The sequence below is a fragment of the Streptomyces sp. Isolate_45 genome (assembly GCF_024721315.2).
Taxonomy (GTDB): domain Bacteria; phylum Actinomycetota; class Actinomycetes; order Streptomycetales; family Streptomycetaceae; genus Streptomyces.
On sequence record NZ_JANFAK020000007.1, the window covers coordinates 55,213 to 107,150 of the forward strand.

Sequence of the window (51,938 nt, forward strand, 5' to 3'; positions counted from 1 at the left end):
GGTCTTCTGCGGCGACGACGTCGCCCTCATCCGCCGCGACCGGGACGGCTCGACCCACTACACCCCGCCCGGCGGCAACGTCGAGGACGGCGAAGGCTTCGAGCGGGCCCTGCGCCGTGAACTCGCCGAGGAGCTCGAACTCGACGTGGACCGGGCCGAGGGCGGCGACCTCCTGTGGGTCGTCGACCAGCGCGTCAGCCGCCCCGGTCCCACGCCGGCGCCGCGCAAGCTCCACCTGATCCACCGCCTGCACATCACCCCGGAGGTCCGCGCCGGCCTGGCCGAGCAGGAGTGGGACGAGCTTCCCGACGGCAGCCACGAACTCGGAACCGTCGTATGGGTCGACTACCGCGAGACCGCCGGCCTCCCGATCTTCCCACCCATCGGGCCGGCTCTCGCGGCACTGGCCGGCCCGCGCGCGGGCGTCGCCGACGCCGCCCTCGCGGCCGTCACCGACGAGAACTACACCTGGGTGTGACCCGCGCCGGCCGTCGGGCTCGTACGCGTGACCGATGTGTCGGGCACAATCGGGGGCCGTGATCACACCTGCGGACCCAGCCGTCCTGTACCCCGAGACAGCGGCCCACGGAAGTCTCGCCGCGGCGCTCCGGGCCGTGGCGGGCGGCCGTCTCGACGCCGTACGACTCACCACCCCGAAGTTCGCCCCGCTGCGCGCCGTCACGGTCGGCTGCCCCCTGCCGCACCGCAAACCCCTGCGGGTCAGTGCCGGCGCCCACGAACGGCACTGGTCGATCCGTGGCAACGACGGGTTCGAGGACGTGCCGGTCATCGACGGCAGGACCGACGACCTGGCGCAGGTCGCCGAGGCGGCGGCGGCATGGCACGACGGGGTGGCGCTGCGCGAGATCCGGCGGGCGGCCCCGTTCGTCCACCTGACAGGCCGCTTCGAGGTACCGGACCTCAATCCGGCGGACATGGCGGAGAGCGCGTGGCAGCACCTGCTCACCGAGGCGAGCGAGCTGGAGTACGCCTGGCGCCCCGCCTACCAGGCCCTCGTCGAGGCGGCCCGCGCCGAGCCGGCGCTGCGTCGGCTCTACCCGTTCACCAGCCACTGGACGCTGCGCTTCTCGACCAGGACGCGCCCCCGCCTCACCGTCGTCGGTGCGTCGCTGGTGACCCACGCCGCCGACCGGTACTCGGTGGCCGAGGGTTTCCCGAACGAGGGCGACCCCGTGTTCCCCACAGCGGCCGAGGCGGTGGCCGCGGCCGTACGGCGTCTCCCGCCGGGCCTCGGCCCGGTCGCACTCGGTTGCTGACGCGGCCCCGCCGCCGGACTCCTCATCCGGCTCCGATCAGGATCGGACGAACAGAGCCGAGAAGAAAGCGAGTTCACCCGGGAAACCCGCACCACCGCCGGCTCGCGCGTGCGCACCGGCCGGTCCCGAACGGCGGGCGGCCGGGACGACGCGGTCGATCAGGCCGGCCGATAGACGGCCCGGTCCGGATCCGGCCGCACGAGGACCCCGTCCTCCGCGAGGTCGCGGAGGTGGCGGCGGGCCTCCTTGCCGGCGGCCTCATCGACCGTCGGCTCGTAGCCCGCCAGGCGGAGGGCCAGTACCGCACGCTCCGTGTCCCAGGTACCGCCCAACGCCCCGATCACCGCGGCGAGTGCCTGTTTGTGCGTGAGCGGCTTCTCGGTCATCTCGTCCTCCCTTTGGCCTACCCCCACACCCTGGCACACGACGCCCCGGCCCGAGGGGCTTCCGGCGCACGTGGGAGCTGCTTCCCGCATGCTGGCACTCATGTCGATCGAACCGTTCAAGATGAGGTTGCGCGCCATCACCCTCGACTGCCCCGATCCGCAGGCACTGGCCGCGTTCTACGAGCAGGCCACCGGCCTCGAACCACATCCGGCATCCGACGCCGACTTCGCGGGTCTCAACGGGGAAGCCGGACTGTTCATAGGGTTCCAGCGGGTGGCCGACCACCGGGCCCCTCGCTGGCCGGACCCGACCGCACCCCAACAGATCCACCTCGACTTCGCGGTCGAAGACCTGGACGAAGCCGAGGCCCGGCTGATCGAGCTGGGGGCGAGCAAGCCGGCGCACCAGCCCGACGAGGACAGGTGGAGGGTGCTCACCGATCCGGCCGGGCATCCGTTCTGCCTGGTCGGAGAGTAGGTGACAGGGCGGAACCGACGTCCCCGGACCCGGGGGCGGGTCTGACGGGGGTGCAGATCGGTCGGCTTGGGGGCAGCCGCGGAACTACCCTCGGACTCCATGAGTACCTTGCTGACCATCCATGACGTTCCTGTGTTCACCTGCGCACCCGACGGTGACACCATCCGCTGCGAAGCCGACGCCCTGGACCTCATCGGCAACGCCGGCTATCAGGGCGCGCGGTGGGTGGTCATCCCCGCGGAACGCCTCGACGACGAGTTCTTCCGGCTGAGCAGCCGCGTCGCGGGCGACATCGTCCAGAAGTTCGCCAACTACGGCATGGGGCTCGTCGTCCTCGGCGACATCACCCGCCACACCGGGGTCAGTTCGGCCCTGCGTGACTTCGTCCGCGAGTGCAACCGGGGACGTCAGACCTGGTTCCTGGCGGACACCGCGGAGCTCCGGGACCGCCTGCGGAACGGGACCGCCGCCGGCTGATCGCCGAGCGCCCGGGGCGGGGACGCGAGTGAGCGTCCCCGCCCCGGGCGGGGAGCGGTGGGGCGTGTCAGCGCGTGGCGCCGAAGGCCTGCGTCCAGTAGGAGTTCGGCTGGGCCAGCCCGACGCCGATCTCCTTGAACGCGCAGTTCAGGATGTTCTTCTTGTGGCCGGGGCTGTTCATCCAGCCGTTCATGACCTGCTCCGGCGAGCTGTACCCGTAAGCGACGTTCTCGCCGTACGTGCTCCAGTTGTAGCCGGCGCGGGTGATGCGTTGGCCCGGGTCGGAGCCGTCCGATCCGGTGTGCGACATGTTGCTGTGGGAGGCCATGTCCTGGCTGTGGTTCTGCGCGGCCGCCGTCAGCTTGTCATTGACCGTGAGAGCCGAGCATCCGGCCTTGGCGCGTTCCTGGTTGACGAGGGCCACCACCTGGGCCGTCGGCCCGGATCCGGGGGCGGTGGGCGGCTTCTGCCCGGTGGGCGGGCTCGTCGGCTCGGCCGGCTTCGTCGGCTTGGTCGGCACCTGGGGCTTCGTCGCCGTAGGGGGCTGAGCGGGGGTGGTGCTCGGCTGCGTCCGCGGCGGGGCCGGTGAGGTCCGTACGACGGGCACGGTCGCCCCGGTGTCGCCCGCACCGGTCGGATCCGTCGGGGTGGGGCCGGGGCTCTGGGTCGACTCGGTGGGGGAAGCGACGCCGGGGAGGGGCACGTCGGGGACCGAAGCGCTGTAGGAAGGGCGCGCGGAGGGCTTCTGGGAGGCGCGGGACGAGCTCCCGTCCGTGTCCAGGCATGCCATGGCGGCGGTGGGTATGCCCACGACGCCGAGCGTCACGGCGGCGATCGATATCTTCCTGTAGTGCGTCGTCTTGCGGTGCCTCTGCATACGTGACCTGACCTCACTTGGTTCCTGCGAAGCGTCCTGCGCCCCTGGCTGCGGGAGCGCCGGGTGAGCCGCCATTCTTGGAAGCCCCCCAACGGGCCGGCAAGTCTCGCCGCCGGCCCGAGCGTCAGCGGTGCGCACCGGGCTTGAAATGACCGGACGATCGTGCCTGCCGCGCGGGCCGAGGCCAGTTTGAGATCATTGACGGATATTCAGAAACCGTTTTGACGAGCGATGTTGCTCATTGCCGTCCCACTATTCGAGATGCTCATTTCGGCGGAGAGGGGAATGTCGACCGTCGGCGGGCAAATGGTGACATGTCAGGGACCCTCATGCGGTCGTAATGGTTCCGTGATCCAAGGGGGCCCTGTGGCGCATGTCACTGTTTGGTCGGGCCCGTCGGGGAACCACCGTCCGGAACTCCCGCAGGCGGAGGTGCGCGCCGCGGCTACGCACGGGCCTCGGTGGAGCGCCGCGGCAGGTAGGGGGACAGCGTCCAGGCCAGCGCCAGCAAGCTGAGGCCGAACATCAGGATGCCCAGGGGGACATGGACCGACGGTACGTGGGCGATGCCCAGCACCACCTGCACCGAGGCCAGGACGAGGAAGCCGGACGCGTAGAGGATGGGACGCGGCGATCTGCCGCCCGGTCGCCAGGCGAGGACCGCGGCGAGCACGTACAACATCGAGGCGCCGTACATGACGCGCGATCCGACGTCGTGCAATACCCCGCCGAGGGACGAGGACAGCAGCATCCCGGCGGTGACCGCCTGGAAGAAGAGGGCCGCGGTCTGCAGGAAGACCGAGACGCGCAGGAACGTCGCGAGGTGGTGGTGGCGTGCTGTAGTGGTCGTTCGGGTGATGGCCATGATGTGGTCCCCTCTTCTGCCTCGTGGCAGTGGATCTGTACTGTCCTGATGACCCGACGAGATGGGCCCGCGAAATGTGAGGCGCGACCGCCTGCCTCACGATCCGGCGCGCTGTTTCGTCGAAGTGGCGAGAGCGGAACCGGACGAGAGAACCAAGGAGAGGCCGCCACCATGAGCACCCCATCCGAGGCGCGGCACGAGCGGTCCGAGCCGGACCTGAGCGCGGTCGTCGGCGAGCGGCGGCAACTGATCAACCTCGCCTACCGGCTGCTCGGTTCGCTGGCCGAGGCCGAGGACGCCGTACAGGAGACCTACGCCCGCTGGTACGCGATGTCGCGGGAGCAGCAGGAGGCCATCGCGGCGCCCGGTGCCTGGCTGACCACGGTCGCCGGTCGCATCTGCCTGGACCTGCTCCGCTCTGCGCGGGTGCGGCGCGAGAGCTACGTCGGCGCCTGGATACCCGAGCCGCTGCCCGACCGCAGGGAGTGGATCAGCGGTTCGGCCGGTGGCGGCGCGGCCCAATCGGCCGACCCCGCGGACCGGGTCACCCTGGACGAGTCGGTGAACATGGCGTTCCTCGTCGTACTGGAATCGATGACGCCGGCCGAACGTGTGGCGTTCGTCCTGCACGACGTGTTCCGGTACCCCTTCGCCGAGGTAGCCGCCATCGTCGGGCGGACGCCGGCGGCCTGCCGACAACTGGCCTCATCGGCCCGCCGCCGCATCGGCGCGGCGCGGGCACCGGCGGCCGCGACGGCCGGACAGGCCGGTCTGGTGCGGAACTTCAAGGAAGCCTGGGAGGCCAAGGACATCGAGGCCCTCGTCGGGCTCCTCGACCCCGATGCGACCATGACCGCCGACGGCGGGGGGATGGTCGGCACCGTCCTCCACCCGGTTCTGGGCGGCGAGAACGTCGCCGCCTACCTGATCCACATCGCCGACAAGGCCCCTGGGCTGACGCTCCTGGAACGCACGGTCAACGGCCGGCCCGGTCTGGTCGCCCAGCACGCCGGGACCACGGTCACGGTGGCGGCCTTCAGCCTCGCCGACGACCGGATCACCCACATCTGGGCGATCCGCAACCCGGAGAAACTCCGCCCGTGGACCGACCGCGGCCGGAGCTGAGCCGCTTCCCCGTCCGGGGGAGCGCGATCCACCTCCGGACCGACGTGTCCATGGCGGTCATCCTCGCCCGGACGGCCGGGTCGGCGGCAGCGGCGTGCTGGTACCGCGCTCGGACTTCGTCGCAGTGGCGCAGCTCGTGACGAAGCCCGAGAAGGTGGGTGCCACGACCCGCCACCGGCACCGATCGGGGTCCGTCCAGTAGTCACTGCCGACAACGCGGGGATCCGAAGGATCGGTCCGGTAGTCGAGTGCCAGGGCGCCGTCATCACCGGGGTTGCGGGTGATGGCGATCAGCACCGCCTGTTCGACGTCGAGCCACGGCAGTTCGAGCGGGGCGGTGCCCCTGCTTCCGCGGGCCTGGCGAAAGTAGCCGGCGCTCGGATCGTCGGCGACGATGTCCATCGATCGGGACGCGAACGCCATCTGCTCCGGGTCCGCCACGAAGGCGAGCGGGTCCTCGAACCACGGGACGACCTTCGCAAGCACCGCGTCACCCGGGTGCCTCCAGAGACCGCGGTCGATGAGGGATGTCAGCGGGGCGGGCAGGGGAAGTCCCCGGACTGTCGCAGGTGCCATGGTCCGAGCTTCGCACGGCAAGGGCGAGTGGCCCGTCGCGCACGCCTTGGACGGCTCACGTGCAGCTGCCTACGATGCGGCGAACGGTACTGAATCGGGGAGGAATCGCCGCATGCTCGGCTGGAACATCACGGTATCGACGTTGAGCCCCGCGGAGATGGCCGAAGCCACGCCCCCGACCGAAGCGGCGGCGACGTTGGCGTTCTGGTCCGTCAGACCGTTCGGGACGGACTGGCTCCGGGACCTTGAGCTCGCGGGCAAGGCGAAGGAACTGTTGAACGGCGGCTACCCGTGCCGGTACGTCGTGCGCGCCGGTGACCTGCTGCCCCTGCTCGCCGATGGGCCCCCGATCGGGCGCGGCGACGTGGTGCTCTCCGCGTCGATGTCCCCCGATCGAATGGCCGCGTGCACGGAGGACCAGATGCTGACCGTCGACGCCTGGGACCAGTCGTGACCGCGTCGACGTGACGGCATTGCCGCAGCGGCGGCAGGTGCCGCCCCCGCGCCGCACCTGCTCCGCGAGACCGGCTGACCTGCGCCGGGCTGCTCCCGCCGCTGCGGATGCCCACGAGATGCCCGACCCGAGCCGCGTCATCACCGTCGACCCGGCCTGACCGGTACCACCCACCGTCGTCCGGTGCCCGGCCCGGCCGTCGGGCCTCAGAGCCCGACGACCTTGGCGCTCGCCGACAGCTCGTAGACCAGGGTGACCGAACGGCGGCCGCCGGGCGGGAGCGTCACGTCCCAGCGGGCGATGCCATCGGCATCGACCGCGTCCGGAGCCGGGGAGCACGCTTCCCGGCGCAGGCGCACCTCCACCGCCGAGACCTCCGACACGGGGATCCGTTCCCGGACGGCGACGACCCGGTCATCCTGTTCCCCGGGCGCCGAGAACCGGGAGAGGTGCAGCCGCACCGTGCGGGTGACCAGGGTTCGCTGGGTGATCCCCACCGATTCGCGGGACTCCTCGGCGTGCCGGACCACCCGGTGGTCGTCACGGCTGCCGAAGGCGAGCTCGAAGGCGGCGCCGGCAGCGGTGAAGTCCAGCGTGCCACGACCGCTGAACCCGCTGCCGCGCACCAGGTGCACGGGGCCCGCGAGCAGCGCGTGGCCCGACCGGTTGTCACACCGCACCACCTGCGTCACCAGTGGGGACAGCTCGGGCGAACAGGCGTACTCGCTCCTCGCGGCCGCCGTGAAGGAGGAGATCGGCACCCGCTGCGCGCGCCCGTCCGCAGGCACCGAAACCGGTACGGGGGAGCTCAACACCCGGGCCTCGCCGCCGTCGTCCACCCCCGGCAGGCCGAGCACGGGGGCCGCGCCGAGGTCGCCGATCTCCTCCTCGCGCAGCTCCACGTCGACGGTGCGGCGCTCCGCGGCCGAGCGGTCCTTCAGCGTCAGCCGGTCCTCGGTCAGTCGCGGGGGATCGCCGGCCAGCGCCGACCGGGCCGTCGACAACGTCAGCCGTACGTCGGACCAGTCCTCCCCGGTGCGCTGCCAGACGACCGCGTCGGTCTCCAGCGTCAGGGAGTCCCCGTCGAGCACCGCCCGGTAGGCGGGCCGCCACAGCGCGCACGGGGTGAGGTGGCTCAGCCGCAACCGGACCGGCCCGGCGACCGCGGCGTCCACGGTCAGCTCGACGTGACCGACCAGCTCGGCGGGTTCCTCCTCGGCGAGGTCCAAGGCGCCTTGGACGTGGCGGAGTTCGACGGAGAGCACGGCCAGCCGTGCCTCCACCGCCCGGAGTTGTTCGCCGCACGCGTCGCGTTCCTCGTCGACGCGGTCCAGTTCGCGGTTCCAGCGGTCCCGTTCGGGCTCTCCGGCACCGGCACCCTCGCCGATGTCCCGCAGCAGGTCCGAGGCGAGGCGGCCGAGCGCGTCGAGCCGGGCCCGCAGCCGGTCCCGTCGCTGCCCGAGGGCGGTCCGCTCCTCCTCGATGGCGTGCTCGCGGTGGCGCACGGCCGAGTCGTCCACGGTGGGCGGCAGCGGGGCGCGCGGGGTCCACGCGCGGACGATCCGTACGTCGAGCACGGTCGCCGTGTGCTCGGCGATCAGCTCTGCGTGGAGGGTGCGGTCGACCGCCAGCGCGGTGACCGGTCCCAGACGCAGCCGCTGGACCCCGGCCTCCAGATCGAGGACGGCGGTGCGCTCGATGTGGGCGCGGTCCTCCAGACAGGTGACGGCGGTGACGGGCAGGGCGATCGGCTTCGGGGCCGTGGACATGGTGTGCTTCAGCTCCTGCGGTTGCCGTCGACGAGGGCCTTGCCGGCCGGGATGCGGATCTCGTAGCCGCCTTCGAGGGCGGTGGTGCCGCCGGCGGGCAGTTCCACGCGCCAGACCCGAGTACCCGGAGCGTGGTGTTCCGGAGCGCCGTCCTCGGGTGGGGTCCAGTCGGCCCGTTCCTCGATGCGGACGTCCGCTTCGGAGGTGACGGGCACCCGCTCACGGACCTCGACGGTGACCGCTCCGGCGAGCCGGTTCGCCACCTCGACGTGGACCCGGTGGTCCAGGACGGTGACGTTGTTGCGCAGTCCGGCCGTCGACTCGTGCAGGTTCGTGCGACGGGTGACGCGGATCCCCTCCGCCGCACCGAGCCCCACCCGGCGGACACCGCCGGGGGCGAGCGTCGGCAGCGCGGCGGTCAGCAGGAACTCGTCGTCCACGATGACCTCCACGGGGCCGGCCAGCAGAGCCTGACCGGTGGCGTTGGAGAGGACGAGCGTCGCGTACACGGTCTGCTCGACGGACGGCACGCAGAGGTACTCCGTGCGCAGCCCGACCGGGATGTCGGTGACGGTGACGGTGTGCCAGGTTCCGTCCGACGGTACGTCCGCGCGGGCGGCGGCGTCGAACCGGTGATCGAAGGAACCCGCCGACTCGCGGGGCCGCACCGCGTGCCCGGGCAGCGGCAGCGCGGCCACCGTTTCGGCGCGGCGGCGGTGTTCGGCCGCCACCGGGTCGACGGGCGGGTTCGGGAACAACCTGCCCCGCCGGCCGGCCGGCTCCTCGGGACCCCGCAGGACGAGCGCCGCGTAGTCGAGTTCGGCGCCGCTCGGCTGCGGCGGACCGACGGGTGGGGCCGGCCGGGGCGCGGCCATGCCGGGAGCCGCCGGAGCCATGGCGCCGGCGGCGACGGACCTGGGGCCGCCCGGCCTCGCGGCCGATCGCGCCCGTGCCGGCTGCGCGAAGGCCTGCGCCCCGCCACCGACGAACTCCGGGGCGCCGCCGGGCACGGGAAGCGCGGACGGCGGCGGCGGACCGCCGTAAGCCTGCGGTGGCGGTGGCGGTGCCGGTGCCGGGGGCGGGGGAGCCTGTACGGGGGCGGCACCGGCCCTCGCGGGTACGGGCACCGGGCGGGGACCGGCGGTCGCGTATCCGGCGAACAGGTCCGCGAGGCCGGCCGGGGGCTCCCGCCAGCCGGACGGCGCCGGATCGGGCTGCCGACGTCCGATCCGGACCGAGCGGAGCTTCGGCAGGTCGGTCCGGCGGCGGAGGTCGGCGGTGGCCAGGGCGATCCGTACGCCGGTCCAGTCCTCCCCGGTGCGCTGCGCGACCGAGGCACGCAGCACCAGACGGCCCGTGCCGTCCCCCTGACGGTGGGTGAGACGGTAGGCCGGCACCCAGACGACGCCCGGCACCCCGTACTCCAGCTCCAGTTCCACCTCGGTGTCCGAGGCGCCGGCGCCGTCGAGGGTCAGGACCGCGCAGACCGTGGTCCCCACGTGCGCCGGCGGCGCGTCGGTGGAGGCGCGGGCGAGCCGGTCCGAGGCGACGGCGAGTTCGTGCCCGACCAGACCCAACGCCTCCTCCAGCTCGACGAGGCGGGCGTGCAGCCGCGTCAGCCGCTCGTCGACGAAGTCGGCGAGGTCCAACCAGGCGTCGACCGGCGTACGGCGGTGCGGATCGTCGCGCCTGCGCGGCGGTGGCACCGGTCGCAGCGCCCGCACCTCCTCGATCAGGCCCGACTGCCGGTCCCGGCGGGCCCGCGCAGCCGCGTGCTCCTCGGCCAGCCGCTCGACCTCGCGCCGCAACGCGTCGGGGGCGTCGGCGCCGAGGGGCTCGGCCTCGACCTCCACCCGGGCCTCCGTGACGCGCACCCCGGCGGATCCCACCACACCGGCCCGCAGCGAGCCCGGGTCCAGCGAACGGGGCAGGCCCGTCACGCGCACGCGGCCGTCCGGCGGCACGATGCCGCGCGCCACACGGCGACAGAGCGCGCCCTGCGCGTACACCACGACCGAGTCGAGGTCCGACCCCCACCTCTGTCCCACCCCAGCAGCCATACGTTCCGCCCCCTGTCACGTCCGTACCTGCCCGAAGCCTACGCCGGGGCACCGACAGGCCGACCCGGACCGGGCAACGCGGCCCGAGCCGCGCCCCGACACCGGTGTTCCACGCCGCCGAACACCACCGCGGCCCATCGAGCCCGGACCCGGACCCGGACCCGGAGCGGCGCGTAGGGTCGGAGGCGTGTCTGCCTCCCGCCTCCATCGTGTCGCCGTGCTCGTCCTCGAAGGTGCCAAGCCGCTCGACGTCGGGATCCCCGCGCAGGTCTTCACGACCCGCGCGAGCATGCCGTACGAGGTGCGGGTGTGCGGGGCGGCCCCGGGGCTGGTGGCCGGGGGCGACGGGCTCTCGTACCACGTGACGCACGGGCTGGAGGCGCTCGCGTGGGCCGACATCGTCTTCGTCCCCGGCTACCGCTTCCCGGACCGTGACGATCCGCCACGACCCGTCATCGACGCGTTGATCACCGCCCACGAGCGCGGCGCCCGGCTCGCCGCGATCTCGACGGGGGCGTTCGCGCTCGCCGCGACGGGCCTCCTCGACGGCAAGCGCGCCACGACCCACTGGCACTACGCTCGGGCCCTCGCGACGCGGCATCCGCTGGTCCGCCTCGACGAGAACGTCCTGTTCGTCGACGAGGGCAGCGTCCTCACCTCGGCCGGCGCCGCCTCCGGCATCGACCTGTGCCTGCACATCCTGCGCGGCGACCTCGGCGTGGCCGCCTCCAACCACGCCGCCCGGCGGCTGGTCGCGGCCCCCTACCGCAGCGGCGGCCAAGCCCAGTACGTGCCGCGCAGCGTGCCCGAGCCGCTGGGCGAGCGGTTCGCCGCCACCCGGGAGTGGGCGCTCCACCGGCTCGCCGAGCCCCTCACCCTGGACGGGCTCGCCCGGCACGCCGGGGTGTCGCCCCGCACGTTCTCGCGCCGCTTCGCCGACGACACCGGGTACACGCCCATGCAGTGGATCATGCGGGCCCGGATCGACCTGGCCCGCGAGCTGCTCGAACGCTCCGAGCGGGGCGTCGAGCAGATCGCCGCCGACGTCGGCCTCGGCACCGGCGCGAACCTGCGACTGCACTTCCAGCGCATCCTCGGCACGACCCCGACCGACTACCGACGCACCTTCACCCAGGGCGAGTGACCCACCACCGGGACCGGTGGCCCACCACGGGCACGCCGTCCGCGCGGCGGGACGCCGGTCGCACGCCACCGGTCGCCACACCGGTTGGCGGGACCCCTTTGGCGGGATCCTTTCGAACCATGGCGATCCCGCCTCTGTCGGGCGCGGACGCCGGGAGCGAACCTGGTGGCGAACGAAGGGACATCGCTCATGACTCGCATCGCCATCAACGGATTCGGCCGCATCGGCCGCAACGTGCTCCGCGCGCTCCTGGAACGCGACACCGACCTCCAGGTCGTCGCCGTCAACGACCTCACGGAGCCCGCCACCCTCGCCCGGCTGCTCGCCTACGACACCACCTCCGGCCGGCTCGGCCGCCCGGTGACCGTCGAGGGGAACACCCTCGTCGTGGACGGCCACCGCATCAAGGTGCTCGCGGAGCGGGAGCCGGAGCAGCTGCCGTGGGCGGAGCTCGGTGTCGACCTCGTCCTGGAGGCGACCGGCCGGTTCACCTCGGCCGAGGCCGCTCGCGGCCACATCAAGGCGGGTGCCCGCAAGGTGCTGGTCAGTGCGCCGTCCGACGGCGCCGACGTCACGCTCGCGTACGGGGTCAACTCCGACGCGTACGACCCGGCCCTGCACACGATCGTCTCGAACGCCTCGTGCACGACCAACGCGCTGGCGCCCCTGGCCGCCGTACTGGACGAGCTCGCCGGCATCGAGCACGGCTTCATGACGACGGTGCACGCCTACACGCAGGAGCAGAACCTGCAGGACGGCCCGCACCGCGACCCCCGCCGTGCCCGCGCCGCCGCCGTCAACATCGTGCCGACCTCGACGGGCGCGGCCAAGGCGATCGGCCTGGTCCTGCCGAACCTCGCCGGCAAGCTGTCGGGCGACTCGATCCGCGTACCGGTCCCGGTCGGCTCGATCGTCGAGCTCAACACCACCGTCGCCCGCGACGTGACGCGCGAGGACGTGCTGGAGGCCTACCGCGCCGCGGCGAGCGGACCCCTCGCCGGCGTGCTGGAGTACTCCGACGACCCGCTGGTGTCCTCCGACATCACGGGCAACCCCGCCTCGTCGATCTTCGACGCGGACCTCACCCGGGTCGACGGCCGCCACATCAAGGTCGTCGCCTGGTACGACAACGAGTGGGGCTTCTCGAACCGGGTGATCGACACGCTCACCCTCCTCGCCGCCGGCTGAGCAGCCGACAGCACCCGCCGCCGGGACTCCGGGGGGCCGCCACGGACGGCCCGACCGGAGCCCGCGCGCGTGCGGGTCGCCCGCCCCGGGACGCGCAGGCGAAGGCGTACGTCCGCCAACCGTCGGGCGCCCGGCCCCGATCGCGCGCCGACCGGCGCCCCCTCCAGCCGTCGCCGACGACCCATTCTCGGCGCCATGGAGACAATCGCGGTACGGCTGTCGAACCTGGACCCGCACGTCGAGGGCGCGATCCGCGTCGTCGTGTTCTACGACACCCTGATGCGCCGCCGGGTGGACCTGGCGGCACTCGCGCGGGCCTCGGCGGTCTTCGCCGAGTGCGTCGCCGGGATCCGGATCCACGGCACCGGACGGTCGATCCGCATCGCGGTCGACGGCAGACCGGCGTCCGACCCCCCGGCCCCCGCCTCCACCACGGCGCCGATCACCCTCGACGAGGAAGAGATCGGCACGGTGTGGCTGGAACGCCCCGGCGCACCCGGCCCGCTCGACGAGGTGCTCCTGGACCGGTTCGCCATCGCCGCCTCGGCCGCCGTCGAGCGGTACGGCCCAGCCCGTACGACCATGGCCGACCCCGCGCTCGTCGAGCTGGTGATCGGCGCGGACAGCGATGAGGCGGCCAGGGCCCGGGCGCTGCGCCTGCTGGGGTTCGCCGCCGACCTGCCGGTCCGCGTCGTCGCCGTACGGTCGCGGGAGCCGCTCGACCGGATCGGCGCCCTGGTGTGTCCGGGCCGCCCGGTCAAGGCGGCGGCACTCGCCGACGTCGGCGTGCTCCTGGCCACCCGGGTCGACCCGACCCGGTTCCCGGCCGGTGTCCGCGCCGGCATCGGCGCCGCCGCGAGCCCCGACCGGTCCTGGCGGCAGGCACGGACCGCCCTGCGCTTCACCGGCCCGCGCGAACCCGTCGTCCACCACCGTGACTTGGGCGCGCTGGCGCTGCCGGCCGAGATCCCGCAGGCGGCCGCGCGAGAGAACACCGACGTGGCCGCGGTCGCCCGACTCGCCGCCGTCCCGGAGGATCTGGAAACCCTGGACGCCTACTGCGCCACGGGATCCCTCCGCCAGGCCGCCGACCTCCTCCACCTGCACCACAGCAGTGTGGCCCGCCGGCTCGAACAGATCGCGAGGACGCTGGGCATCGAACTCACCGGAACCGGCGGGCACATCGGACTGATCCGGGCCCGGCTCGCCCTCACCGCGTGGCGACTGCTCGACCCGACGCCGGACCCGGCCGGGTGAGCGCCGGCGTCATCCGTCCAGGGCGGTGGGACGGACGATGATCTCGGCCGCCATCACGTCCGGGGGCGCGAACACCGTGGCGGCGATGACCGCCCCCACCGACTCGGGTCGCATGGCCCGTTCCTCGCCGGTGCCCGCGGAGTCGGTGGCCCCGGGGCTCACGGTGCTGACCCTGATCCCGTGGCGGTTCGCCTCAAGGGCCAGGACGCGCGTCATGGCGAGCAGACCCGCCTTCGCGGCGACGTAGGGGGCCATGAACGGGATCGCCGTGTGGGCGGCGGTCGACAGCACGTTGACGATGTGTCCGCTCCCCCCGGCGGCCATGTCGCGCACGGCCTGCTGGCTCAGCAGGAACGGGGCCCGCAGATTGACCGCGAGGAGGCTGTCCCACTCGGCGAGCGAGTACGCCTCGATCGGGGCGCGGCGCGTGTTGAAACCCGCGTTGTTGATCAGGACGTCGAGGCCGCCGAGCAGCCGCCAACCCGTCAGCCAGGCCCGCACGGTCGCTTCGGGATCCGCGAGATCGGTCGGTACGACGTGCACGTTCGCCGCGCCGGCCGCGCGGGCCTGCCCGGCGACCTCCCGCAACCGGCCCTCGGACCTGGCCACGAGGACGAGGTCGCACCGGCGGCGGGCCAGGGCAAGGGCGGTGTGCCTGCCGATGCCCTTGCCGGCTCCGGTGACGAGGACCCTGAGGCCGGCGTCGGTCAGCACCACGGAACTCCCTGGTTCGGCATCGGCGTGCGCGTCGGTGTGCGCCTCGGTGTCGGTCTCGGTGTCGGTCTCGTGCGGGGGCGGCTGCCACCGGTCACGGGCCGGTGAAGACGCCCCCGCGATGGCCCCGGTGCTCGGCGCGGACGACTGCGACGAACGCGGCGAGGTCGAGTCCGGCGGGCGGCTTCCGGTCCGGGACGAGAGCGGCGTACCGAGCGGGTACGGATCCGGCGGCCAGCTCGTCGAGGGCCGCGTCGTCACCGGCGGCGAACACCGCCAGGGCGCCGAGGGTCGGAGGGCAGCCGTCGAGACCCGTCCCGTCCCATCCGGCATTGGCCATCAGCGACGACTGCTCGGACCGCTGGACGACGGCCCCCTCGCGGACGACCTCGACGGCCCAGCAGGACAGCGTCGGCCCGAAGGACACCTCGGTACGGACCAGGTCCCCCGCGCGGACCTCGGCGGGCCGGTCCAGCGGGAAGAACCGGGTCCGGGCCATGGGCCTGCGCGTGCCGGGCTCGCTCCCGAGGGTCGCGCCCCCGCCCAGTTCGGCGTGGTACCAGCCGCACAGGCCGCTCAGCAGCCCGTCACGCTCGACGCGGAACGCGGGCGCGGAGCGGACGCGGCCGCCCGTGGCGGTGTCCAGCTCCAGGCTCCCGGCGCGGGCGCCCGCGGCCAGCCGGCGCCCGGGGGCGAGTTCCATGAGGACGGGCAGGTTGAAGGCCACCCGGCGGGTCGGGCCCAGCATCCCGGCGTACGGGTGGTCCTCGGTGAGGTCGAGCCAACGGGTCGCGTCGGGCGCCTCGACCGGGGACAGCCACACCGTCAGCCGCCGCGGCACCAGTCGCGCGGACGGTGCCCAACGGGCCCGGGCCGCGAGCAGTTCGTCCAGTTCCGAGCAGAGGCCGAAGAAGCCCAGCGCGTCGCAGACGATCGCGTCGACGGGCTCGCCGATGTCCAGCGCCGCCGAGTGGCCGGTGACGACCTCGATGACGTCCCCGAACCCGCCGGCCCGGGTGATCTGCCGGGCCAGCCGGGCCACGTCCGGGTTCACCTCCACCGCGATGACCCGTTTCGCCCCGGCCCGCGCGGCGAACACGGCGAGGATGCCGGAGCCCGTGCCGAGGTCGACCACCGTGTCCCCGGGCCGCACCGTCGCGTCGATCGCCACCCGGTACGCCTCCATCCGACGCGTGTCGCGCAGCAGCAGGTGGTGCGGCAGGAAATCGGCACCGGGCACCGTTCACACCTCCCCGTCGCCGACGTGCGTCCCACCGGCGGCGTCGAGCCAGCCCATCCCCATGTCGCGCGCGGTCAATAGGCGCGGTTCGCTCTGCAGCTCCCACAGGACGGCGAACGGGTCGGCGAACAGGAACCGGGTCGGCGAGGTCTCGCGGAGGTCCAACCCCATGCGCCCGACCTCGGCGAGCACCCGCGCGTACTCGCCGGGGGAGAGGAAGAGGCCCACATGGGTGGGCCTGCCCAGCTCACTGCCCACGTCCAGGGCCAGCGCCAGGTCGTCGCGGGTGAGCACGACCATCCTGATGTCCAGCCCGAGCGCCGCCGCCTCGTCCCAACCGATGGCCGGATCGAGGGAACGCCAGGAGCTGCCGTCGTGTATCTCCCGGACCAGGACGCCCATGCCGAAGCACCGCCGGTAGAACGTCTCGGCCGCTGCCAGGTCGGACACGGTCAGCCCGATGTGGGACGCACGGTAGGCCATCTCAACTCCGTCGGCTCGGCTGGGTCGGGAGGTCGGGGAGGTCCGGTTGCCCGGGTGGGTCGGGTGGTGGGGCGAGGGCGGTGAGGGCGCGTTCGTGGGTGGCGGTGGCGAAGCTGTCGTCGGTGGCCAGGTGAGCGAGCGAGAACGGCGTGGTGAGTTTGGCCTTCGGCCGGTCGAGGGCGATGCCCAGGAGCTCGTCGTGAGGGCCGAGTTCCGCCGGTCCGCGCTTCTCCGCGACCTCGCGGCGGGCGGCGGCGAACAGGTCCCCGACCGGCCCGGCCGACAGTGCCGCCGCCCGGTCGAGGGCTTCGACGGCCGCTTCGGTGTCCCCCGACTGGTAGTGCAGATGAGCGAGTTGACCATGGGCATGGGCCTCTCCCCGGGTGTGGCCGAGCCCGTGCGTCAGCTCCAGGACGGTGCGCTCCCAGCCGATCGCGGCGCGGTGGTCGCCCGACCGGCACGCCAGGTAGGCGCAGGCACGGGCGATGATGTCCATGTGGAACGTGTCGCGGAAGCGGCGTGCCACGGCGAGCGACGCGGCGGCGCACCGGTGGGCCCCCTCGATGTCACCCGTGTGCAGCAGCAGCCAACTCTCGCGGTACAGATAGGACTTGGTGAACGAGCCGCCGGTGAGCGAGTTGCTCCAGCCCGCCAGGCTCCGCCACGTGGTGAGCGCCGCGGCGTACTCGCCGCGGGCCTCCAGCAGGACGCTGAGGTTGTTGACGAGATTGATCCGAAGGTTGACGGACTGGGCGTCGCCCAGCGGCGACACGTCACCGATGGCGCTGCGGACCAGGTACTCGGCGTGGTCGAACCTCCCCTCCCGCCAGGCGACCATCGCCATCCCGTTGCGCAACCACCCCGATTCCAGCAGGGCGGGAGCCGAGGCCCGGCCGTGCAGGTGGCCGAGTCCCCTGCTGAACCACTGCGTGCCCAGGGGGATGCGGTCGCGCCGCTTCGCGGCGAGGAGGCCCTGGTAGTAGCAGACCTGTGCCAGCACCTCGGGGGCTTCGCCCTCCGCGTGGGCGGCGTCGAAGACGGATCCGGCGACCTCGTGGTTGTCGAGGTAGGCGTGGGTGAGACCGGTGAAGAGGAGTGCGGGCAGCCGCCCGCCCCCATGTCCGTTCGGAACACCGCCCGGGGCCAGCGCGATCCTCGCGCACAGCAACATCAACTCGTAGTTGAGCGTGAGCCCGTAGGAACGCTGCACGAGGCGGAGGGCGCGACGGGTCGCGGCATCGGGATCGCCCGCACCGGCCTCCAGGTGGGCGAGGAGCAGCTCGCGGCCCTCGCCGTCCTGCTCGGGCGGGGCCCCGGCGGTGGACGTACGGAGCCTCGCGACGAGTTCGGCGCACGCGCGCCGGTGCCCCTCGGCGCCGAGACGGTCACGGACGGCCCTGCGGACGGCGGGCACGAGGCTGAGCGCGGCCAGGCGCTCGGACAGCGGCTCGCCGAGCGCGGCGGCGAGCTCAGGATCACCGAGGAGCACCGCACGGACCAATGCGCGCCACTCGTCGGCGCCTCCCGCGTCCTCGGCCGTCCCGGCCACGACGGCTTCTGCCTCGGCTTCGCCTTCGAGGGCGCCGCCTTCGACCGTCCGGACCTCGACCGCGCCGACGGTGGTGAAGAACCTGGCCAACACCCGGCCCAGTTCGGCCTCGGCGTCCGTCCACCGCGCGAGCAGGGGGTCGGGGAGAGGCGGCACCGCCCACCGGGGGCGGGCAGCGCCGTCGTCCGCGCAGGTCACCATGACGAGGACGGGCCCCGGGCCCCGCGACACCCGGCACAGGTGCAGCAGGCACGCGAGGGTGTACCGGTCGACGAGCTCCGCGTTCTCCATCAGTACGAGGGGAACTTGGACCCGCTCCCGCCGCAGACCGGCGAAACCGAGACCGAGGACCCCGGCCGCGGAGCTGACCAGCCGGAAGAGCCGCTCGGAGTCACGGTGGAGCCGTCGTTTCGTGCCGCCGAGTGCGATCCGCGCCAGCGGCGGCGCGGCGGCGTACTCCGGTCGTTCATCCCGCAACTCCGGTAACAGAAAGGTGAGTTCGCAATCCCATGAGGTCAGGGGGCCGCCGTTCTCCCGTTCGGCACGGCTCAGCAGGGACCGGAGGAGGTTCCGGACCGGTCCGAACGCGGCCGGGGCGCTCGCGGCCACCGGGGGAGCGAGGAGGGGATGGCCGTGCCGCTCCGCCCAGCCGCGGAGCCGCTCGACGGCCCGGCGCGCAGCGGGGCCGACCGGCGCGCGCAACCGTACGACGACGGGGCCCGCGGCGGCCCGCAGCACCGCGTCCCGCAGGGTTTCCTCGAACGTGCCCGGAAGCCGCTCAGCCGTCACGGTCTCCGCCTCTCGTCCACAGGGTCCGCAGCTCGGTGCAGTACGCCCCACCGTTGCCGTTGCCGCTGCCGCTGCCGCCGTCGCGCAGCCACAGTTGCTCCGGGCCCGGCACCATCTCGCTCAGCACCGCACTGCCGGCCCGGCGCAGGGCCGCGGCGAGGAACTCCGCCGACAGCGCCGCCGCCAGGTTGACGCAGTACGGCTTGATCTCGCCGGGTATCCGGGCGAAGACGAAGTCGGGTATGCCGCGCACGCGTTGGCGCTCACGGATCCGGCGGAACTGTTCGAATCCCCCGCCTCCGGAACCGCTGCCGCCCTCGGCCCCGCACAACCAGTCGTCCGCCGTCACGTCCCATTCGGCGCGGAGCATCACCACGTCCCCGACCGAGACCCGCGGCCGGTCCGGCGTGCCTGCCGGGGCCGGTGCGGGGAAGAGGACGCGGGGTGCGGCGAACGCCCAGAGGTGTGCCTTGTCGTCGTGGTGGTGGAAGAAGCGCAGCCGTGTTCCGTCGGCCGCCTCCAACCACACCCGTTCCCCCGAGCCGCGCACGAGGAGGTCCGTGAGGGGGATGGTGCGTTCGGAGCGTCCGACCGGGGCATGTGCCTCGACGAACGTCCCCGCGAAGCCCTGGTGGATCAGGCCCTTGTGAGGACGGTCCGGGACGATGACGGCCAGTTCGGGGTACCCGATCCCGTTGAACAGTTCCGCCGTTTCGGCGAGCACCCGGTCGGCCCGGGGGTGGAAGTGGATCTGGGACCCCCACGGCATGACGTTCTCGCCGACCTCCCCCATCACCCACAACGCGCGGCCGACGGCCAGTTCATCGGGCCCCGTCGCGGCGGCGAAGAGGTCCACCGCGGCGTGCGCGGCCGGGGCGGGGCCCGGTACGAGGTCCGCGAGCGCGGTGAGGTCCTCGGGGCGGAGGTCGGCGACACCCTGATGGGTCCGTTCGGCGACCAATCGCTGCCATCGCAGCTCGAACGCACGCACCTCGCCGTCGCATGCGTCGGATCCCCCCGACGCGCTCGACGCACCCGACGCACCGGATCCGGCGGTACGCATCGACGTCATGACCCGAGCCAGTCGGGTGAAGGGGATCCGCTCCCCGTCCGCGGCGAGCGATCGGTAGGCGCGCACCGCCAGCGACCGGTACTGCCGACGCAGGAGCGTTCCGTACGCGGTGCACAGGTCCAGCGGCGCCCGCAGCCGGTGCTCGACGTGCTCGGCGAGGTCCCCGCCGATGGCGAACTCCTCGACGGCTCCCCGACATTCCTCGTAGAACAGGATGCGGTCGCCGTAGGCCCGCCCGGCGTTGTGCCGCGCGGGGCTGCGCGTCGTCCCGGTGAAGAAGGCCTCCGCCTCGGCGAGCACGTCCGCCCGCCCGGTGCCGGTGGCGGCCGCGAAGCGCGCCCGTAGCAGGTCCAGTTCATCCAGTACGGAGAGCCAGTGACCCCGGCGGGAACAGTCGGCGGGCAGCGCGTCCACCTGGTCGCGCAGCGCGGTGAGGGGATGGAAGACCGTCACGGGGACGCGCAGGGCCAGGTGGAGGACGCCGAGCCCGGCCAGCCGTTCCGCCACCGCCAGGGCGTCCGGTACGGACCGGTTCAGCGAGGCGGCGATGTCGACCGTCCGGCGTTCGCCGTCGACGGCGTCGAGGAGCCGCCGCTGCAACGGGGTCAGCACGGATGCCGTGCCCAGCAGGTCGATCACCACGTCGTTCGCCCGTACGTCGGCCAACGCGCTCCGGACGGGCACCAGGTACGGGCGGACGGCCGGATCCGCACCGATCGCCGTGGCGAGGGCGGCGACCGCCCAGTAGCCGACGAACACGGCGCGTTCCGTCGGAGCGCCGCCGGACGCGGTCCGGATCCGCAGCCCGGAGGTCGCCGGATCGACCGTGGCGATGTTCACCAGGCCGAGCAGACTGCTCACGTGGGTCTTGCCGGCCATGCGCTGGAGGTAGGCCACGAGTTTCGCCTCGGTGTGCCGGGTGCGGCTGCCGCGCCGGTCGGCCGACCAGGTGCGGACGTACCGGTCCAGGGCGGACGGCGCGAACGCGGGGTTCGTGGTGATCAGTGCCTCGCGGAACACCGGATCCAGTGCCGCGGTGTCCCGCAGCACGGCGCGGCCGGCGGCCAGTTCGGTCCGGTACCGGGCGGCGGCGTCGGCCAACAGCGTGGCGTGCCGGGCGATCCCGGCGTTCCAGTCGGCGGCGGCCTTGCCCGCCCCCAGCGGCTCCGCCAGGTCCTCCGGCACGGGTCGGTTCGCCGTCAGCAGCCTGCGGACCCTGCGGGCGGCGGACCGCAGTGCCGGGTCCCTGCGCCCGCCGACGCCGGCGAACACCCCCTCGCGCAGCACGGTGAGTTGCTCGGCGGCGAAATGGACGTCGTCCAGCGCCGCGACCGTGTCCGGAGACCGCAGGCACGCGAACCGGTCGAACGGCAGACCGGCCTGGTACAGCAACGCGTGTCCGAAGAGGAGCCAGGGGGCGGCGCCGGCGTCCGTTCCGCCGGGCCGCCCCCTGCCCCCTAGTGGTCGTCCGACACGTTCTCCACTACCAGACGACAGCACTGGCGATGATGCCCTCGAAGCCGACGCGCAGCGGTCCGTGGCTCACGTCCGGACCCGGTGCGTCACCTCCCCGCAGACGGGCTTCGATCTCCTCGTCGATGCTGACGGCGGCCAACTCGCGGCCGTTCACGTCGACGTCGGTCTCGTAGAGGACGTTCAGCAGACCCGGGTCGACCCCGTCGCCCGGGTTGGTCGCCGAGCCCACCGGTACGGCGACGTTGAACCGTGTCCAGTCCTTGACGCGGAACTGCTCCAGCAGGCGCACCTGTTCGGGTACCAGGTCCACCTCGACCCCGATGAGTTCCGTTTTCTCCCTGTTCTCAGCCACTTCGGTTCCTGCCTCTCGTGATCGGCCTTGTCCGTGGTCGCGCGGCCGTTCCGTGCGCGTGCGCGTCCCGCTGTTCGTGCCGTGCCGTGCCGTGCCGTGCCGCGCCCGTGTCAGGGGCGGTGCACCGCGGCGGCATCACCTCCCCGGTCGGTGCGACGGTGGTGCGGGTCCGCCCGTGGCCGGCCGCAGGGCCGTGGCCGTGGCCACGACCAGCCGGCCCAGTTCGTCGAGCCGTGCCGCGACGCCGCGGTCGACGATCTGCTCGTCGGACAGCGTCTGCGTGCCGTGGCACACCGGCACCTGCAGGGGTACCACCAGCGCCTGCAGCGCATGGGCGATCTGGACGAGAGTGGCGGCGGCCTGTACGGGGGCGATGGCCCCGTCGCCCACGGAGGCCACCCCGACGACCTTGCCGGCCAGCAGCGGCGGCCGGTCCTGGCGGAGGGCGTCGATGTGATCGAGCAGGTTCTTCACCGGTGCGCTCACCGAGCCGTGGTAGGCGGGAGTGCACCAGACGAAGGCGTCCGCGGCGCGGACCGCCTTGAGGAAACGTTCCGTGGCCGGATCCGGCGGTGCCTCGGGCGTGTGGAAGGGCAGCGGCTCCTCATCCACGGCCCACAGGCTGGTGCGGGCACCGGCCGCGCGCGCCCCGGCGAGCGCCCCCTCCAGGACCAGCCGGCTGCGGGAGCGGGGCCGGGTGCTGCCGCCCAGGCCGAGCACCCACACCCCGTCACCCCCGCCGCTCACCTCGCCTCCTCCGTGCCCAGCAGACGAAGACAGTTGCCGCCGAGGATCCCGTCGAGCGCGTCGGCGGGAATGTCCTCGCGCGCCCGCACGGCCTTCACCGAGCCCGTCATGCTGTGGTCGGCGTGCGGGAAGTCCGTCGAGAACAGGAGGACTTCGGCTCCCACCCGCTCGATCACCGCCCCGACGAACGGGTCCTGCGCCTCGCAGGAGACGAAGCACTGACGTCGGAAGTACTCCGAGGGAGGCATCGTGAGCCAGGGCACCTCCCAGCCCAGTTCCCGGTGGTGCGCGTCCATCCGGTCCAGCCAGTACGGCAGCCAGCCGCAGCCGGCCTCCATGAAACCGATCCGCAACCGGGGAAAGTTCGCCAGGACGCCACCGAGGACCAAGGAGGTCACCGCCAGCATCTGTTCGACGGGATGCGAGATGAGGTGGGAGCAGATTCCGCTCTCGAACCGGTCGACGCCCGCCGTCGCGCCCGGTGCGAAGCCGGTGCCCTCGTGGACGATGACCGCCAGTCCGCGCCGCTCGATCTCCCGCCACACCGGGTAGTGGTAGCGGTCGTCGAGCGTCCGGCCGAGTACCGGATTGGGGCCCATGAGGACGGCCCGGAAGCCCGACTCGTGCGCCCGCCGGACCACGTCCACCGCCATGGCGGCGTCCTGCCGCGGCACGATCGCCACCGGTACCAGCCGGCCGGCGGACTGCGCGCAGTGCTCCCGGACCCAGTCGTTGTAGGCCATCGCCATGGCGGTCGCGAGTTCGGGATCCCGCACGGCGCCGACCGCGAGCCCCTGGCTGGGGAGCAGTACGGCCGTGTCGATCCCCTCGTCGTCCATCCGCCGGATGCGGGCGTTCACGTCCTGGCTCAGGGTGATGTTGGCGCGGTACCCGGCGAGTTCGGCCTCGGACATCACCCGGCGTGGCGCCCGACCACGCCCTTCGGGTACCGGGAGGAGCCTCGATTCGACCAGGAGGCGATCCATTCCCCAACTGTCCGGGGCCCTTCGGGGGGCCTGCCGGCGCATGCTCGGGTCGATCCGCTCCTCCCACATGTCCCAGGGTTCGACGACGTGGGCGTCAGCATCAATGACCATGGGGAGGAACTCACCGCCTAACGCAGGATCGCGATGTTGGGCACGTCCGGGAACACCTCGTGACCCGTGTGAACCTCGAAGTCGGCCTTCACCCGTGGAAGACCGTTCAGTTTGTCGACGAACACCTCGTTGGCGTGCCAGATCTCCTCGGCGAGGCGCTCGGCCTCGGCGCCGAACACCTCGTTCTCCAAAGGCTCTTCCTGTTCGACCGGCCCCGCCACGAGGGCCTCGGCCACGACCGCTCCACCCGCCGCGGCGCGTACGCGCGCCTGCTGCTCGGGAGTGAGCGGAATACGGATCACGGCGATTCGACTGCCCATTCCTGGCCCTTTCCTTCCACCGCCCGAATGATGCGCCGCGATCAGTGCGAAAGTGCCGGGTCGAAGCAATGCGGAGCAAGAGGCGGGTTGCCCTGGTGATGGATCGAGAACGGAGGGAGCGAACCGTCGCGAGGATCAGGATCAGGATCAGGATCAGGAGCGGGATCGGGATCTTCATCGGGATCCGTATCCGGTACGTCGATCACGGATCCGCGGGGACGGCATTCCCATTGCGGCGCTCCGACGAAGCGTAGGAACCCCGCCGCCCCGGGGCAAGACGTACAAACACGCCATGATCCGGGCCGCCGCCCGCCCTCGTCGCACGCCTTCCGGGGATCGGGTCGGACCCCGTGTTAGCTTCCGGTCATGGACCAGCGCGTCAGTCTGATCACCTTGGGCGTCACGGACCTCGGGCGTTCCCGGGCGTTCTACGAAAGCCTCGGTTGGCGGGGCCAGGAGGTGGAGGAAACCGTCTTCTTCCAGGCCGGCGGCCTCGGGCTGGTCCTCTGGGGCCGGGAGGTGCTGGCGCTGGACTGCGGCCTCCCCGACGGTCGTGGCACTGGTTTCGCAGGCATCGTCCTCGCCCACAACCTGCGGTCCCGACAGGACGTCGACGCCCTCCTCGCCGCAGCGCGGCGGGCCGGGGCCACCGTCACCGAACCGGCGCGGGAAACGTCCTACGGCGGCTACGCGGGCTGTTTCGCCGACCCCGACGGCCACCTGTGGGAGATCGCCCACAACCCCGGCTTCCCCCTCGCCGAGGACGGCTCCCTGACCATTCCGGACCTCGGCCCCCCGTAACGGCGTCCCGGCGGGGCCGCGCGGACGCGTGCCGGACTTGAGGGATGTTCCGAGGACGTCGGGCCTGGGCTCGGGCGTTCGGGCGGTGCCTCCGACGAATGGACGCGGGTCATGGAAACCGCCCGTCCGGCAGTTGGTCCGGTGCCGGATCCGTCGGCGGTGTTGCCGTCGATCGCCTCGTCCACGCGGGTGCGCGCCCACGACCGGCCCGGCACGACCAGGCTCGACGACGAACCGGGCGCTTCGACCCCGGTCCACCGGCGCTTCCGCGCCCCGTACCCGGCGTCGTGCTCACCTCGGACCGCCCCTGGGACCTCCGCGTCGGGTCCGACGGCTCGACGTGGCCCGCGTGGCCGGCGGCGCAGGACCGCCTGGCCCGGGACCCGCACTCCCGCCACGTCACCGTCACCGACAGCGGTCACGCCATCGTGGTCGAGCGGCCGGCCCTCGTCGCGCGGGCCGTCCGCGAGGCCGTCCACCGGGCCCGCGACACAGGCAACCGCCGGCGCGGCCCGACGACGGGCGCTCGTGATCGATGCGCCTAGTGCACGCTCCAGGTGAACTTGCCGCCGCCCACCCAGCGGACGGCCTCCGGGTCGTCGAGGTCGTGGACCGTGACGCCGGCCTCCGCGGCGACGAGCAGTACGTCCGTCATCGACCTCGCCCGGCCGATGAACTCCCCGTCGACCTCGACGAGGCGGAAGGGCGGATCGCCGGGCTGCACCGCCAGGACGGTGACCCGGGCCGCGGAGATGTGGGGCGTCGAACTTTCGGTCATGCGGAGACGGTTCCACGTCTCGGGCGCCGGCGGGCGCGGCGACACGAACGGAAACGGCGTTCGTCGCGCCGGGAACCCGGTCACGGCCCCGGATCGGGCCGGCCGGTCCGGGGAGCCGTGACACGGTGGACCCTTCCGGCCACAGCACTGGACTGCCGGGCATGGGGGGCGACGTGGACGTGGGCGTGGAAGTTGTGGTGGTCGGGGCGGGGCCGGTCGGGCTGACCGCCGCACCGCTGCTCGCGCGAGCGGGGCTCGGGGTGGTGGTGGAACGCCGACCCGGGCCGGTCACCGAATCCCGGGCCACCGACCCGCACGCGCGGACCCTGGGGAGGCCCCGACCCCGAGCTGGAGGCCCCGACCCCGAGCGGGCCGGCCGGGCTGCTGCTCCCGCTGAGCCGGCGCGTGGACACCGTTGACATGTGGTCCGGGGGACGCAGGCTGGGCGGTTTCGGGCCGGCCGGGCTGCCGTCCCCGTCCCCGTACCCGTACCCGTACATCCTGACCGTCCCCCAGTGCGCGACCGAGGGCCTGCCAGCCGCGGAGGCCGAGCGCCGGGGCGTACGGATCCACCGCTCGGCGGCCGTCCGTACGGTCGCCGAGGATGCCGGCGGCGTCACCCTGCGGGCGGACGGCGTCGGGCCGGTGCGGGCCCGACAGGTCGTGGCGGCCGACGGGCGTCGAGCACCTTGCGCACCCTGGCCGGTATTGCTTTCCGCGGCCGTACCTACGCCGGCACCTGGCAGCTCGCCGACCTGAAGGTGGAGGACCCCTCCCTCGACCCGGCCCGCGTCCATATGGTCGGCGGACCGCGCGGCCTGCTCGTCGTACTGCCGATGTCCCTCGACGGCTGGGTGCGAGTGGTGCTGCACCTGCCGCACGGTCCCCGACCGGGGTCCGGTGACGACCCCGGGGCGCTCGCCGCGGAGGCGGCGGCCCGCGGATGGACGCTGTCGTCCGCGAATGCCGCTGGACAAGTGCCTTCCGTACGCAGCGACGCCTCGCCGCACACCACGGCAGCCGCCGGGTGCTGCTGATCGGCGACGCCGCGTACGTGTGCGGCCCGGTCGGCGGCCAGGGGCTCGACCTCGGCCCGCGGGACGCCGTGACGCAGGCGGCCGCCCTGCCCGAAGTGACGGCCCCGCCCGAAGTGACGGCCCCGCCCGGTGTGACGGTCCTGACCGGTGGCACCGGGCCGCAGGCCGTCGACCCGCTCACCGCCTGGCGCCGGGCCCGCCGCGCCGACGCCCTGCGCGTGCTCGCCCGTACCGATCTCGCCACCCGCGCCTGGACCCCGCGCGCGTCACCCGCCCGCGCCGTACGGGACACCGCCCCGCGCGGCGTCCTCGTCACCCCGGCCGGGCGCCGCCTGCTGGACGAGGCCGTCGCGGGCCCGCACCCGGACCGCTCCTGACCCTCCCGACGGGTGCCGGCGGCGGTGGTGAGGCGCCGCGCCAACCCGGGCGGCAGACCCCGCGTGCGGCCCGGATCGCCGGGTAGGCGCCGGGCATGCCCCTCCCGATGATCGACGGCACGGCCTCCCTGTGGACGCACGGTTACGCCTGGCTGCCCGACCTGCGCCGGCGCGGGGGCCCCGACGGCGGCCCGGTGCGCACCCGGGTGTTCGGACGGCGCGCGATCGTCCTGCACGGCCCGGCCGACGTCGCGTTCTTCTACGACGAGCGGCACGTCCTGCGTCACGACGCGCTGCCCGGCCCGGTGCTCGACACCCTCTTCGGCCGGGGCGCCGTCCACACCCTCGACGGTGACGCGCACCGGGTCCGCAAGGCGATGTTCGTCTCCCTGCTCACGTCACGCGAGGGCGTCGCCGCGCTGGTGGACCGGATCGGGACCCACTGGCACGAGGCCTTCGCGCGGGCCCGCGGCCGGGAGATCGTGCTCTTCGATCAGGTTGCCGCGGTGCTCGCCGAGGCGGTCTGCGACTGGGCGGGTCTGCCGGTGACCCAGGACGCGGCCCGCGAGATCGCCGAGGACTGCGTCGCGATGGTCGACGGCTTCGCGACGCCCGGGCCCCGTCGCTGGAAGGCCCGCCGGGCCCGGGTCCGTCAGGAACAGGGCCTGGCACACGCCGTGACGGACGTACGGGCCGGCCACGTCCATCCCGGTGTCCTCACCGTCCCGGGCGGCGGCAGCGGGCCGCCCCGCTCGGTCCTGGAGACGGTGGCCCACCACCTCGACGCCGACGGAATGCCGCTCGACCCGCACACCGCCGCGGTCGAACTGCTCAACATCATCCGGCCGACCGTCGCGATCGCCTGGTTCGCCGCCTTCGCCGAGCACGCCCTGAGGCGAAATCCCGAGCTGCGCGCGGGGCTGCGTGCGGGGGACTGGGCGTACGCACGGGCCTTCGCCCACGAGGTCCGCCGGTTCTACCCGTTCGTCCCCTTCGTGGGCGGGGTCGCCGCCCACGATCTCGAACACCGGGGCGGGACCGTACCCGCGGGCACCCTGGTCCTCCTGGACGTCTACGGCGCCCACCACGACCCGGACCTGTTCGACCGGCCGTACAGCTTCGACCCGACCCGGTTCCTGGGCCGGGAACCGGACGGCGACCTGCTGGTCCCGCAGGGCGGGGGAGACGTCGGTACTGGGCACCGTTGCCCCGGCGAGGACATCGTCGTCGGCGTCCTGACGGCCCTGGCCACGGCGCTCGGTCGGTTGGAACGCACGGTTCCCCGCCAGGACGAGACGATCCCGCTGAACCGGATACCCACCCGGCCGCGCAGCGGAATGGTCCTGAGGCCCTCGTACTGAGTACGGGGCACGCCGAGAGCACACCTTCGCAGCGACGACCGCCCCCGATGGGATCAGGCGGCCGCGACATGGGATCAGGCGGCCGCGACCGTCAGTCGGGCGCGGACCGTCTTGCCCCCGGCCTCGGTCGGGTGGACGGTCACCTCGCGGGCGAGGTGACGGATGAGGATCCACCCCCAGCCTCCGGTGCCCTCGACGTGCGGCGCCCGGGTGACGGGATGCTCCGGACTGCCGTCGGTGACGTCGATGTCGAGCCGTTCCCCGTGCAGGGCCAGATCCAGGGTGCAGGGTCCGGCGGTGTGTCGGACCGCGTTGGTGACGAGCTCGGTGACGATCAGCAGGGCCGCGTCCTCCGCCGGCGGGGACACGTTCCGGGGGTGGTCGGCCGCCTCGTGCAGGAACCGGGACGTGGCCGCGCGCGCCCGGTTGGCGGCGGCGCGGTCGCCCGCCAGGTCGAGGTGCAACCGGGGATGCTGGAGGAGTGCAGGAGTCATCGGTGGTCTCCTGGTCGCGGCTCTACAGGGCTCTCACAAGAACCCGCCTGCCCGGCATCGGCGGCCTCATTCCCCGTCGCCCTTGCCGTTCTCCTGTCCCGCCCCCCGTCCTACCGTTCGCCGCTCAGGACGCGACGACGCGCAGCCGGGAGACGGCCGGGTCGACGGCGCCGCGTACGTGGCCGCCCGGAGCGGCGGCGGTCCGGCGCAGGAACGCCACGGTTTCGGCGGTGATCACCTCGCCGGGCAGCACGTTGGGGATGCCGGGCGGGTACGCGGCGAGCGTGTCGGCGCTGATCAGGCCGACCGCCGCCGCCGCGGGCACCACCCGGGACGGGCTGAGGAACGCCTCGCGGGCGGTGAGTCGTGCGGCGCCCGGTCGGGGCAGGCTCAGCGGTTCCCGCGACGGGCCGTCGGAGCCGGTGAGCGGGGAGGGCAGGCGGTGCAGGGCGTCGACGAAGCGTTCGGTGTCCGGGGCGGAACCGGCTCCGAACACGGCGACGAGCGCGGAGTCGGTGGAGACCTCGACCATGATCCGGTGGTCCCGGGAGAGTGATTGCCGGGCCTCGTGCCCGGTGATTCCGCCGGCCCGGGTGTCGACGGCGATCCGCAGCGGATCGGCCGCCGTGATGTCGGGGAAGCGGTGGAAGCGGTCGCAGACCAACCCGAAGCGGCCCCGTGCCCGGACGGCGCCCCGCACCGCGTCCGCCGCCGCGACGGAGCCCGTGATCCGGTCTGCGCCCGACACGAGGGCGCGGCGGGCGAGGTCCAGCGAGGCGGTGAGGAGGGCGCTCGCGCTCGTCGACTGCACCAGCCGGAAGCACCGGTCCACGAGCGGTTCGAGCCGGTCGGCGAACGGACCGTCCGCCAAGTGCAGCATCGCCGACTGTGTGAGGCTGCCGGCGAGCTTGTGCGTGCTGGAGGTCACCAGGTCCGCGCCGAGCGCGAGGGCGCCGGCCGGCAGCGCGGGGTGGAATCCGAAGTGGGAGCCCCACGCCTCGTCGACGATCAGGGGGACCCCGGCGGCGTGGGCCGCGTCGGCGATGGCCCGTACGTCGGCCACGGCACCGAAATAGCTCGGGGAGACGACGTACACGGCGGCCGCGTCCGGTGCCCGCCGGAGCGCCTGCGCCACGTCACCCGCCGTCACACCGTGGGCGATGCCCTGCTCCGGGTCGACGGAGGGTTGCACGAAGACCGCGTCCAGACCGGACAGCACCAACCCGTCGACGACGCTGGAGTGCACGCTGCGCTGCACGACGAGCGTCCGCCCGAGGGCGGGAGCGACCATCGAGGCGATCTGGTTCCCCTGGGAGGCGCCGTTCGTCAGGAACCACGTACGCCGCGCCCCCCAGGCGCGGGCGGCCAGGGCCAGTGCCTGCTCCAGCGGGTTGTCCGGGCCGACGTCGAGCCCGTCCAGCAGCGGAGGGAAGTCCAGGGCGGTGACCCGGGCTCCGAACCGGTCGGTGAGCGCCGACCCGGGGGCGGCGGCGTGTCCGGGGACGTTCAACCGCAACCAGTCCCGGCCCGAGTGGGCCACGAGGGCCTCGGCGTACGGGGCGTACGACTGGTCGGTGGTGGTGGCGGCGGACGCGGCGGCGGGCCGGTTCGGGGGGAGCGGGGGGAGCGGGGCGGTTCGCGTGTTCACCCGTGGAGCGTGACACCTCACCGGCCATCGAGGAATGGTGGTGTTTTCTGTAGCCCTCCATACCCTGTCTATATGCTCGACGTCCGTCATCTCCAGGTCCTGCGCTCGATCGCCCAGGAGGGCTCGCTCGCCGGCGCCGCCCGCGCGCTGCACTACAGCCAGCCCACGATCACCCACCACCTGGCAGCGCTGGAATCGCATTTCGACGCCCGCCTCGTCCGACGCGGACCGCGCGGCGCCACCCTGACCGAACTCGGCGAGGCCCTGCTGCCGCACGCCGAGGCCGTGCTGGAGCGCCTGCGCCACGCCGAAGTGGAGGTCCGTGAACTCGCCGAACGCGGTGCGCGCACCCTTCACATCGGTACCTTCCCCACCGCCGGAGCCCTGCTGCTCGCCCCCGCCGTCAAACGCCTCCACCAACAGGGCGTCCACATCTCCCTCACCGAGGGTGAACTCCCCCTGCTTCTCAAGGGGTTGCGGGCCAGGGAGCTCCAGGCAGCCCTCGTCTTCTCCCAACCCGGCGACCGCCTGGACCTGGACGAAGCGTTCGAACTGCACCCCCTGCTTGCCGATCCGCTCCTTCTGGTCATGCCTCGGGACCATCCGTGCGCCGTCCTGGACCGGGTCCCGCTGACCGAGCTGCGCGACACCGCCTGGGTGGGGGCCGCCGACCCCCATGATCCGTGCGACCGGGTCCTGACCTGGGCCTGCGCGCAGCAGGGCTTCGAGCCCGTCCACGCCATGCGCACCGACGACTACGCCGTCGTGCAGGGCCTAGTGGCCGCCGGTACGGGTGTCGCCCTCGTCCCGCGCCTCGCCCTCGGCGCCCCTCACCCCGACCTGGTCGTGCGGCCTCCGGCGGGCCCCGACCTCGCGCGGGAGATCAGCGTCGTCGTACTCCGTTCGACCGCGGCCGGCAGCGCCCGGGAAGTGGTCGCGGCGCTGCTGGAACAGGCCGCGCTGATCACGGACCGCTGGGCCGCATCCGACCGATGATCCTCGGCACCTCTCGGCACCTCTCGGCACTGCTCGGCACTGCTCGGCACTGCTCGGCACTGCTCGGCACTGCTCGGCGCGCGGAGGAAGCCGAGCCGGCGGTATCCGCGCGGATGCCCCGTCATCGAGCGGGTCCCGCGCCCTCCCGCCGGTTGAACGGGAGGCGGCCCAGCACGACCGCCATGCCGCAGGTGTTGCTGAGAGCGGAGAAGACCAGCCCGCCCGCGACGCCCGCGGACAGCAGCTGGAAGGCGGGGTGCGCGACGAGGCCGAGGACCAGACCGAGCAGGACCAGCGCGCCCGCCGAGAAGCGGACCTGGCGCTCCATGGCCCAGACGGCCCGCGGCCGGCCGTCGGGGTGGTCGAGACGGTGGCCGCCGGCCGACCAGGCCGCGGTGCCGCCGGTGAGGACCGCGGCGTCGATGCCGTGGGAGGTCAGGACGGCGACGGCGTTCTCCGCGCGGGCCCCGGAGGCACACACCACCAGCAGCGGTTTGCGGGCGGACGCCCGCCGGAGGTCCGGCAGGGACCGCCCGACGCGGTCCAGGGGCACGTTGACGGCGCCCGGCAGGTGACCGGACGCGAACTCGCCGGGGGTACGGACGTCCACGACGGTCAGCTCGTGGAGGCGGGGGAGCGCCTCGGGCACACTCAGGGCGGCGGTCACACTCATGGGGATCGTGATCCTCGGCAGGGGGAAGGGCGTGCGCGGCGGACGGTGGCACGTGCCGGGGATCCTAGGCTCGGGGGCGCCCCCGCGGCGGTTGCCGTGGCCGACTGCCACACGCTCGCCACGTTCCCGCAACAACGGGGGCGAACCCGGCGCCCGGTCCGCCCCCACGAACCGTTCCCGCGGGCCTCACCGGCCGCCGGGGGAGGTCAGTGTCCGCAGCCGGGCGCGCGCGACGGCCAGTCGAACGCGCAGCTGCGCCAGTGGAGTGGGCGGCAGACCGCGGGAAGTGCCGCGCGCGTAGTACCGCTCGACGTAGAACTGGCCCGCGCTCAGCACGGTGGTCACGGCGATGTACCAGAGCGTGGCCACCATCAGCAGCGGGATGACCTGGTAGTTCTGGTTGTAGGTCAGCTGCACCGAGTACAGCAGGTCGTGCACGGCCAGCACACTGACGATGCTGGTTCCCTTGAGCGTGCCGATCAGCATGTTCCCCGCGGTCGGCACGATCGAGCGCATCGCCTGGGGGACGACGATCCGGCGCAGGGTGCGGAACCTGCTCAGCCCGAGCGCCTGCGCGGCCTCGGTCTGACCGGAGTCCACGGACAGGACGCCGCCGCGCACCACCTCGCAGGCGTACGCGCTCTCGTGCAGGGTCAGACCGATGACCGCGGTGAGGGTCGGGCCGAGCAGGTTCACCGTCTTGACGGTGAAGAGTTCCGGGCCGTACGGGATGCCGAGTCCGAGCGTGGGATACAGGGCGCCGATGTTGAACCAGAACAGCAACTGCACCAGCAGGGGGGTGGACCGGAAGATCCATACGTAGCCCCAACTCAACGTCCTCAGTACCGGGTTGGTGGAGAGGCGCATCACCGCCAGGACCGTGCCGAGCAGGAAGCCGAGGACCATCACCGCGCCGGTCAGCCACAGCGTCAGCAGCAGTCCGTCGAGCACGGCGGACGTGGTGAAGTGCTTTCCCACCACGTCCCATTGGAAGGCCTCGTTGCGGACCACGGACGTGAGCACCATCGCGAACACCAGCAGGGCGACGGCGGCGGACACCTGACGGCCGGTGCGCCGGCGCGGAACGATCGGTGGCAGGGCGGAGGCGTCGGAGGTGATGGACGTGGCGGTCGACGGGGGAACGGTGGCGGTGGGCGTGGGCATCGCGGGGTTCTCCAAATGAGGGATGCGCGGGCGGTGGCGACCGCCCGGCGCCGCGCGCCGAAGGGCGCGGCAGGGGTGCTCCGCGGAGGAGTCGGGACCAGTTCGGTCCGGGTCGGTGCGTCGTCACGCTCACCGCGTCCCTCAACGCGGCGGGATCGGCCTCCCCGCACGGGGGGGCGGCCGGTCCGTCGCCGGATCGTACGTGCCGACGGCGTGGCCGTGTCAACCACGGGCGTTCACCGGGCGGGACGCGTCCGGCATCCGGTCCGTTGCTTGACGAAGCGCATCGTGTACTGCTCAAGTGGTCACATGAATGCCCATCAGCGCCTGGTTTCGCGCGACTACATCGACTTCGGTCGGGTGTGGTCCGCGACTTGTCGCGCCTGATGCGGCAGCGGGCTGTCTGACCGGCCCTTCCCTCCTTCGGTGACCCCGTCGCGGGCCGGGATCCCCCTCCGCACCACCCGTCGCGCGGCGTCCGCCCGCATCGGGACGCGGGGTGGCGAGTCCGGACGTGCGCTGCCCCGCCCCCCTTTCCGCGACGTGCCGCGTCGTCCACGTCGCATCCCCCGCGCCACCCCCTCCACGCACATATGACGCTACGTCACATGCCTTTGCGCAGAGGTCGGTTCGTGCTGCCCGCCCGTGATCCGCCGCACCCCGAAAGGCCACTCCATGCCCGTGGAATTCCTCGGCATCGCCGCCACCAACGACGGCTCCGAGACCACCGCCCGATCCGGCGCCTCCTTCGACAAGGAGTACACCCTCCGGCTCGCCCGGGCGCACGAGGACCACGGCTGGGACCGGGTGCTGTTCGCCTACGGCTCCGGCTCCCCGGACCCCGCGCCGGCGGCCGCGTACGTCGCCGGCAGGCTGGACCGGCTCCGGATCCTGCTCGCCCACCGGCCCAACGTCTCGTACCCCACCTTCGCCGCCAAGACCTTCGCGACCCTCGACCGGATCAGCGAGGGCCGGCTCGCCGTGCACTTCATCACCGGCGGCAACGACCACGAGCAGGGCCGCGAGGGCGACACCCTCACCAAGGACGAGCGCTACGCCCGCACCCGCGAGTACATCCGGATCGTCAAGAAGATCTGGACCACCCACGAGCCCTTCGACCACGAGGGCGAGCACTACCGTTTCCACGACTTCGTCAGCGACGTCTTTCCCGTCCAACAGCCGCGCCCCGACGTCTCGTTCGGCGGCTCCTCACCCGCCGCGTACGCGGCCGGGGGCGCCGAGGCCGACGTCTACTGCCTGTGGGGCGAACCGTTGGCGGAAACCGCCCTGCAGATCGAGGCGGTGAAGGCCGCCGCGGCGGCCGCGGGCCGCGCGGACGTGCCGCGCATCCAGGTGGCGTTCCGCCCGATCATCGCCCCGACCGAGGAACTGGCCTGGGAGAAGGCCCACCGCACGCTGGCGGCCATTCGGCAGCGGCGGCGGGCGGGCGGCCCCGCACGGCGCGGGCAGGGCGGCGTCACGGAGGCCGCGGCGCCCGAGAACACGGGATCGCAGCGGCTGATCGCCATCGCCGGGGCGGGCGAGCGCTACGACCGGGCCCTGTGGACCCCGACCGCCGCCGCCACCGGCGGCGCGGGCAACTCCAACGCCCTGGTCGGCACCCCGGAAACGGTCGCCCGGGCCCTGCTCGACTACTACGACCTCGGCGTCGACATCCTCTCCGCCCGCGGCTACGACCTCCTCGACGACGCCGTCGACTTCGGCCGGTACGTGATCCCCCTCGTCCGCGAGGAGGTCGCCAAGCGCGACGCCGCCCGGGCGGCCGCGCACCCGACCGCCGTCCCGCAGGACCGCCTGACCGGGGTCGGCGGGTGACGAACCCGCCGCCCCGCCCCGCCCCCCACCGCCCCGCCACAGCCCACCACCACGCCCCGCCATGGAAAGGCCTGTCCGCCGTGAACCTCCCCGGGAACGGGATCCGCACCCGTCTGCGCACCGCCGCAGCCCTTGCCCTCCTGCCCCTCCTGCCGCTGACCGCCTGCGGTTCCGGCGGCGGTAGCCCGGCGCCGGCGGGCGCCGCGCAGGCCTCCCCGGCCCCGGCCGACGACCCGGTCGCCGACGTACGGACCGTGGAGGCGATCGCCGCCCTGCTCCCCGCCGACGTCCGCAAGACGGGCAGCGTACGGATCGGCAGCTCCGTCGGCTCACCACCCTCGGCGTACTACCCGAACGGGCAGGACAAGCCGCCCGCCGGTCAGGACATCGACATCGCCAACGCGGTGGCGAAGGTCCTCGGCGTCAAGGCGGAACGGCAGGACGCCTCCTTCGAGACGATCCTGCCCGCCCTCGGCAGCGGAAAGTACGACCTGGGCACGGGCAACTTCGGCGTCACCGCTGAACGCCTGAAGACCATCGACTTCGTCACCTACATCAACGACGGCCAGGGCTTCGCCGTGAAGACCGGCAACACCACGCTGACCACGCAGGTCGACGACCTCACCCAACTGTGCGGACTGACCATCGGCACCGGGGCGGGCACGACCTTCGAGAAGACCCTCACCGCACAGCAGGGCGTGTGCGCCGCGGCCGGCAAGAAGCCCTACGAGGTCAAGGTCTTCTCGGAGCCCGGGGCCGTGACCACCGCGCTCCAGCAGGGCCGCATCGACGTCGTCATGTCGACGATCAACGGCCTGCGCCACCAGGCCGCCCAGCCCGCCGCGCAGACCACCTTCCTCGGCGAGTACCACCGCCTCGACGTGGGCTTCGCCTTCAAGAAGGGATCCCCGCTCACCCCCGCCTTCCAGGCCGCCGTCAACGAGCTGGTCAAGAACGGCACGTACGCCCGGATCCTGAAGAAGTGGGGCACCACCGCCTCCGCGATCGAGACGTCGCGGATCAACCCCGCCGAGCACACGTGAGCACCCCGGTCGCCGGCGCGCCGGCCGACGTCATGGTCGACGTACGCGGCGTCCACAAGAGCTTCGGCACGCTGGAGGTGCTGCGCGGCGTCGACCTGCTGGTCCGGGCCGGCGAGGTCACCGTGGTCATCGGCCCCTCGGGCTCGGGCAAGTCCACGCTCCTGCGCACCATCAACCACCTGGAGAAGGTCGACCGAGGTCTGATCCGCGTCGACGGCGAACTCATCGGCTACCGCAGCGCCCGCGGCAAGCTGTACGAGCTGGGCGAGAGCGAGGTCCTGAGGCAGCGCACGCACATCGGCTTCGTGTTCCAGAACTTCAACCTCTTCCCGCACCTCACCGTGTTGGAGAACCTCGTCGAGGCCCCGGTCTCCGCGCTCCGCCGGCCGCGGGAGCGGGCGCGGGAGTCGGCGCGCCGGCTGCTGGAGCGGGTCGGACTCGCGGACAAGGGCGACGCCTACCCGCGGCAGTTGTCCGGTGGGCAACAACAGCGGGTGGCCATCGCCCGGGCGCTCGCCCTCGAACCCAAGGTGCTGCTCTTCGACGAGCCGACCTCGGCCCTCGACCCGGAACTGGTCGGAGAGGTCCTGGACGTGATCAAGGACCTGGCCCGCGCCGGGACCACCATGATCGTCGTGACCCACGAGATCGGATTCGCCCGCGAGGTCGCCGACACCGTCGTGTTCATGGACGCCGGGGTCGTCGTGGAGCAGGGCCCGCCCGCCGCCGTCCTGGACGCGCCGCGGCAGGAACGTACCCGGGCCTTCCTCTCCAAGGTGCTCTGAGCCGTTCACCGGTTTCCGCGGCGGGGCCCGGTCCGCCGGGCCCCGAACGGGCGTGCGCAGCGGCCCGGACCGCTCCGATCCGGTCAAGCTGCGTGGCCGTTCGGTGAACGGCGCGCGGCGGCCGGCGGGTCGGGGCGCAGGTCACGGGTGGTGTCGCACGGGGCCGCCGATCACGCGGGGGGCGGACGCACCCCCTGTGAGCTGCCCGAACGACCATTCGGTGCCCGATATCCGAACGGGGTGTCCGTAAATCGGTCGTCGATGTGCGCCACCCCTTGGCATCGGACACTGTTGGCCAAGTCAGGCCGCGATATTGCAAGAAAGTATCGCGTTCAACCTTGGAATCGAAAGTGAGTTGTGCTGTGCGTCGCATCACCACGGTCTCTGCCGCCGCCCTCCTGTGTCTCGTAGGAGCTTCCGGTGTGGCCGAGGCCCGCCCCGCGAGCCTGTACGCCCCGTCCGCGATGGTCTTCACCGTCGTCCAGGGCGACAACGACACGGACACCGCCTTACGCGCCTCCACCCTCAGCTGCGCCCCCACCGCCTCGGGTACGCACCCCGACCCCGCGGCCGCCTGTGGGGCCCTGAACGCCACCGGCGGCGCCTTCGACCGGCTGCTGGCCGCCCCGGACCCGGAGCGGGCGTGCCCCATGCACTACGACCCCGTCACCGTCACGGCGGACGGCGTCTGGCAGGGCAGCCGTGTCGCCTGGAAGCACACGTTCTCCAACAGCTGCGCCATGAACGCGACCCTGAACGGCAACGCCGTCTTCGCGTTCTGATCCGCGGCGGAGGAACGGGCGGCCGTGCGGGTCGTTTGCCCTCCGGTTCCCTCCCGAACCCGTGACATGCGTCACGGCCCCCGCGCCGGTCCGGCGGCCCTTGTGGTGATCGTCGGCCCGGCGACATGTCGGCCTATGTCGCTATTTCACGTGGACATGCCTCACTCCGCCAGAAACGGAATTGATGGCTCCTGTTCGGCCTTCTCCAACGCGGCTGACGGGGGCCGGTTCTGGCGGTGCGCCAGCTGCCCGTCACAGCGGCCGCCACCCGGGCATGCACGATCTTCCAGCCGATTCAAGCCGTGTCCCGGACCCCCTCCGCGGCTCCGGGGCCGTGGCTTGCCAGGCCACTGCCGGGCTTCTAAGAATGGCGACTCCTCCGGCGCCTTCGCGGTCCGGCGCCGGGAGCTTCGCGATCACCGAGTGAGGTCCCGCATGAAGAAGCACCGTAAGAAGAAGCACCATCGGAAGATAGCCGTCGCCGTCGGGGCGCTGGCCATCGTGGGCGTGCCCACCACGGCCATGGCGTGCCTGGACACCCAGGAGAGCGGCCCCGTGCGGGTCGTCTCCTCCCAGCAGGACAGCCGCCCCTGGCACGGCGGCCCCGGCGCGCAGCAGCCCGTGCAGGCCCCGATCCAGGCCGGGGCGCCCGAGGCGGCACCGGCCGAACCCGTCGCGCTGCCCGTCGCCGAGCCGCCCGCCGACCCGGGCCCCGAGAGCCCGCTGCCGGCCGAGCAGCCGCAGCAGGCGCCGCAGCAGCCGGCGCAGCCGCCGGTCCAGCAGCCGCAGCCCGCGGAGCCGTCGACCGGGGCACCCGGGACCGGTGCCCCCACCGACGCCCAGGCCCCCACCGGCGCCGCTGCCGAGGTCCTCACGCTCGTCAACAAGGAGCGCGCCGCCGTCGGCTGTCCCGTGCTCACCGTCAACGAGAAGCTGACCAAGGCCGCGCAGGACCACAGCGCCGACATGGCCGCCCACTCCAACATGTCCCACACCGGCTCCGACGGTTCGGACCCGGGGCAGCGCATCACCCGTGCCGGTTACCAGTGGAGCACGTACGGCGAGAACGTCGCCTACGGCTACGACACCGCCGCGAAGGTCATGGAGGGCTGGATGAACAGCCCGGGGCACAAGCGGAACATCCTCGACTGCTCCTTCAAGGAGATCGGGATCGGCCTCGCCCAGCCCGGCCAGTACTGGACGCAGAGCTTCGGCGCCGCGCGCTGACCGCCCGCGCGACGCGCCGGCGCGCTGCGTACCCGGTGCGCACGTGGTGCCGACGTAGCGCCGACGCGACGCCGACCCGAGGCGCCGACGTACGACGTGGGGGCGGCCGGTATCCGGCCGCCCCGTCCGCGTACCCGCCCGACCGCGCTCAGACCCTCGTACCGGCGCGCCCCCGAGGCGCCCGCCCGGCGAGGGCGTGCAGCCGGGGATAGCGCGCGCGGCGCTCGCGCGAGTGCCGGTCCAGCTCCTCCATCAGGCGGGCCGAGCGCTTCTCCACCCCCAGTTCGTCCAGCACCCGGTCCGCGTCGGCCAGCAGGGACCCGTAGAGCTGCCACTCGTCGGGGCGCCGCGCGACCTGCTCCGGCAGCAGGGCGGCGAACCTGTCGCGGCTGCGGCGAGCGATGGCCAGCTCCTCGTTCAGCCGTTCCTCGGCCGCCTCCGCATTGGCGCTGACCTGGGCCGTCACGAGCTGGGCGAAGGACTCGACCGCGCCCGCCAGGTGCTCGTACACCTCCTGGAGCGCCTCCGCCACCGGCGGCGGCAACAGCGGCTCCGAGCCTCGGGTCCGGGCCATGTCGGTGAGGGTCCGGCACGACACCCGCAGCACCACCGCGCATATCTCCAGCGTGTCGAGGCCCGTCCGCAGCACGAGCCGGAAAAGGAGTCCCTCGCGGACGCGGGGATTCATCCGCAGGCTGTCCTCGGCCTGCCTCAGCGCCGCGTCGACCTCGGCGACGTCGTTGTCGAGCCGGCGGGCCTCGTGCAGCCGGGCGGCGGCCGACTCCATGGTGGTGGCGTGCTCCGCCTCACCGCCGATGTGCAGGAGGAGGGTGCGCATCCGCGTCGCGAGACCGGTGATGGCGGCGCTCGCCGGTTCCACCCACACGGGCGGGGCGACGAGGACGTTGAAGGCAAGGCCGACCGCAGCGCCGATCAGCGTTTCCAGGACCCGGTCCCAGGCGGTGTCCGCCACCCGGCTCACCCCGAGGACCAGCATGGCGCTGATCGCCACCTCGGGCACGAACTCCCCGGCCCGCACCAACCGGCCCACCACGAGCGACGCCAGGATGACCAGGCCGAGGCTCCACCACGTCAGACCGACCAGCGCGCTGAACGCGATCGCGACGAGGACCCCCGCGACCACCGAGTTCACCCGTCGGATACCGGTGGTGAGCGTCGTGTAGAGGGTCACCTGTACGACGAGGAGGGCGGTCAGTGGCGCCGTCAACGGCGCGGGTTCACTGCTGAGCCGTAGCGCGACGGCATAGGAGACGACGGCGGCCGCCGTCGAGCGGAGCGCTTGGACGACCGCTGGTTCTCGGCGTACCACGTGCAGGAGCGAGGCAAGTGCGTGGGTCATGCCCCTGCGCCTGCCCGCGCCCACCGGCGGAAACCCGTGACCGGGAGGTTTCGAGCTCCCGGGAGGTTTCAACCGCCCGGCGGCGAGCACGCGCCGGGTGAGGCAAGCGGACCCGAACGAGGAGGGAGCCGGCATGGCAGGCGACCGGCAGCACCAGGATCAGGAGCAGGACGTCGTGGCGTTGATCCTCAAGGACCACCGCAGGATGGAGGACCTGTTCCGGCGGATGCGGAGCGTGGAGTCGGACCGCGAGGACGCGCTGAAGAAGTTCTCCGCCCTGCTCATCGCGCACGGGGAAGCGGAAGAGGCGAAGGTGTACGGCGCCCTGAAGCGCTTCAAGGACGTGGACGACGAGGAAGTCGAACACGGCACGGAGGAGCATCAGGAGGGGAACGAGGCCCTCCTGGCCCTCCTGGAAGTCGACGAGGTCGGCTCCGACGCATGGGACTCCAAGCTGGAGGACCTGGTCAAGGCGGTCTCCCACCACCTGGACGAGGAGGAGCGGACCATCCTCAACGGTGCCAGGGAGAACGTCCCGGACGAGCGGCGGGCCGAGCTGGGAGCCGCCTTCCTGGAGGAACGCGCACGCCATCTGGAGGCGGACTGCGGCAGCGTCGAGAACGTCCGGGCCGTCGTGGGCAAGTGACCCGCGGTAGCCGCGGGCGCTCGCCGTACCGCCCGCCCCCGCCCCCGCCCCCGCCGCACGGGCGGGGGCGGCGACCGGGGCAGGTCACAGCGGCCGAGGCAGCCCGATCAGCGGCGTGCGCACCGGGGTGGCCGGGCCGCCGAAGAGCGCCAGCTGACGGCCGCCCGGGTTGGTCTGCAACGGGACGAGCTCCCAGTTGTTCGTCAACCGGACGTTGCCCGACGGGTCGACCTCCACGCCGGTGTTGCGCACCGGCCCGTCGAAGCCGTACCCGGCGGAAGCCGGCGAGATGGGCTGCCCGGTCCGGTGCCCCGGGGGACAGGCCTCCGTCCGCACCCCGCACGACCGGGTCACCCGCTGCCCCGAGAAGTCCGCCACCCACACCGTGTCCGAGCCGTCCACGGCGATGCCCCACGGCAGCAGCAGGCTGCCCGTCGTGAACGACGCCGCCGGGGTCGAACCGTCGGGGTCGAGCATGATCACCGAGGCGCCGTCCGCCGCGGGACCGCCCGCCGGGCCCGCCGAGTCGGCCAGGTCCTGGGAAGTGTCGTCCTCGCACGGTTCACCACCCAGGCGTCCCCCGCCCTGTCGAAGGCGATGTTCCCCGGACCGTCGAACTCCCGCCCGTTGCCCTCGTAGCGCAGGGCCGGCGTCCACGCCGTCGGCGCCGCGTCGAGCGCCGGCGTGTACACCGGGTGGCGCCGCGCCAGCGCGAACACCGCGCCCGGCCGCGTACCCGGCGCGCGGGCGATGTCCGCCACCGCCTGCAGGGTGTCCCGGGGCCGCTCGCCGCCGGGCACCCGCGCCGCTTCGAACAGTTCCGCGCAACCCCGGACCCCCGCCGTGCACGCGGCGAGCGCGTCGGCCGGGGAGTTGAAGGCGCGCAGCGTGGAGGTCTGCCCGCCGTTGGGCGGCGCCGCCAGGAAGGGGGAGACCCCGCCGGTGCTCACGTCCGCCAGGTTGTGCGCCACCGACGCGGCGTTGCGCGGCCCCGGCCAGGGCCCCGCGACGCCCCCGTCCCGCGTGAACTGGGCCAGCGCGAAGCCGGCGGCTTTCAGATCCGGGGGGCGTCCTCCCGGTCCCGCCGGGTCCGGTCCGGTCAGCCGTCGGTGTGCGGGCGGGGGCGGGTCAGGCGTCCGTCGAGTGCGACGTCCAGCCAGGTGTAGCAGTCGCCGGTCCACAGGCCGACCTCCGCCCGGCACCCCGCGCGGGCGAGGTTCGGCCCGTCGGTGCCGCCCGGCCCGCAGCAGCCCGACCAGCGGCCGCGGATCCTCGTGGTTCCCACGAGGTCGCCCGGGCTCAACAGCAGGTCCACCCCCGGCTCGTGCCCCGCGCGCGACCCGCGGAAGGACTTGGGCGGTGGGCCCCAGGCGGTCCGGCCCGGATCCGGGTCGCGGGCGAAGGTGCCCGGCGCCATCCTGGGCGGGCACGGGTCCACGGGGGAGTCGAGCGGCGTCCACACCTCGCCGTCGGCCGGCGGCGGCACCTCGCGGACCGGGGCGGACAGCCGGTGGCCGCAAACGGCGCAGTCGAAGACGATCACAGGGGCATCCTGCCGGGCCGGTTCGCCGACCTCCAACTCGTCGATGCCCAGCCGGAGGATGCCCGCCTTCGGTGGGCGCCGGCTCGGAGCGGGTCCGGGTCCGGGCGTTTTCGGCGACTATCTGCCAGGGTGTGGGGATGATGTCCGAAGTCGCCGCCGCGGACTGGGCGGGGCAGCAGGTCGCTTCGGTGCGCGACGACCCCGCCGGGCGGTTGGCGTTGATGGAGCGCTGCTACCACGGCCCCTTCGACAAGGCCCCGCGTCACCTGCCGTTCCGTCGGGCCGCGATGTCGTTCATGGGCTGGCAACTGCGGCGGGGCGTGCTGCGGCCCGCTTTCGCCGAGCGGCCCGGCAGTCCGTGGTGGCGCGCGGTGAACGAACGGATCCTGCGCGACGGCTGCGAGGCGGTGGGACTCAGCGGCGGGCTGCGCGGGCCCGCCTCGTCACCCACGGCCGAGCAGTGGCTCTCCTTCGCCGAACACCCCACCGCCCGGGCCTGGTACCGGGCGCACAACGGGAGCGTGGTGGCCGCCTACCTGGAGAACCGGGATCTGGCGGAGGCGGAGAACGAGACCGAGCGGTTCTTCATGAACGTCGTGCTGTGCCGGGTGCTCTACGCCCACGCCCTCGTCGCGGCACCCCGGCTCTCCCTCGGCCGACTGCGTCCCCTCGCCGCGCTCCTCGGCGATCCGAGGCTGGGGATGACCGGGATCTTCCTGCAACTGTCCCGGGTGCTGCCCGACGAGTACCCGCTCCGCGACAGCGTCCGCTCGCACCTCGACAGGGAGATCGGATTCGGGCGCCTCCTCGACTTCGGGGTGATCGCTCCACGATTGCAGCAGCTGTACGAGTGGTCGGCTCGCGAACTCGCGCAGCCCGGTCTGCTCGACTGCGTCCGCGACGGAGCGCTGGTCTACGCGTGGCCGTACGAGGACCGGTACGTCTGGCTGCCACCGCGGTCGTTCCTCATCCGGCTCGTCCGCCGGACCCTCCCGCCCGAGCGCACCGGCCCCCAGAGGTCGTAGGCGGGCCACCGCGAACCCGTACTTCACCGCCTGACGAGGGAGTGCCGGAGCGGGGGTGGTATCCATGCGGCATGGACATTGATCAGGTGGTCCCTGCCGAGCCGGCCGAGCTCCGCGCGGCGTTCGGCGTCGACGACCACGGCGCGTCGGCCCTGGGCTGGGAGGCCGTCCACGCCTTCGAGGCGGAGCACGGCATCGTGCTGCCCGAGCCGTACCGGACCTTCGTCGCGGAAATCACGGACGGTTCGTACGCGGGGCCGCCCGCGTACGGGCTGCTGCCGTTGGCGGAACTGCCCGCCGACTGGGGCGAGGACCCGGGGAAGCGCGATCCGGGCAAGCCGTTCCCGTTGACGGCGGCATGGATGTGGGAGGAGGACACGGACCCGGCCGAGGACATGGAGGAGACGCTGGAGCGCGTCCACCACCACGGGTCGATCGTCCTCGGCACCGACGGGTGCGCGATGAACTGGCACCTCGTCGTCGCCGGACCGCAGCGGGGGCACGTCTGGCTGATCACCGACGTCGGCGCCGCCCCGTTCGGAGAAGGATTCCGGTTCGGGTCCACCACCACCGAACCGGGCTTCGCCGGCTGGGTCCGGCACTGGGCTGCGGGCAGGCCCTGGTTCGACGACGAGTGACGTCCACCGGCGCGGCCCGGGCACCGGTGCCCGCGCCATCCCGGCGCGGTCGGCCGGGCCGTTCTCCGGCACACTCTCTGCCTGCCCGGACGCCAACCTTGCGGAGGACCGCCGCCTTGCCCGGAGAAACCCAGCGATGCCCCATGCACTGCGGCTGCTCCCCGCCCACCCCGCCTTCCTCGCCGACCTCCACCAGCTGGAGGAGCCCCTGCTGATCTGGCTCGACGACATGGCCTTCCAGACCCGGTTCGGACACGACGACGTGTGGGGGCTGCCCCCGGGCCTAGACGGCGAAGCGCCGCGGACCGCCCTCATCAACGTCCAACGGGCCCTGCCCAAGCCCCTGCGCCAGCAGATGTACGCCCTGTCCGACGCGCGTGACGTCGAAGGGGCCAACCGGATCATCGGACGCGACGGACACGAACACACCCCGCTCTACGCCGTCGGTCTGGACCGGGCCGACATCGACACCCTGTCCGGGCTCCTCGGCCACCTCCGCAGAGCCCTCGACGAGGAGGACGGCTACGCCGCGCTGCGCTCCGTCCTCGAGGAAGCGGGCGACTGGTACGGCTGCGAGTACGGCACCCGGCCCGAGACCCCCGCCGAGGTGGTCTGCCGGATCGCCCGTACCGTCGCCGTGCTCGACACCGACACCGACGACACGCGGCTCCTGCTCCGGGCCCTGCACACGGCCGATGACGCCCGGCGGATCGTGTTGACCGACGCCGAGGACAAGGCCGCCGCCCGCTACCTCCAGCACGTCGCGACCATCACGGCGCCCGGCACCCCCCGGCAGGGCTGACCGCGGCCGAGATCCGGCGGCGGGCCGGCCCCGGGCATCGACCGGACGTGGCTGGACCGCGTACGCCACCGCTTCCCTCGACCGGAGCACCCGGCCGGGAAGGTCGTCGCGAAACAGTCGGGGATCACCAACACCCGCGCCCACCGGACGGACTGACGCCCCACCAGGTTCTGATGCGGACCCGCCGGGCCGCCCCGGGAACACACGGGGCGGCCCGGACGGGCCGCCCTTCCCGCGGCAGGAACGCGGCGGGCGACATCGAGCGGCGCACGCACCGGCGACCGCCCGCCTCAGGCGGCTCCTCGCGGCGGCACGCGACCGTCCACGGTGCGGGCGGACGTTTGACCGGCTCGCGCCGCCCCGGTTATGTTGCCCGCCATGTACCGATCCGCGCTGCTGACGACACGAGGTCACGTCGACCTGAAGCGTGTCTGCTCCGCAGCGTGTCCGTGGTCCTGATCGCACGGCGACCGCGCGGAACCCACGGCTTCGTCCTGCCCGCCGGCGGGCTCGGAGCCCGAACTCCGCGCCGTTTCCCCGTGTTCCGGTGAACAGCGCTCCCTCCGGAGCTTCCCGCGCACACCCCGCCCGGAGACCGGCCGCCCCCGCGCGCGCCGGCCCCGCGCCGGGTGGTGCGCGCCGCCGCACAGGACCTGGAAGGCCCCCGTGGACAGACAGAAGAACGCCACCGCCCGCCGCACCCCCCTGCGCCGTTCCGACATCCCGCCGGCCGCCGCGAACCCGCTGCGCCGGGCGTCCGGTACCGGCGCGGTGCTGGGCGCCGTCCTCGACCACGGCCCCGTCGCCCGCAGCACCGTCGCCCGACTCACGGGGCTTTCCCCCGCGGCGGTCAGCGGACACTGCGGGGCCCTGCTGGACCGGGGACTGCTCAGGGAGGGCCCGGAGACGGCCGGCCCGCGCGGGCTGGGTCGCCCGTTCGTCCCGTTGGAGATCGACACCAGCCGCTTCCTCGTCGCCGGCGCCCACATCGCCGTCCCCCACACGACCCTGTCACTGATGGACCTGACCGGACGCATCGTCGCGGAGGAACGCCGCCCGCACGAGGGCACCGAACCCGGCCGGGTCCTCGCCCGGGTGGCGGCCGGGGTGCCGCGCATGCTGGCCGCGTACGGGGCGGGCCGTACCGCCCTCGCCCTGGGCGTCGCCACCGGGCACTGGGTCGACCCCGAGGCCGGGGCCGTGGTGCACCACCCGCAACTGGGCTGGCGGGGCGTCCCGGTACGGGACGAACTGGCCCGCGCCACAGGTGTCCCCGTCCACCTCGACAGCCACGCGCGGGCCCTCGCCCGGGCCGAGCAGCTCTTCGGGGAGGCGGCCACCCGCGCCAGCGCCGTCGTCCTGTTCGTCGGCAACGTCGTCGACGCGGCGTTCGTCACCGCGGGAGCCGTGCACCAGGGGCCGCGCTTCGGCGCGGGCAACGTGGCACACCTTCCGGTGGGCGCCCCGTCCGCCGGGGCCGCCCCCTGCACCTGCGGTACGGCCGGCTGCCTCCAGTCCGGGGTGTCGGAACCAGCGATGGTCCGCCGCGCCCTCGAACGGGGCCTGCCCGCACCGACGTTCGCCGCCCTGCTGGAGCTGGCCGTCGGAGGCGACCCCTCGGCGGTGGAGCTGTTCCGCGAGCGCGCCCGGCTCACGGGCCGGGCGGCGGCCGTACTGCTGGACATGTTCGATCCCGAAGTGCTGGTGGTCGTCGAACCCGGCACGGGCCGACTGCCCGGCTGCATGGACGAGTTGCGGACGGAGGTGCGGGCGCGTTCCCTGGTGTGCGACGACGCCGGCCGGTCCGTCGTACCGAGCAGCTTCACCGGGTCCGTACTCGCCACGGCGGGCGCGGCCGTCGCGCTGGGCGCGCTGTACGACGACCCGCTGGGCCCGTGGCCCGCGCTGCCCGCGGTGTCCTGACCCGGGCACCGCGGGTTGCCGCCCGGGTCGCCGGGGCGAGTTCCGGGCGGCCCGGGAAATCGATTTAATTCAGAAAGTTGCATTGTTGACCGGGCAGGATCCGCAAAGCGAGGATGGATCCATGAGCAGCCCGCAGAGGAACCGACGGTACGCGCACCGGATCGCGCGACACTGCCGCTCGGTCCGGCCGGCCGTCTCCGGTGGCGCCCGCTCCTGTTGTTGTTGACGAGCGGGCCCGGGGCCCTTTCGATGCGGCCCTGAAGCACACCGACCCCTATCGCGTCGCGTACGTCCTTGCGCGGCCTTCCGTGGCTTTCCGCGCCCGGTCGAGCCGCGATCCGTCCTTCCGTACCGCCTTTTCCGCACCACCCGTCCCGTGGCGTCGATTTCGGCTGCCCACGGCCGGATGGACGCATCGCCCCGGCGGCCCACGGCACCCATAAACCTGGGGGAACTTTGACCATTTCCTTGTCCTCGCATCCGTCGGCGAGCCTCGTCGAGCCGGACCGGTTCAAACAGATCTTCCGCGCCTACCCGGGCGGCGTCGTGGTCGTCACGGCCGACTCCGGGGCGGGGCCGGTCGGCTTCACCGCCACCTCACTGGCCTCGGTCTCCCTCACGCCGCCCCTGGTCTCCTTCGGCATCGCGAACGGCTCTTCCTCGTGGCCGCACCTGGAACGGGCCGCGACGGTGGTCGTCAACTTCCTCGGCTCCGGACAGCAGGACCTCGCCGGGCGCTTCGCCACCAGCGGCATCGACCGGTTCGCCGCGCCCACCCGCTGGCACCGGCTGCCGCAGGGCGAGCCGGTCCTCGACGGGGTCACCGGCTGGCTGCGGCTCGCCGTCGAACAACTCGTCCCCGCGGGCGACGCGCACATCGTCGTGGGCCGCGCCGTCGAGGCCTGGCAGCGGGAGGACGGCCGCCCCCTGCTCTTCCACGACGGCGCCTACGCCTCCCTGAGCGCCGCGGCGACCGGCGGATCCCCGTCATGAGAACAGGAAATTCGATGCCTTCCCGCCCCGCCTCTCCCCGATTGGGCCGCAGGGGTTTCCTCACCCTTGCCGGCGGTGCCCTCCTGGCCGCCGCCGGATGCGCCCCGCAGACCACCAACGCCGCGCATTCCGGCCCCGTGGGCGAACTTCCCACCGGGCCGCCGCCCGCCGGAACGAAACTCGCCGTGGCCGTGCGGACCTCTCAGATCCAACTGGCCACCTCCGGTCTCGACAAGGAACTCGACTTCGAAGTCTCCTCCTGGATCAATCTCAACGCGGGGCCCGACATCATCCAGGGATTCCGGGCCCGTTCCATCGACATCGCGAGCAATGCGGGAATTCCGCCGATCCAGGCCGAAGCCATCGGGGTGAAGGCACGGATCGTCGCGGTGCAGGAACGCCCCAACCCCACCTACGTTTTCGCCACGGCACCCGGATCCGCCATCGCGACCGCCGCGGACTTCAAGGGCAAGCGGATCGCCTTCTCCCAGGGCCAGGCCCAGGGCGTGGTCGTCCTGCGTGCCCTGAAGAAGGCCGGGCTCGCCAACTCCGACGTGCAACTCGTCGCGCTGCCCAGCACGCAGTTCCTCACCGCCCTCCAGTCGAAGCAGGTCGACGTCGCACCCCTGGGCGAGCCGACCCTCACCAAGTACCTGACCCAGTACGGCAAGGACGGCGCCCGCGGCGTACGGACCGACGTCGTGGACCTCCTCACCGTCCTGTGGGCACCCCTGGAGGTCCTGAACGACCCCGCGAAGGCGGCCGCCGTACGCGGTTACGTGGCCCTCTGGGCACGGGGCGTGGTGTGGGCGGCGGAGCACGCCGACCAGTGGATCGACGCGTACTACGTCAAGGACCAGGGCGTCAGCGCGGCCGACGGCCGGCGCATCGTCGACTCCCTCGCCAAGCCCGTCTTCCCGACGAGCTGGGACAAGGCCATCGCCTGGGAGCAGGAGACGGCGGACCTGATGGCCGAGGGCGGCTTCGTACCGAAGATCGACGTCAAGACGCTGTTCGACCGGCGCTTCGAGGGCCTCGCGGCCGCCGCCGTACCCGCCGGATACCGGGAGGGCGGGGCATGAGCGGAGCCCTGACGGGCCCGCGCGTGCGGGCACCGGAAATCGAAACCGCGAAGGACCCCGGCACCGCGCCGGGAGCGCCGCCCGGCGGTACCGCGGAGCCCCCCGGCCCACCCCCCGGACGGCGCCCGGTGAACCGCAGGACCCGGCGGCTGGGCCCCGGCCGCGGTGTCCCGTTCGGCCGCCTCCTGGGGCCCGCGCTGCTCATCGCCGTCTGGTGGGCGGCTTCCGCCGGGGGATTCCTCGACCCGCGCATCCTCTCCGGCCCCGACGCCGTGATCGCCACCGCGGCCGAACTGGTCGAGGACGGCCGCCTCCAGGGCAACGTCCTCGTATCCCTCCAACGGGCCGGCCTCGGACTGCTGTTCGGCGTCCTCGTGGGCGTCGCGGCCGCCGTCCTCGCCGGGCTGAGCCGCACCGGCGAGTACCTCGTCGACGGGCCGTTCCAGATCAAGCGGGCCATCCCGTCCCTGGCGATGCTGCCCCTGCTCATCCTCTGGCTGGGCATCGGCGAGCAGATGAAGGTCACCGTCATCGCCCTCGGCGTCGCGGTGAACATGTACATCAACACGTACGCCTCGCTCACCAGCATCGACAACCGCCACGTCGAACTCGCCGAGGTGCTCGGACTGAGCCGCCGGCGCTTCCTGCGCAAGGTGGTCCTCCCCGGCTCCCTGCCCGGCTTCTTCGTCGGGCTGCGGCTCGGAGTGACCTCGGCCTGGCTGGGCCTGATCGTCGTCGAACAGATCAACGCCACCAGCGGAATCGGCTACATGATGTTCCAGGCCCAGCAGTACGCCCAGTCCGACGTGATCATCGTCGGCCTGGTGGCCTACGGAATCTTCGGCTTCTCCTCCGACGCACTGGTCCGCGCGATCGAACGGAGGGCCCTGTCATGGCGGCGTACGCTGGCCGGCTGACCGAAGGACCGGCCGGACGGGCCCTCGCCCCTGCCGCGGTGCGCACCAGCCGACTCGTCCGCCGCTTCGGCGAGCGGACGATCCTCCAGGAACTCGACCTCACCCTCGGCGCGGGCGAGTTCACCGCCCTCCTGGGCCGCAGCGGCTCCGGCAAGTCGACCCTGCTGCGGGCCGTCGCCGGCCTCGACCACGACGTCGCCGGGTCCGGCGAGCTCACCGTCCCCGAACGAGTCTCCCTCTCCTTCCAGGACTCCCGGTTGCTGCCCTGGCTGCGCGTCCTGGACAACGTCACCCTCGGACTGCGCGGACCCGGCGTCCGCGAACGCGGTGTGCGCGCCCTCGTCGAGGTGGGCCTCGAAGGCCGCGAGCGTGCCTGGTCGCACGAGCTGTCCGGGGGCGAGCAGCAGCGCGCCGCCCTGGCCCGCGCGCTGGTGAGCGACCCCGAACTGCTGCTGGCGGACGAGCCGTTCGGTGCCCTGGACGCCCTGACGCGCATCCGGATGCACGGACTGCTGCGCGAGCTCTACGAACGCCACCGCCCCGCGGTCCTCCTCGTCACCCACGACGTGGACGAGGCGGTCGAACTGGCCGACCGCGTGCTCGTCCTGGACCACGGCCGCATCTCGGTCGACCTCGCCGTCGACCTGCCCACCCCGAGGAGCCGGCGCCACCCGCGCTTCCAGGAGTACCGCGACACCCTGCTCGCCGCCCTCGGCGTGTCCGAGCAACCCGAGCAACCCGACCCGACCGACCCGACCGGACACGCGGCCCCGACCGCCCCCGTCGACCACCACCAGAAGGACGCCCCCGATGCCGGACACGCCTGAGCGCAAGCCCCTCCACCTCAACGCCTTCCTGATGTCGGTCGGCCACCACGAGGCGTCCTGGCGGCTCCCCGAGAGCCCCGCCGACGGCGGCACCGGCATCGCGCACTACCAGAACCTCGCCCGGATCGCCGAACGCGGCCGGTTCGACTCGGTGTTCCTCGCCGACAGCCCCGTCCTCCAGGGCGACCCCGGGCGGCGGCCCTCCAGCAAGCTGGAGCCGACCGTCCTGCTGACCGCCCTGGCGGCGGTCACGAGCCGGATCGGACTCATCGCCACCGCCTCCACCAGCTACAACGAGCCCTTCAACCTGGCCCGCCGGTTCGCGTCCCTCGACCACGTCTCGAACGGCCGCGCCGGATGGAACATCGTCACCACCGCCGGCGCCGAGGCCGCCCGCAACTTCGGACTCGACGACACCCCGCTGCACCGCGACCGCTACCGGCGCGCCGCCGAGTTCGTCGACGTCGCGACGAAACTCTGGGACAGCTGGGCCGACGACGCCGTCCTCGGTGACAAGGAGACGGGCGTCCACACCCGGGCCGACCGGGTCCGCCCCGTGCACCACCACGGCGAGTTCTTCCGCGTCGACGGTCCGCTCAACGTGGAACGCTCCCCGCAGGGGCACCCGCTCCTCGTGCAGGCCGGCTCCAGCGAGGACGGCAAGGAGTTCGCCGCCCGCCACGCGGAGGCCGTGTTCACCGCGCAACAGACCCTCGACGACGGAATCGCCTTCTACAAGGACGTCAAACGCCGGGCCCTCGCCCTCGGCCGCGACCCGGACGGCATCAAGATCCTCCCCGGCATCGTCCCCGTCATCGGCGACACCGAGGCCGAGGCCCGCGAACTCGACGCCGAACTGGACCGGCTCATCGTCCCCGAGTACGCCAAACGACAGCTCGCCCTGCGGCTCGGAATCGCCCCGGACGCCCTCGACCTCGACTCCGAACTCCCCGACGACATCCCCACCGAGGACGAGATCGAAGGCGCGAAGAGCCGCTACACCCTCGTCGTCGAACTGGCCCGCCGCGAGCGGCTCACCGTACGACAGCTCATCGGCCGCCTCGGCGGCGGCCGCGGACACCGCACCTTCGCCGGCACCGCGGAGCAGGTCGCCGACACCATCGAGCACTGGTACGACAGCGGAGCCGCCGACGGCTTCAACATCATGCCCGCCGTCCTCCCCTCGGGGCTGGAGCGCTTCGTGGACCGCGTCGTCCCGATCCTCCAGGAACGCGGCCTGTTCCGCACGGAGTACACCGGCACGACCCTGCGGGAACACTACGGCCTCCCGCGCCCCGCCAACCGCCTCTTCGACGGTACCGCCGCGCACGCCGCCCACCCCGGCAACGGCCTGGTGGAGGCCCGGTGACGGGCTGTCCCCCCACCACGACGGAGCCGGCCGCGGCGC

At 73.2% G+C, this 51,938-nt stretch carries 55 protein-coding genes (1 of these 55 running past the window's edge); 31 read left to right on the forward strand and 24 right to left on the reverse strand.

Going from position 1 to position 51,938, the window contains the following annotated elements:
- Together NOD94_RS04345 and NOD94_RS04350 are read left to right on the forward strand one after the other, a co-directional pair.
- A protein-coding gene (locus NOD94_RS04345; RefSeq protein ID WP_281204329.1) for an NUDIX domain-containing protein crosses the window boundary here: on the forward strand, positions 1-478 show its 3' portion. 68 nt of this gene lie to the left of the window's left edge; 478 of the gene's 546 nt are visible here — the last part of the coding sequence; its start codon lies off the left edge, out of view; its stop codon occupies positions 476-478.
- Positions 479-536: 58 nt separating this feature from the next.
- Positions 537-1,277 carry a DUF6193 family natural product biosynthesis protein gene (locus tag NOD94_RS04350; protein WP_281204330.1) on the forward strand — a complete coding sequence of 247 codons (741 nt, stop codon included), beginning with the start codon at positions 537-539 and terminating at the stop codon, positions 1,275-1,277.
- A 158-nt stretch (positions 1,278-1,435) separates the two neighbouring features.
- Here the strand turns inward: NOD94_RS04350 and NOD94_RS04355 are convergent, their stop codons facing one another.
- Positions 1,436-1,663 (reverse strand): hypothetical protein, encoded by a 228-nt coding sequence (locus NOD94_RS04355; RefSeq protein ID WP_281204331.1) that lies wholly within the window; start codon positions 1,661-1,663, stop codon positions 1,436-1,438.
- Positions 1,664-1,763: 100 nt separating this feature from the next.
- On the opposite strand from NOD94_RS04355, the gene NOD94_RS04360 reads away from it, so the two are divergent.
- Both NOD94_RS04360 and NOD94_RS04365 read left to right on the forward strand, forming a co-directional pair.
- Entirely contained in the window at positions 1,764-2,141 is a 378-nt protein-coding gene (locus tag NOD94_RS04360; protein WP_281204332.1) for a VOC family protein, read from the forward strand.
- 99 nt (positions 2,142-2,240) lie between these two features.
- Complete coding sequence (locus NOD94_RS04365; protein ID WP_281204333.1) at positions 2,241-2,618, forward strand: DUF4180 domain-containing protein; 378 nt, start codon at positions 2,241-2,243, stop codon at positions 2,616-2,618.
- Between the two features lie 67 nt (positions 2,619-2,685).
- Here NOD94_RS04365 and NOD94_RS04370 read toward each other — a convergent pair whose 3' ends face one another.
- Complete coding sequence (locus NOD94_RS04370) at positions 2,686-3,495, reverse strand: CAP domain-containing protein (protein ID WP_281204334.1); 810 nt, start codon at positions 3,493-3,495, stop codon at positions 2,686-2,688.
- 445 nt (positions 3,496-3,940) lie between these two features.
- Positions 3,941-4,360: a hypothetical protein gene (locus NOD94_RS04375; RefSeq protein ID WP_281204335.1), complete on the reverse strand. Its 420-nt coding sequence runs from the start codon at positions 4,358-4,360 to the stop codon at positions 3,941-3,943.
- 171 nt (positions 4,361-4,531) lie between these two features.
- Between NOD94_RS04375 and sigJ the strand changes: the two genes are divergently transcribed.
- A complete protein-coding gene (sigJ, locus tag NOD94_RS04380) occupies positions 4,532-5,485 on the forward strand; it encodes an RNA polymerase sigma factor SigJ (protein ID WP_281204336.1) in 954 nt (317 codons plus the stop codon).
- Positions 5,486-5,542: 57 nt separating this feature from the next.
- Here sigJ and NOD94_RS04385 read toward each other — a convergent pair whose 3' ends face one another.
- Positions 5,543-6,061, reverse strand: a complete 519-nt coding sequence (locus NOD94_RS04385; protein WP_281204337.1) for a hypothetical protein — start codon at positions 6,059-6,061, stop codon at positions 5,543-5,545.
- Between the two features lie 112 nt (positions 6,062-6,173).
- Here NOD94_RS04385 and NOD94_RS04390 point away from each other — a divergent pair, with 112 nt between their 5' ends.
- Positions 6,174-6,515 carry a hypothetical protein gene (locus NOD94_RS04390; protein WP_281204338.1) on the forward strand — a complete coding sequence of 114 codons (342 nt, stop codon included), beginning with the start codon at positions 6,174-6,176 and terminating at the stop codon, positions 6,513-6,515.
- A 206-nt stretch (positions 6,516-6,721) separates the two neighbouring features.
- On the opposite strand, the gene NOD94_RS04395 is transcribed toward NOD94_RS04390, so the two are convergent.
- Together NOD94_RS04395 and NOD94_RS04400 are read right to left on the reverse strand one after the other, a co-directional pair.
- The gene (locus NOD94_RS04395) at positions 6,722-8,284 is read right to left on the reverse strand and encodes a DUF4139 domain-containing protein (protein ID WP_281204339.1); all 1,563 of its coding nucleotides are present in this window, start codon (positions 8,282-8,284) and stop codon (positions 6,722-6,724) included.
- 8 nt (positions 8,285-8,292) lie between these two features.
- On the reverse strand, positions 8,293-10,332 hold the full coding sequence (locus tag NOD94_RS04400; protein WP_281204340.1) for a DUF4139 domain-containing protein: 2,040 nt from the start codon (positions 10,330-10,332) through the stop codon (positions 8,293-8,295).
- A 199-nt stretch (positions 10,333-10,531) separates the two neighbouring features.
- Between NOD94_RS04400 and NOD94_RS04405 the strand changes: the two genes are divergently transcribed.
- The 3 genes from NOD94_RS04405 to NOD94_RS04415 all read left to right on the forward strand — a co-directional run bounded on the left by NOD94_RS04405 (position 10,532) and on the right by NOD94_RS04415 (position 13,933).
- Positions 10,532-11,488: a helix-turn-helix domain-containing protein gene (locus NOD94_RS04405; RefSeq protein WP_281204341.1), complete on the forward strand. Its 957-nt coding sequence runs from the start codon at positions 10,532-10,534 to the stop codon at positions 11,486-11,488.
- Between the two features lie 189 nt (positions 11,489-11,677).
- Positions 11,678-12,676, forward strand: coding sequence for a type I glyceraldehyde-3-phosphate dehydrogenase (gap, locus tag NOD94_RS04410; RefSeq protein ID WP_281204342.1), 999 nt, complete (start codon positions 11,678-11,680; stop codon positions 12,674-12,676).
- 195 nt (positions 12,677-12,871) lie between these two features.
- Entirely contained in the window at positions 12,872-13,933 is a 1,062-nt protein-coding gene (locus NOD94_RS04415) for a helix-turn-helix domain-containing protein (RefSeq protein WP_281204343.1), read from the forward strand.
- A 9-nt stretch (positions 13,934-13,942) separates the two neighbouring features.
- On the opposite strand, the gene NOD94_RS04420 is transcribed toward NOD94_RS04415, so the two are convergent.
- The 9 genes from NOD94_RS04420 to NOD94_RS04460 form a co-directional block, all read right to left on the reverse strand.
- Positions 13,943-14,650 (reverse strand): SDR family oxidoreductase, encoded by a 708-nt coding sequence (locus NOD94_RS04420; RefSeq protein ID WP_281204344.1) that lies wholly within the window; start codon positions 14,648-14,650, stop codon positions 13,943-13,945.
- A gap of 91 nt (positions 14,651-14,741) precedes the next feature.
- Positions 14,742-15,887, reverse strand: coding sequence for a 50S ribosomal protein L11 methyltransferase (locus tag NOD94_RS04425; RefSeq protein ID WP_281204345.1), 1,146 nt, complete (start codon positions 15,885-15,887; stop codon positions 14,742-14,744).
- A 3-nt stretch (positions 15,888-15,890) separates the two neighbouring features.
- The gene (locus NOD94_RS04430) at positions 15,891-16,370 is read right to left on the reverse strand and encodes a VOC family protein (RefSeq protein WP_281204346.1); all 480 of its coding nucleotides are present in this window, start codon (positions 16,368-16,370) and stop codon (positions 15,891-15,893) included.
- A 1-nt stretch (position 16,371) separates the two neighbouring features.
- Positions 16,372-18,708: a hypothetical protein gene (locus NOD94_RS04435; RefSeq protein WP_281204347.1), complete on the reverse strand. Its 2,337-nt coding sequence runs from the start codon at positions 18,706-18,708 to the stop codon at positions 16,372-16,374.
- Positions 18,698-21,172: a lantibiotic dehydratase gene (locus NOD94_RS04440; RefSeq protein ID WP_281204348.1), complete on the reverse strand. Its 2,475-nt coding sequence runs from the start codon at positions 21,170-21,172 to the stop codon at positions 18,698-18,700. The genes NOD94_RS04435 and NOD94_RS04440 overlap by 11 nt, the downstream gene beginning before the upstream one ends.
- Before the next feature lie 91 nt (positions 21,173-21,263).
- Positions 21,264-21,608: a hypothetical protein gene (locus tag NOD94_RS04445; protein WP_281204349.1), complete on the reverse strand. Its 345-nt coding sequence runs from the start codon at positions 21,606-21,608 to the stop codon at positions 21,264-21,266.
- A 135-nt stretch (positions 21,609-21,743) separates the two neighbouring features.
- Complete coding sequence (locus tag NOD94_RS04450; RefSeq protein ID WP_281204350.1) at positions 21,744-22,355, reverse strand: NAD(P)H-dependent oxidoreductase; 612 nt, start codon at positions 22,353-22,355, stop codon at positions 21,744-21,746.
- On the reverse strand, positions 22,352-23,452 hold the full coding sequence (locus NOD94_RS04455) for an amidohydrolase family protein (protein WP_281204351.1): 1,101 nt from the start codon (positions 23,450-23,452) through the stop codon (positions 22,352-22,354). The genes NOD94_RS04450 and NOD94_RS04455 overlap by 4 nt, the downstream gene beginning before the upstream one ends.
- A gap of 17 nt (positions 23,453-23,469) precedes the next feature.
- Entirely contained in the window at positions 23,470-23,772 is a 303-nt protein-coding gene (locus NOD94_RS04460) for a hypothetical protein (protein ID WP_281204352.1), read from the reverse strand.
- Between the two features lie 366 nt (positions 23,773-24,138).
- Between NOD94_RS04460 and NOD94_RS04465 the strand changes: the two genes are divergently transcribed.
- The gene (locus NOD94_RS04465; RefSeq protein WP_281204353.1) at positions 24,139-24,573 is read left to right on the forward strand and encodes a VOC family protein; all 435 of its coding nucleotides are present in this window, start codon (positions 24,139-24,141) and stop codon (positions 24,571-24,573) included.
- A gap of 287 nt (positions 24,574-24,860) precedes the next feature.
- Positions 24,861-25,118 (forward strand): hypothetical protein, encoded by a 258-nt coding sequence (locus tag NOD94_RS04470; protein ID WP_281204354.1) that lies wholly within the window; start codon positions 24,861-24,863, stop codon positions 25,116-25,118.
- Here NOD94_RS04470 and NOD94_RS04475 read toward each other — a convergent pair.
- The gene (locus tag NOD94_RS04475) at positions 25,115-25,351 is read right to left on the reverse strand and encodes a hypothetical protein (protein ID WP_281204355.1); all 237 of its coding nucleotides are present in this window, start codon (positions 25,349-25,351) and stop codon (positions 25,115-25,117) included. The genes NOD94_RS04470 and NOD94_RS04475 overlap by 4 nt on opposite strands.
- Positions 25,352-25,512: 161 nt before the next feature.
- On the opposite strand from NOD94_RS04475, the gene NOD94_RS41385 reads away from it, so the two are divergent.
- From NOD94_RS41385 to NOD94_RS04495, 4 genes are all read left to right on the forward strand, one after another.
- Complete coding sequence (locus tag NOD94_RS41385) at positions 25,513-25,770, forward strand: FAD-dependent monooxygenase (protein ID WP_348652313.1); 258 nt, start codon at positions 25,513-25,515, stop codon at positions 25,768-25,770.
- A gap of 270 nt (positions 25,771-26,040) precedes the next feature.
- A complete protein-coding gene (locus NOD94_RS04485) occupies positions 26,041-26,388 on the forward strand; it encodes a hypothetical protein (RefSeq protein WP_281204356.1) in 348 nt (115 codons plus the stop codon).
- Positions 26,295-26,765 carry an FAD-dependent monooxygenase gene (locus NOD94_RS04490; protein ID WP_281204357.1) on the forward strand — a complete coding sequence of 157 codons (471 nt, stop codon included), beginning with the start codon at positions 26,295-26,297 and terminating at the stop codon, positions 26,763-26,765. The genes NOD94_RS04485 and NOD94_RS04490 overlap by 94 nt, the downstream gene beginning before the upstream one ends.
- A gap of 95 nt (positions 26,766-26,860) precedes the next feature.
- Positions 26,861-28,126 carry a cytochrome P450 gene (locus NOD94_RS04495; RefSeq protein ID WP_281204358.1) on the forward strand — a complete coding sequence of 422 codons (1,266 nt, stop codon included), beginning with the start codon at positions 26,861-26,863 and terminating at the stop codon, positions 28,124-28,126.
- Positions 28,127-28,200: 74 nt separating this feature from the next.
- On the opposite strand, the gene NOD94_RS04500 is transcribed toward NOD94_RS04495, so the two are convergent.
- Positions 28,201-28,620, reverse strand: a complete 420-nt coding sequence (locus tag NOD94_RS04500) for an ATP-binding protein (RefSeq protein WP_281204359.1) — start codon at positions 28,618-28,620, stop codon at positions 28,201-28,203.
- A 124-nt stretch (positions 28,621-28,744) separates the two neighbouring features.
- Positions 28,745-30,268, reverse strand: a complete 1,524-nt coding sequence (locus NOD94_RS04505) for a PLP-dependent transferase (RefSeq protein ID WP_281204360.1) — start codon at positions 30,266-30,268, stop codon at positions 28,745-28,747.
- A gap of 72 nt (positions 30,269-30,340) precedes the next feature.
- Between NOD94_RS04505 and NOD94_RS04510 the strand changes: the two genes are divergently transcribed.
- Complete coding sequence (locus NOD94_RS04510) at positions 30,341-31,264, forward strand: LysR family transcriptional regulator (RefSeq protein WP_281204361.1); 924 nt, start codon at positions 30,341-30,343, stop codon at positions 31,262-31,264.
- Positions 31,265-31,385: 121 nt separating this feature from the next.
- On the opposite strand, the gene NOD94_RS04515 is transcribed toward NOD94_RS04510, so the two are convergent.
- Complete coding sequence (locus tag NOD94_RS04515; protein ID WP_281204362.1) at positions 31,386-31,937, reverse strand: rhodanese-like domain-containing protein; 552 nt, start codon at positions 31,935-31,937, stop codon at positions 31,386-31,388.
- 186 nt (positions 31,938-32,123) lie between these two features.
- On the reverse strand, positions 32,124-33,101 hold the full coding sequence (locus NOD94_RS04520; RefSeq protein WP_281204363.1) for an amino acid ABC transporter permease: 978 nt from the start codon (positions 33,099-33,101) through the stop codon (positions 32,124-32,126).
- Between the two features lie 675 nt (positions 33,102-33,776).
- On the opposite strand from NOD94_RS04520, the gene NOD94_RS04525 reads away from it, so the two are divergent.
- The 5 genes from NOD94_RS04525 to NOD94_RS04545 all read left to right on the forward strand — a co-directional run bounded on the left by NOD94_RS04525 (position 33,777) and on the right by NOD94_RS04545 (position 38,774).
- Positions 33,777-34,937: an LLM class flavin-dependent oxidoreductase gene (locus tag NOD94_RS04525; RefSeq protein ID WP_281204364.1), complete on the forward strand. Its 1,161-nt coding sequence runs from the start codon at positions 33,777-33,779 to the stop codon at positions 34,935-34,937.
- An 80-nt stretch (positions 34,938-35,017) separates the two neighbouring features.
- Positions 35,018-35,980 carry an ABC transporter substrate-binding protein gene (locus NOD94_RS04530; RefSeq protein ID WP_281204365.1) on the forward strand — a complete coding sequence of 321 codons (963 nt, stop codon included), beginning with the start codon at positions 35,018-35,020 and terminating at the stop codon, positions 35,978-35,980.
- A 32-nt stretch (positions 35,981-36,012) separates the two neighbouring features.
- Positions 36,013-36,765 (forward strand): amino acid ABC transporter ATP-binding protein, encoded by a 753-nt coding sequence (locus tag NOD94_RS04535; RefSeq protein WP_281204386.1) that lies wholly within the window; start codon positions 36,013-36,015, stop codon positions 36,763-36,765.
- Between the two features lie 422 nt (positions 36,766-37,187).
- Positions 37,188-37,547 carry a subtilase-type protease inhibitor gene (locus NOD94_RS04540; RefSeq protein WP_281204366.1) on the forward strand — a complete coding sequence of 120 codons (360 nt, stop codon included), beginning with the start codon at positions 37,188-37,190 and terminating at the stop codon, positions 37,545-37,547.
- A gap of 435 nt (positions 37,548-37,982) precedes the next feature.
- A complete protein-coding gene (locus NOD94_RS04545) occupies positions 37,983-38,774 on the forward strand; it encodes a CAP domain-containing protein (RefSeq protein WP_281204367.1) in 792 nt (263 codons plus the stop codon).
- A 148-nt stretch (positions 38,775-38,922) separates the two neighbouring features.
- Here NOD94_RS04545 and NOD94_RS04550 read toward each other — a convergent pair whose 3' ends face one another.
- Positions 38,923-40,134: an FUSC family protein gene (locus tag NOD94_RS04550; protein WP_281204368.1), complete on the reverse strand. Its 1,212-nt coding sequence runs from the start codon at positions 40,132-40,134 to the stop codon at positions 38,923-38,925.
- Between the two features lie 133 nt (positions 40,135-40,267).
- Here NOD94_RS04550 and NOD94_RS04555 point away from each other — a divergent pair, with 133 nt between their 5' ends.
- Entirely contained in the window at positions 40,268-40,780 is a 513-nt protein-coding gene (locus NOD94_RS04555; protein WP_281204369.1) for a hemerythrin domain-containing protein, read from the forward strand.
- 84 nt (positions 40,781-40,864) lie between these two features.
- On the opposite strand, the gene NOD94_RS04560 is transcribed toward NOD94_RS04555, so the two are convergent.
- The 3 genes from NOD94_RS04560 to NOD94_RS04570 form a co-directional block, all read right to left on the reverse strand.
- Positions 40,865-41,257, reverse strand: coding sequence for a hypothetical protein (locus NOD94_RS04560; RefSeq protein ID WP_348652314.1), 393 nt, complete (start codon positions 41,255-41,257; stop codon positions 40,865-40,867).
- A gap of 2 nt (positions 41,258-41,259) precedes the next feature.
- Complete coding sequence (locus NOD94_RS04565; RefSeq protein ID WP_281204371.1) at positions 41,260-41,730, reverse strand: hypothetical protein; 471 nt, start codon at positions 41,728-41,730, stop codon at positions 41,260-41,262.
- Between the two features lie 149 nt (positions 41,731-41,879).
- On the reverse strand, positions 41,880-42,323 hold the full coding sequence (locus tag NOD94_RS04570) for a hypothetical protein (RefSeq protein WP_281204372.1): 444 nt from the start codon (positions 42,321-42,323) through the stop codon (positions 41,880-41,882).
- Positions 42,324-42,460: 137 nt separating this feature from the next.
- Between NOD94_RS04570 and NOD94_RS04575 the strand changes: the two genes are divergently transcribed.
- From NOD94_RS04575 to NOD94_RS04615, 9 genes are all read left to right on the forward strand, one after another.
- Positions 42,461-43,348 carry a hypothetical protein gene (locus NOD94_RS04575; RefSeq protein WP_281204373.1) on the forward strand — a complete coding sequence of 296 codons (888 nt, stop codon included), beginning with the start codon at positions 42,461-42,463 and terminating at the stop codon, positions 43,346-43,348.
- A 71-nt stretch (positions 43,349-43,419) separates the two neighbouring features.
- Positions 43,420-43,986 carry an SMI1/KNR4 family protein gene (locus tag NOD94_RS04580; RefSeq protein ID WP_281204374.1) on the forward strand — a complete coding sequence of 189 codons (567 nt, stop codon included), beginning with the start codon at positions 43,420-43,422 and terminating at the stop codon, positions 43,984-43,986.
- Between the two features lie 136 nt (positions 43,987-44,122).
- Entirely contained in the window at positions 44,123-44,788 is a 666-nt protein-coding gene (locus tag NOD94_RS04585) for a hypothetical protein (RefSeq protein ID WP_281204375.1), read from the forward strand.
- A gap of 666 nt (positions 44,789-45,454) precedes the next feature.
- Positions 45,455-46,711: an ROK family protein gene (locus NOD94_RS04590; protein WP_281204376.1), complete on the forward strand. Its 1,257-nt coding sequence runs from the start codon at positions 45,455-45,457 to the stop codon at positions 46,709-46,711.
- Positions 46,712-47,167: 456 nt separating this feature from the next.
- Entirely contained in the window at positions 47,168-47,704 is a 537-nt protein-coding gene (locus NOD94_RS04595) for a flavin reductase family protein (RefSeq protein WP_281204377.1), read from the forward strand.
- Positions 47,705-47,718: 14 nt separating this feature from the next.
- The gene (locus NOD94_RS04600) at positions 47,719-48,786 is read left to right on the forward strand and encodes an ABC transporter substrate-binding protein (protein ID WP_281204378.1); all 1,068 of its coding nucleotides are present in this window, start codon (positions 47,719-47,721) and stop codon (positions 48,784-48,786) included.
- Positions 48,783-49,703, forward strand: coding sequence for an ABC transporter permease (locus NOD94_RS04605; protein ID WP_281204379.1), 921 nt, complete (start codon positions 48,783-48,785; stop codon positions 49,701-49,703). Before NOD94_RS04600 ends, NOD94_RS04605 begins: the two co-directional genes overlap by 4 nt.
- A complete protein-coding gene (locus tag NOD94_RS04610) occupies positions 49,679-50,530 on the forward strand; it encodes an ABC transporter ATP-binding protein (protein ID WP_281204380.1) in 852 nt (283 codons plus the stop codon). The genes NOD94_RS04605 and NOD94_RS04610 overlap by 25 nt, the downstream gene beginning before the upstream one ends.
- On the forward strand, positions 50,514-51,899 hold the full coding sequence (locus NOD94_RS04615; protein ID WP_281204381.1) for an LLM class flavin-dependent oxidoreductase: 1,386 nt from the start codon (positions 50,514-50,516) through the stop codon (positions 51,897-51,899). The genes NOD94_RS04610 and NOD94_RS04615 overlap by 17 nt, the downstream gene beginning before the upstream one ends.
- Positions 51,900-51,938: the final 39 nt, after the last annotated feature.

Bases quoted from the DNA above. Each gene is read 5' to 3' on its own strand.
- NOD94_RS04500 (WP_281204359.1), bottom strand. From the start codon at position 28,620: ATGACTCCTGCACTCCTCCAGCATCCCCGGTTGCACCTCGACCTGGCG.
- NOD94_RS04365 (WP_281204333.1), top strand. From the start codon at position 2,241: ATGAGTACCTTGCTGACCATCCATGACGTTCCTGTGTTCACCTGCGCA.
- NOD94_RS04525 (WP_281204364.1), top strand. From the start codon at position 33,777: ATGCCCGTGGAATTCCTCGGCATCGCCGCCACCAACGACGGCTCCGAG.
- NOD94_RS04585 (WP_281204375.1), top strand. From the start codon at position 44,123: ATGCCCCATGCACTGCGGCTGCTCCCCGCCCACCCCGCCTTCCTCGCC.
- sigJ (WP_281204336.1), top strand. From the start codon at position 4,532: ATGAGCACCCCATCCGAGGCGCGGCACGAGCGGTCCGAGCCGGACCTG.
- NOD94_RS04615 (WP_281204381.1), top strand. From the start codon at position 50,514: ATGCCGGACACGCCTGAGCGCAAGCCCCTCCACCTCAACGCCTTCCTG.
- NOD94_RS04430 (WP_281204346.1), bottom strand. From the start codon at position 16,370: ATGGCCTACCGTGCGTCCCACATCGGGCTGACCGTGTCCGACCTGGCA.
- NOD94_RS04465 (WP_281204353.1), top strand. From the start codon at position 24,139: ATGGACCAGCGCGTCAGTCTGATCACCTTGGGCGTCACGGACCTCGGG.
- NOD94_RS04550 (WP_281204368.1), bottom strand. From the start codon at position 40,134: ATGACCCACGCACTTGCCTCGCTCCTGCACGTGGTACGCCGAGAACCA.
- NOD94_RS04360 (WP_281204332.1), top strand. From the start codon at position 1,764: ATGTCGATCGAACCGTTCAAGATGAGGTTGCGCGCCATCACCCTCGAC.
- NOD94_RS04515 (WP_281204362.1), bottom strand. From the start codon at position 31,937: ATGAGTGTGACCGCCGCCCTGAGTGTGCCCGAGGCGCTCCCCCGCCTC.
- NOD94_RS04395 (WP_281204339.1), bottom strand. From the start codon at position 8,284: ATGTCCACGGCCCCGAAGCCGATCGCCCTGCCCGTCACCGCCGTCACC.
- NOD94_RS04355 (WP_281204331.1), bottom strand. From the start codon at position 1,663: ATGACCGAGAAGCCGCTCACGCACAAACAGGCACTCGCCGCGGTGATC.
- NOD94_RS04555 (WP_281204369.1), top strand. From the start codon at position 40,268: ATGGCAGGCGACCGGCAGCACCAGGATCAGGAGCAGGACGTCGTGGCG.
- NOD94_RS04475 (WP_281204355.1), bottom strand. From the start codon at position 25,351: ATGACCGAAAGTTCGACGCCCCACATCTCCGCGGCCCGGGTCACCGTC.
- NOD94_RS04545 (WP_281204367.1), top strand. From the start codon at position 37,983: ATGAAGAAGCACCGTAAGAAGAAGCACCATCGGAAGATAGCCGTCGCC.
- NOD94_RS04460 (WP_281204352.1), bottom strand. From the start codon at position 23,772: ATGGGCAGTCGAATCGCCGTGATCCGTATTCCGCTCACTCCCGAGCAG.
- NOD94_RS04575 (WP_281204373.1), top strand. From the start codon at position 42,461: ATGATGTCCGAAGTCGCCGCCGCGGACTGGGCGGGGCAGCAGGTCGCT.
- NOD94_RS04455 (WP_281204351.1), bottom strand. From the start codon at position 23,452: ATGGTCATTGATGCTGACGCCCACGTCGTCGAACCCTGGGACATGTGG.
- NOD94_RS04370 (WP_281204334.1), bottom strand. From the start codon at position 3,495: ATGCAGAGGCACCGCAAGACGACGCACTACAGGAAGATATCGATCGCC.
- NOD94_RS04375 (WP_281204335.1), bottom strand. From the start codon at position 4,360: ATGGCCATCACCCGAACGACCACTACAGCACGCCACCACCACCTCGCG.
- NOD94_RS04600 (WP_281204378.1), top strand. From the start codon at position 47,719: ATGCCTTCCCGCCCCGCCTCTCCCCGATTGGGCCGCAGGGGTTTCCTC.
- NOD94_RS04510 (WP_281204361.1), top strand. From the start codon at position 30,341: ATGCTCGACGTCCGTCATCTCCAGGTCCTGCGCTCGATCGCCCAGGAG.
- NOD94_RS04535 (WP_281204386.1), top strand. From the start codon at position 36,013: ATGGTCGACGTACGCGGCGTCCACAAGAGCTTCGGCACGCTGGAGGTG.
- NOD94_RS04610 (WP_281204380.1), top strand. From the start codon at position 49,679: ATGGCGGCGTACGCTGGCCGGCTGACCGAAGGACCGGCCGGACGGGCC.
- NOD94_RS41385 (WP_348652313.1), top strand. From the start codon at position 25,513: ATGGGGGGCGACGTGGACGTGGGCGTGGAAGTTGTGGTGGTCGGGGCG.
- NOD94_RS04520 (WP_281204363.1), bottom strand. From the start codon at position 33,101: ATGCCCACGCCCACCGCCACCGTTCCCCCGTCGACCGCCACGTCCATC.
- NOD94_RS04390 (WP_281204338.1), top strand. From the start codon at position 6,174: ATGCTCGGCTGGAACATCACGGTATCGACGTTGAGCCCCGCGGAGATG.
- NOD94_RS04560 (WP_348652314.1), bottom strand. From the start codon at position 41,257: ATGCTCGACCCCGACGGTTCGACCCCGGCGGCGTCGTTCACGACGGGC.
- NOD94_RS04490 (WP_281204357.1), top strand. From the start codon at position 26,295: ATGGACGCTGTCGTCCGCGAATGCCGCTGGACAAGTGCCTTCCGTACG.
- NOD94_RS04385 (WP_281204337.1), bottom strand. From the start codon at position 6,061: ATGGCACCTGCGACAGTCCGGGGACTTCCCCTGCCCGCCCCGCTGACA.
- NOD94_RS04415 (WP_281204343.1), top strand. From the start codon at position 12,872: ATGGAGACAATCGCGGTACGGCTGTCGAACCTGGACCCGCACGTCGAG.
- NOD94_RS04605 (WP_281204379.1), top strand. From the start codon at position 48,783: ATGAGCGGAGCCCTGACGGGCCCGCGCGTGCGGGCACCGGAAATCGAA.
- gap (WP_281204342.1), top strand. From the start codon at position 11,678: ATGACTCGCATCGCCATCAACGGATTCGGCCGCATCGGCCGCAACGTG.
- NOD94_RS04580 (WP_281204374.1), top strand. From the start codon at position 43,420: ATGGACATTGATCAGGTGGTCCCTGCCGAGCCGGCCGAGCTCCGCGCG.
- NOD94_RS04495 (WP_281204358.1), top strand. From the start codon at position 26,861: ATGCCCCTCCCGATGATCGACGGCACGGCCTCCCTGTGGACGCACGGT.